Origin of the sequence: Phenylobacterium sp., assembly GCF_036723115.1 — a bacterium.
Lineage (GTDB): Bacteria > Pseudomonadota > Alphaproteobacteria > Caulobacterales > Caulobacteraceae > Phenylobacterium.
Genome location: NZ_DAIMHV010000006.1, coordinates 1 through 52,775, shown reverse-complemented (window position 1 = coordinate 52,775; position 52,775 = coordinate 1). Strand labels below are relative to the sequence as shown.

48 protein-coding genes and 3 tRNA genes are annotated in these 52,775 nt (G+C 68.1%); 21 read left to right on the top strand and 30 right to left on the bottom strand.

All coding sequences use genetic code 11. The annotated features are described in order from the left end of the window. Both V7D28_RS01670 and V7D28_RS01665 read left to right on the top strand, forming a co-directional pair. The coding region (locus V7D28_RS01670; RefSeq protein WP_333585616.1) for an AbgT family transporter at positions 1–365 on the top strand (365 nt) is incomplete at its 5' end. A 66-nt stretch (positions 366–431) separates the two neighbouring features. Then, positions 432–508: transfer RNA gene (locus V7D28_RS01665), tRNA-Asp, on the top strand. Between the two features lie 51 nt (positions 509–559). Here the strand turns inward: V7D28_RS01665 and V7D28_RS01660 are convergent. From V7D28_RS01660 to clpX, 6 genes are all read right to left on the bottom strand, one after another. Beyond that, positions 560–1,651 (bottom strand): glutathione S-transferase family protein, encoded by a 1,092-nt coding sequence (locus V7D28_RS01660; RefSeq protein ID WP_333585615.1) that lies wholly within the window; start codon positions 1,649–1,651, stop codon positions 560–562. A 77-nt stretch (positions 1,652–1,728) separates the two neighbouring features. Beyond that, positions 1,729–2,643: an aldo/keto reductase gene (locus V7D28_RS01655; RefSeq protein WP_333585614.1), complete on the bottom strand. Its 915-nt coding sequence runs from the start codon at positions 2,641–2,643 to the stop codon at positions 1,729–1,731. Between the two features lie 47 nt (positions 2,644–2,690). After that, positions 2,691–2,767 (bottom strand) — tRNA-Val (locus V7D28_RS01650). A 170-nt stretch (positions 2,768–2,937) separates the two neighbouring features. Next, complete coding sequence (locus V7D28_RS01645) at positions 2,938–3,213, bottom strand: HU family DNA-binding protein (RefSeq protein WP_333585613.1); 276 nt, start codon at positions 3,211–3,213, stop codon at positions 2,938–2,940. A 164-nt stretch (positions 3,214–3,377) separates the two neighbouring features. Further along, positions 3,378–5,774, bottom strand: a complete 2,397-nt coding sequence (gene lon, locus V7D28_RS01640; protein ID WP_333585612.1) for an endopeptidase La — start codon at positions 5,772–5,774, stop codon at positions 3,378–3,380. A gap of 226 nt (positions 5,775–6,000) precedes the next feature. Next, a complete protein-coding gene (gene clpX, locus V7D28_RS01635; RefSeq protein ID WP_333585611.1) occupies positions 6,001–7,263 on the bottom strand; it encodes an ATP-dependent Clp protease ATP-binding subunit ClpX in 1,263 nt (420 codons plus the stop codon). A 369-nt stretch (positions 7,264–7,632) separates the two neighbouring features. Between clpX and V7D28_RS01630 the strand changes: the two genes are divergently transcribed. Beyond that, positions 7,633–8,253: an HAD-IB family hydrolase gene (locus V7D28_RS01630; RefSeq protein WP_333585610.1), complete on the top strand. Its 621-nt coding sequence runs from the start codon at positions 7,633–7,635 to the stop codon at positions 8,251–8,253. 105 nt (positions 8,254–8,358) lie between these two features. Here the strand turns inward: V7D28_RS01630 and V7D28_RS01625 are convergent, their stop codons facing one another. The 7 genes from V7D28_RS01625 to V7D28_RS01595 all read right to left on the bottom strand — a co-directional run bounded on the left by V7D28_RS01625 (position 8,359) and on the right by V7D28_RS01595 (position 15,265). Continuing rightward, a complete protein-coding gene (locus V7D28_RS01625) occupies positions 8,359–8,973 on the bottom strand; it encodes an ATP-dependent Clp protease proteolytic subunit (protein WP_333585609.1) in 615 nt (204 codons plus the stop codon). A gap of 203 nt (positions 8,974–9,176) precedes the next feature. Next, the gene (gene tig / locus V7D28_RS01620) at positions 9,177–10,535 is read right to left on the bottom strand and encodes a trigger factor (RefSeq protein WP_333585617.1); all 1,359 of its coding nucleotides are present in this window, start codon (positions 10,533–10,535) and stop codon (positions 9,177–9,179) included. A gap of 143 nt (positions 10,536–10,678) precedes the next feature. Beyond that, a tRNA-Leu gene (locus V7D28_RS01615) sits at positions 10,679–10,763 on the bottom strand. Positions 10,764–10,809: 46 nt separating this feature from the next. Then, positions 10,810–11,445 carry a LysE family translocator gene (locus tag V7D28_RS01610; protein ID WP_333585608.1) on the bottom strand — a complete coding sequence of 212 codons (636 nt, stop codon included), beginning with the start codon at positions 11,443–11,445 and terminating at the stop codon, positions 10,810–10,812. Positions 11,446–11,697: 252 nt separating this feature from the next. Next, on the bottom strand, positions 11,698–13,143 hold the full coding sequence (locus tag V7D28_RS01605) for an NAD(P)H-hydrate dehydratase (RefSeq protein WP_333585607.1): 1,446 nt from the start codon (positions 13,141–13,143) through the stop codon (positions 11,698–11,700). Positions 13,144–13,154: 11 nt separating this feature from the next. Continuing rightward, a complete protein-coding gene (locus tag V7D28_RS01600; RefSeq protein ID WP_333585606.1) occupies positions 13,155–13,724 on the bottom strand; it encodes a histidine phosphatase family protein in 570 nt (189 codons plus the stop codon). A 5-nt stretch (positions 13,725–13,729) separates the two neighbouring features. Further along, positions 13,730–15,265 (bottom strand): acetyl-CoA acetyltransferase, encoded by a 1,536-nt coding sequence (locus V7D28_RS01595; protein ID WP_333585605.1) that lies wholly within the window; start codon positions 15,263–15,265, stop codon positions 13,730–13,732. 239 nt (positions 15,266–15,504) lie between these two features. Here V7D28_RS01595 and V7D28_RS01590 point away from each other — a divergent pair, with 239 nt between their 5' ends. The 6 genes from V7D28_RS01590 to V7D28_RS01565 all read left to right on the top strand — a co-directional run bounded on the left by V7D28_RS01590 (position 15,505) and on the right by V7D28_RS01565 (position 23,278). Continuing rightward, on the top strand, positions 15,505–15,843 hold the full coding sequence (locus tag V7D28_RS01590; protein ID WP_333585604.1) for a P-II family nitrogen regulator: 339 nt from the start codon (positions 15,505–15,507) through the stop codon (positions 15,841–15,843). 33 nt (positions 15,844–15,876) lie between these two features. Continuing rightward, a complete protein-coding gene (gene glnA / locus V7D28_RS01585; RefSeq protein ID WP_333585603.1) occupies positions 15,877–17,286 on the top strand; it encodes a type I glutamate--ammonia ligase in 1,410 nt (469 codons plus the stop codon). Between the two features lie 138 nt (positions 17,287–17,424). After that, positions 17,425–19,500, top strand: a complete 2,076-nt coding sequence (gene parE / locus V7D28_RS01580) for a DNA topoisomerase IV subunit B (RefSeq protein ID WP_333585602.1) — start codon at positions 17,425–17,427, stop codon at positions 19,498–19,500. Between the two features lie 164 nt (positions 19,501–19,664). Beyond that, positions 19,665–21,209 carry a DEAD/DEAH box helicase gene (locus V7D28_RS01575; RefSeq protein ID WP_333585601.1) on the top strand — a complete coding sequence of 515 codons (1,545 nt, stop codon included), beginning with the start codon at positions 19,665–19,667 and terminating at the stop codon, positions 21,207–21,209. 136 nt (positions 21,210–21,345) lie between these two features. Continuing rightward, positions 21,346–22,401, top strand: a complete 1,056-nt coding sequence (locus tag V7D28_RS01570) for a GGDEF domain-containing protein (protein WP_333585600.1) — start codon at positions 21,346–21,348, stop codon at positions 22,399–22,401. A 76-nt stretch (positions 22,402–22,477) separates the two neighbouring features. Then, complete coding sequence (locus V7D28_RS01565; protein WP_333585599.1) at positions 22,478–23,278, top strand: enoyl-CoA hydratase/isomerase; 801 nt, start codon at positions 22,478–22,480, stop codon at positions 23,276–23,278. 30 nt (positions 23,279–23,308) lie between these two features. On the opposite strand, the gene V7D28_RS01560 is transcribed toward V7D28_RS01565, so the two are convergent. Genes V7D28_RS01560 through V7D28_RS01520 form a run of 9 tightly spaced genes read right to left on the bottom strand, consistent with a single transcriptional unit; the run spans position 23,309 to position 30,550 of the window. Then, on the bottom strand, positions 23,309–23,716 hold the full coding sequence (locus V7D28_RS01560; RefSeq protein WP_333585598.1) for a HesB/IscA family protein: 408 nt from the start codon (positions 23,714–23,716) through the stop codon (positions 23,309–23,311). Positions 23,717–23,731: 15 nt separating this feature from the next. Beyond that, complete coding sequence (locus V7D28_RS01555; RefSeq protein WP_333585597.1) at positions 23,732–24,088, bottom strand: SUF system Fe-S cluster assembly protein; 357 nt, start codon at positions 24,086–24,088, stop codon at positions 23,732–23,734. A gap of 5 nt (positions 24,089–24,093) precedes the next feature. Further along, entirely contained in the window at positions 24,094–25,308 is a 1,215-nt protein-coding gene (locus V7D28_RS01550) for an aminotransferase class V-fold PLP-dependent enzyme (RefSeq protein WP_333585596.1), read from the bottom strand. Continuing rightward, positions 25,308–26,348 (bottom strand): Fe-S cluster assembly protein SufD, encoded by a 1,041-nt coding sequence (sufD, locus tag V7D28_RS01545; protein ID WP_333585595.1) that lies wholly within the window; start codon positions 26,346–26,348, stop codon positions 25,308–25,310. Before sufD ends, V7D28_RS01550 begins: the two co-directional genes overlap by 1 nt. Further along, entirely contained in the window at positions 26,345–27,091 is a 747-nt protein-coding gene (gene sufC / locus V7D28_RS01540; protein WP_333585594.1) for a Fe-S cluster assembly ATPase SufC, read from the bottom strand. Before sufC ends, sufD begins: the two co-directional genes overlap by 4 nt. Then, complete coding sequence (locus V7D28_RS01535) at positions 27,091–27,462, bottom strand: hypothetical protein (RefSeq protein WP_333585593.1); 372 nt, start codon at positions 27,460–27,462, stop codon at positions 27,091–27,093. The genes sufC and V7D28_RS01535 overlap by 1 nt, the downstream gene beginning before the upstream one ends. A gap of 26 nt (positions 27,463–27,488) precedes the next feature. Beyond that, positions 27,489–28,958, bottom strand: a complete 1,470-nt coding sequence (sufB, locus tag V7D28_RS01530) for a Fe-S cluster assembly protein SufB (protein ID WP_333585592.1) — start codon at positions 28,956–28,958, stop codon at positions 27,489–27,491. 12 nt (positions 28,959–28,970) lie between these two features. Continuing rightward, positions 28,971–30,113 carry a cysteine desulfurase family protein gene (locus V7D28_RS01525; protein ID WP_333585591.1) on the bottom strand — a complete coding sequence of 381 codons (1,143 nt, stop codon included), beginning with the start codon at positions 30,111–30,113 and terminating at the stop codon, positions 28,971–28,973. Further along, positions 30,110–30,550 (bottom strand): Rrf2 family transcriptional regulator, encoded by a 441-nt coding sequence (locus tag V7D28_RS01520; protein WP_333585590.1) that lies wholly within the window; start codon positions 30,548–30,550, stop codon positions 30,110–30,112. The genes V7D28_RS01525 and V7D28_RS01520 overlap by 4 nt, the downstream gene beginning before the upstream one ends. A gap of 155 nt (positions 30,551–30,705) precedes the next feature. Between V7D28_RS01520 and V7D28_RS01515 the strand changes: the two genes are divergently transcribed. Next, entirely contained in the window at positions 30,706–31,359 is a 654-nt protein-coding gene (locus V7D28_RS01515; protein WP_333585589.1) for an alpha/beta hydrolase, read from the top strand. A 9-nt stretch (positions 31,360–31,368) separates the two neighbouring features. Here V7D28_RS01515 and V7D28_RS01510 read toward each other — a convergent pair whose 3' ends face one another. Both V7D28_RS01510 and V7D28_RS01505 read right to left on the bottom strand, forming a co-directional pair. Continuing rightward, positions 31,369–32,700: an amidohydrolase gene (locus V7D28_RS01510; RefSeq protein ID WP_333585588.1), complete on the bottom strand. Its 1,332-nt coding sequence runs from the start codon at positions 32,698–32,700 to the stop codon at positions 31,369–31,371. A 31-nt stretch (positions 32,701–32,731) separates the two neighbouring features. Continuing rightward, positions 32,732–33,862, bottom strand: coding sequence for an anhydro-N-acetylmuramic acid kinase (locus V7D28_RS01505; RefSeq protein ID WP_333585587.1), 1,131 nt, complete (start codon positions 33,860–33,862; stop codon positions 32,732–32,734). Positions 33,863–34,118: 256 nt separating this feature from the next. Here V7D28_RS01505 and tyrS point away from each other — a divergent pair, with 256 nt between their 5' ends. The 4 genes from tyrS to V7D28_RS01485 all read left to right on the top strand — a co-directional run bounded on the left by tyrS (position 34,119) and on the right by V7D28_RS01485 (position 37,836). Continuing rightward, positions 34,119–35,378, top strand: coding sequence for a tyrosine--tRNA ligase (gene tyrS / locus V7D28_RS01500; RefSeq protein WP_442957885.1), 1,260 nt, complete (start codon positions 34,119–34,121; stop codon positions 35,376–35,378). Between the two features lie 53 nt (positions 35,379–35,431). Further along, the gene (locus tag V7D28_RS01495; RefSeq protein WP_333585585.1) at positions 35,432–35,902 is read left to right on the top strand and encodes a peroxiredoxin; all 471 of its coding nucleotides are present in this window, start codon (positions 35,432–35,434) and stop codon (positions 35,900–35,902) included. A gap of 253 nt (positions 35,903–36,155) precedes the next feature. Further along, complete coding sequence (locus tag V7D28_RS01490) at positions 36,156–37,328, top strand: M23 family metallopeptidase (RefSeq protein ID WP_333585584.1); 1,173 nt, start codon at positions 36,156–36,158, stop codon at positions 37,326–37,328. After that, complete coding sequence (locus tag V7D28_RS01485) at positions 37,306–37,836, top strand: bactofilin family protein (RefSeq protein ID WP_333585583.1); 531 nt, start codon at positions 37,306–37,308, stop codon at positions 37,834–37,836. The genes V7D28_RS01490 and V7D28_RS01485 overlap by 23 nt, the downstream gene beginning before the upstream one ends. Positions 37,837–37,938: 102 nt before the next feature. Here the strand turns inward: V7D28_RS01485 and prfB are convergent. The 3 genes from prfB to V7D28_RS01470 form a co-directional block, all read right to left on the bottom strand. After that, positions 37,939–39,052, bottom strand: a protein-coding gene (prfB, locus tag V7D28_RS01480) for a peptide chain release factor 2 (RefSeq protein WP_333585582.1) whose coding sequence is annotated in 2 segments (ribosomal slippage) — positions 37,939–38,982 and positions 38,984–39,052 — 1,113 coding nt in all. Because the reading frame shifts where the segments join, the coding sequence is not laid out codon by codon here. Between the two features lie 93 nt (positions 39,053–39,145). Next, positions 39,146–41,476, bottom strand: coding sequence for a penicillin-binding protein 1A (locus V7D28_RS01475; RefSeq protein ID WP_333585581.1), 2,331 nt, complete (start codon positions 41,474–41,476; stop codon positions 39,146–39,148). A gap of 149 nt (positions 41,477–41,625) precedes the next feature. Next, complete coding sequence (locus V7D28_RS01470; RefSeq protein ID WP_333585580.1) at positions 41,626–42,702, bottom strand: N-acetylmuramoyl-L-alanine amidase family protein; 1,077 nt, start codon at positions 42,700–42,702, stop codon at positions 41,626–41,628. A 532-nt stretch (positions 42,703–43,234) separates the two neighbouring features. Here V7D28_RS01470 and V7D28_RS01465 point away from each other — a divergent pair. From V7D28_RS01465 to V7D28_RS01455, 3 genes are all read left to right on the top strand, one after another. Next, a complete protein-coding gene (locus tag V7D28_RS01465; RefSeq protein ID WP_333585579.1) occupies positions 43,235–45,886 on the top strand; it encodes an Rne/Rng family ribonuclease in 2,652 nt (883 codons plus the stop codon). A 154-nt stretch (positions 45,887–46,040) separates the two neighbouring features. After that, complete coding sequence (locus V7D28_RS01460; protein WP_333585578.1) at positions 46,041–47,444, top strand: M48 family metalloprotease; 1,404 nt, start codon at positions 46,041–46,043, stop codon at positions 47,442–47,444. Between the two features lie 117 nt (positions 47,445–47,561). Next, complete coding sequence (locus tag V7D28_RS01455) at positions 47,562–48,272, top strand: DsbA family protein (RefSeq protein WP_333585577.1); 711 nt, start codon at positions 47,562–47,564, stop codon at positions 48,270–48,272. A 5-nt stretch (positions 48,273–48,277) separates the two neighbouring features. On the opposite strand, the gene V7D28_RS01450 is transcribed toward V7D28_RS01455, so the two are convergent. Together V7D28_RS01450 and thiS are read right to left on the bottom strand one after the other, a co-directional pair. Beyond that, positions 48,278–49,081, bottom strand: a complete 804-nt coding sequence (locus V7D28_RS01450; RefSeq protein ID WP_333585576.1) for a thiazole synthase — start codon at positions 49,079–49,081, stop codon at positions 48,278–48,280. A 1-nt stretch (position 49,082) separates the two neighbouring features. Next, the gene (gene thiS, locus V7D28_RS01445) at positions 49,083–49,283 is read right to left on the bottom strand and encodes a sulfur carrier protein ThiS (protein ID WP_333585575.1); all 201 of its coding nucleotides are present in this window, start codon (positions 49,281–49,283) and stop codon (positions 49,083–49,085) included. Positions 49,284–49,369: 86 nt separating this feature from the next. Between thiS and V7D28_RS01440 the strand changes: the two genes are divergently transcribed. The 4 genes from V7D28_RS01440 to aat are packed head-to-tail and all read left to right on the top strand — an operon-like array spanning position 49,370 to position 52,347. Next, positions 49,370–49,807 carry a type II 3-dehydroquinate dehydratase gene (locus V7D28_RS01440; protein ID WP_333585574.1) on the top strand — a complete coding sequence of 146 codons (438 nt, stop codon included), beginning with the start codon at positions 49,370–49,372 and terminating at the stop codon, positions 49,805–49,807. A gap of 27 nt (positions 49,808–49,834) precedes the next feature. Further along, positions 49,835–50,314, top strand: coding sequence for an acetyl-CoA carboxylase biotin carboxyl carrier protein (gene accB / locus V7D28_RS01435; protein WP_333585573.1), 480 nt, complete (start codon positions 49,835–49,837; stop codon positions 50,312–50,314). Positions 50,315–50,318: 4 nt separating this feature from the next. Beyond that, a complete protein-coding gene (gene accC, locus V7D28_RS01430; protein ID WP_333585572.1) occupies positions 50,319–51,671 on the top strand; it encodes an acetyl-CoA carboxylase biotin carboxylase subunit in 1,353 nt (450 codons plus the stop codon). A 31-nt stretch (positions 51,672–51,702) separates the two neighbouring features. Beyond that, entirely contained in the window at positions 51,703–52,347 is a 645-nt protein-coding gene (gene aat / locus V7D28_RS01425) for a leucyl/phenylalanyl-tRNA--protein transferase (protein WP_333585571.1), read from the top strand. On the opposite strand, the gene V7D28_RS01420 is transcribed toward aat, so the two are convergent. Next, the coding region (locus V7D28_RS01420; RefSeq protein WP_333585570.1) for a DUF2155 domain-containing protein at positions 52,293–52,775 on the bottom strand (483 nt) is incomplete at its 5' end. The two genes, aat and V7D28_RS01420, sit on opposite strands and share 55 nt — an antisense overlap.

Sequence of the window (52,775 nt, the reverse complement as noted above, 5' to 3'; positions counted from 1 at the left end):
CCGCCGCCCTCGACATGCTGATCGGCTCGGCCTCGGCCAAGTGGGCGGCGCTGGCACCGGTGCTGGTGCCCATGCTCATGCTGCTGGGGGTCAGCCCGGAGATGACCACGGCGGCCTATCGCATGGGGGATTCCAGCGTGAACATGGCCTCGCCGCTTATGCCCTACTTCGCCCTGGTCCTGGGCTTCTGCCAGAGATGGCGGCCGGGATTCGGCGTGGGCGGGTTGATCAGCGCCATGCTGCCCTACTCCGTGGCGATGATGAGCGCGGGCCTGATCCTCACCGGCCTCTGGGCCACATTGGAGCTTCCCCTGGGACCGCAGGCGCCTGTGCATTATTCGCCGCCGACGGCGATTAGCCGATGATCGGCTGTTGACACGATTCCGAGCCGGACCTATCAGACGCGCCTCGCGGCGACGCGAGACCCATCAGCGGGTGTAGCTCAGTTGGTTAGAGCGCCGGCCTGTCACGCCGGAGGTCGCGGGTTCGAGCCCCGTCACTCGCGCCATGGTGTTTCCACCATGGCGCTCCGCCGATCCCCGATGATCCGCATCTGACATCATCCCTTCTGCATCGCTCCCGCCGCCTCGGCCTCACCGGGGCTGAGCTTCAGCGCCTCCCAGAAGCCCGCCGGCTCCAGGATCGGACGCAGGCCTTCCCGGTCGGCGGGGGCAAGCTCGGCGAACATCACCTTCAGCCAGGTCCAGCAGCGCGCCGTATAGGGTCGCGCGATGCTGGCGAACCGCTGGCCGGCCAGATCGAATTCGCATCTCAGCTCACCCTGGGCATGGGCCTGGGCCGTGGCGGTCATCATGGCGCGGAAGCCGCGACCCGCCAGCTCCACCAGGCGCGCCACGGCGTGGGAGGGCGCAGAGCCCCCGCCCCACTCGCCCTCATGCCCGGAGAGGTCATCCACATACTGGACCCACTGATAGGTCCGCACCGCCTCCGTCCGCATGAGCCCCGACGGGGTCGGGTCGATGGCGAACTGCGAGAGCATGCCATAGAGCGCGAAGTCGGCGATGGAGGGGCGCTGCCCGAACAGGAAGAGCTGGACGGGGATCATCTCCTCCAGGATTTCCAGCAGGGTCATGAACTCGGCCTGCAGGGCGGCGTGGGTCGCCAGATCACCCCCGCCGATGAAATTGCGGACCCCTTGCTGGCGCGCGGTGAACCGGTTGATGGCGGCCTCGAGTTCGGCCTCAGGGACCGGCCCCAGCCAGCCGCTCATCTGCCGCCGGGCGCAGAAGGCGACGTCCGCCTCCGAGGTCCAGCGGAAGGCCATCAGGATGACGGCCAGCCACTCGTCGGCGAAATCCTCGATCAGTCGCGCCAGGAACCTCTCGGCCGGCGACGGCGGCAGCACGCTTGGCCCGTCGTGCAGGTCCTCAAGCTCATGAATGATGGGGGTCGAATCCGTCCAGGCCGCCCCGTCGGGATAGACCACCACCGGAACCATCCGCTTGCCGAAGGCGCCCAGGCCGCCGACGTGTCCTGTCCCGTCGAATCCGCCCAGGGGGATGGTCCAGTCGTGGGCGATGCGTCGATAGCGCATGACCGCCCGCACCTTGTGGGAATAGGGCGAGCCCGGTCCCGCCAGGATCCGGTAGCGCCCGGGTCGGGCCATCAGTTGAGCTTTTTCGAAGATCACGCCATTCCTCCCGCCGATCAACTATCGACACGATGAATGACAATAGCGGGCGATCGGGCCTGGGAAAGGGCGAATGCTCAGCCTTGCTGGGCAAGGCCGATCTGTTCGGCCAGGTCGGGGGGCAAGGCCTGGCCGGAGGCGGCCGCATTGGCCTCCAGATGGGCGCGGCGGGTGGTCCCCACCACCGCGGCGCTCACCCCGGGGTGGCTCAGCACATAGGCGAGACTGGCCTGGGCGGCGCTCATCCGGGGATCGTGGCGCAGGAAGCCCAGCCGTCTTGCCAGGCGCACCTCCTGCCGATGGTTCTTGAGCGCCCGGGCGGCGTACCAGAGGTCCCGAAGACCGCGCAGCTTGGCGAGCTGGCCGTCCACATGGCCCATGGCCAGCGGCATGCCCGCCAGCACGCCCTTGCCCCGGGCGGCGGCGCGCTCAATCGCCGCCGCCCGCTCCGGGCGGAGGACATTGTAATCCAGCATCACCACATCCAGGCTCGGCGCGGCGATGATGGCCTCGATCACGCCAGGGTCGAAGCTGTTGGCCCCGAAGGCGCGCACGAGGCCGCGACGGCGCAGGCGCTCCAGGGCTTCGAACAGGTCATCGTTCAGCTCCGCACGGGCTGGGCCGTGCAACTGGACGAGGCCAAGCTGTTCGACGCCCAGGCGGCGAAGACTGGCCTCCACGCTGGCCACGAGGGCCGGCGGCGAGAAGTCCCGTCCCGTGCGGCCGCCGCCGGCATGGAAGGTGCCCGCCTTGGTGGCCACCACCACCCGGTCGAGGTCGCGGCCCCTCAGGGCCCGGCCCAGCCGGGGCTCGGCCTCGCCGCGGGAATAGCCGGGCGCGGTGTCGAACAGGGTGACGCCCAGGTCCAGGGCGCGGTGCACGAGTCCCACGGCCTCGGCCTCGGGAAACCGCCGCAGCCCCCAGTAGCTGGCGGCGCCGAACCCGATCTCGGAAACCGTCAGGCCCGTTCGGCCCAGGGGGCGATAGCGCATGACAGTCCCTGCGTCGTGATGGCTCTGCGTCGTGAGGCCTAGAGGCGTGGTGGGCGGCGAGGGGTTCGAACCCCCGACCCCCTGGGTGTAAACCAGGTGCTCTGACCAGCTGAGCTAGCCGCCCTTCGCGCCTCCTATTAGAGGGTCAGGGCGCAGATAGACACTGCGACCGCGCAGAAATTTGGCGAGGGCCAAGCCGGCCGAAGAGCCCTTCCCGCCCAAGCCCGCCAGACGAACAAAGGGCGGCCGCATTGGCGACCGCCCCCCCTATTCGAATCGCTCACCCCGGTGCGATCAGCTGTTCAGGGCGTTCTTCAGACCCTCGCCGACCTTGAACCGCGCCGTCTGTGACGCCGGCCGCTGAACGCTCTCGCCGGTCCGCGGATTGCGCGCAGTGCCCGCCGCCCGCTTGACGGGCACGAAGCTCCCGAAGCCCACCAGACGGACTTCCTGCCCGCCCTTGAGCGAGCCCGTGACGGAGCCAATGAACGCTTCGAGGGCGTCCTTCGCCTGGGCCTTGGTGATGCCCGCCTTCTCGGACATCTCCGCGACCAATTCTGCCTTGGTCATTCCTGGTTTCCTCTCCCTGCCTTTTTCTGTTTTGCGCGAAGGTCCGGCAGCGTCTTTTTCACCTTCGCGTCACGCGATTATGCGGGGTTCAGGACCAGCGTCAAACAAAGGAGCGACGCAGGTTTCCCTGCGCCGCTCCCAACTGTTCAAGACGTGACCGAAGTTCAGTGAGTCATGATCGGCTCAGGCTCGGCGTCGTCCGCCGGCGCAGGCGGAGCCGCGGCCGTCTCCGACCATTCGATCGGCTCGGGCGCGCGGGTCAGGGCATGGCCCAGCACCTGGTCCATGGTGTTGACCGGGATGATCTCCAGAGACTCCTTCACCTTGGCCGGAATGTCGGCCAGGTCCTTCTCGTTCTCCTCGGGAATCAGCACGGTCTTGACGCCTGAGCGCAGCGCCGCGAGCAGCTTTTCCTTCAGACCGCCGATGGCCGTCACCCGGCCCCGCAGGGTGACCTCGCCGGTCATGGCGATGTCCTTGCGAATGGGAATGCCGGTCAGCACTGAGACGATGGCCGTCGCCATGGCCGCGCCGGCGGACGGGCCGTCCTTGGGCGTGGCGCCGTCGGGCACGTGGATGTGCACGTCCGTACGCTCAAACACCGGCGGTTCGATGCCGAACTGGGCCGAGCGGCTGCGGACGTAGGAGTTGGCCGCCGAGATCGACTCCTTCATGACATCCTTCAGATTGCCGGTGACCGTCATGCGGCCCTTGCCCGGCATCTTCACCGCCTCGATGGTCAGGATGTCGCCGCCGAAGTCCGTATAGGCCAGGCCGGTGATGATGCCGACCTGGTCTTCGGCGTCAGTCTCGCCATAGCGGTACTTGCGCACCCCGGCGTACTTGGCCAGGCGTTCGGCGTCGATGGTGATGGCGCTCAGGCTCTCACGCGCCAGGTCCCGCACCGTCTTGCGCGCCAGATTGCCCAGCTCGCGCTCGAGCGAACGGACCCCGGCTTCCCGCGTATAGTAGCGGATCAGATCGCGAATGGTCTCTTCCGGCACGATGAACTCGGTCGGCTTGAGGCCATGGTCCTTGGTGAGCTTGGGCAGGACGTGGCGCTTGGCGATCTCGACCTTCTCGTCCTCGGTATAGCCGGGGATGCGGATGATCTCCATGCGGTCCAGCAGAGGCTGGGGCATGTTGAGCGAGTTGGCCGTGGTCACGAACATGACCGGCGACAGGTCGTAGTCCACCTCCAGATAGTGGTCGGCGAAGGTGGAGTTCTGCGACGGGTCCAGCACCTCAAGCAGGGCCGAGGCCGGGTCGCCGCGATAGTCAGCGCCCATCTTGTCGATCTCGTCCAGCAGGAAGAAGGCGTTGGTGGTCTTGGCCTTCTTCATCGACTGGATGATCTTGCCGGGCATGGAGCCGATATAGGTCCGGCGGTGACCGCGGATCTCGGCCTCGTCGCGCACGCCGCCCAGGGAGACCCGGACGAATTCGCGGCTGGTGGCCTTGGCGATGGACTTGCCCAGAGAGGTCTTGCCCACGCCGGGAGGTCCCACCAGGCAGAGGATCGGCCCCTTCAGCGAACCGGTCCTGGCCTGCACGGCCAGATACTCCAGGATGCGCTCCTTGACCTTGTCCAGACCATAGTGGTCCTCGTCCAAGATCGCTTCAGCCTTGGCGAGGTCGATGGGGCGCTGCTTGGCCTTGCCCCACGGGATGGACAGCAGCCAGTCCAGATAGTTCCGCACGACGGTGGATTCCGCCGACATGGGGCTCATCTGGCGCAGCTTCTTCAGTTCGGCCTCCGCCTTGGTGCGGGCCTCCTTGGACAGCTTGGCCTTCTTGATGCGCTTCTCCAGCTCATTGAGCTCGTCGCGCGTGTCGTCCTGTTCGCCCAGCTCGCGCTGGATCGCCTTCATCTGCTCGTTCAGATAATATTCGCGCTGCGTCTTCTCCATCTGACGCTTCACGCGGTTGCGGATCTTCTTTTCGGTCTGCATGACCGAGATCTCGCCCTCCATGAGGGCGTAGACCTTCTCCAGCCGCTTCACGACGTCGAAGATTTCCAGCAGGGCCTGCTTCTCGCTGATCTTCACCGACAGGTGAGAGGCGACGCGGTCGGCCAGCTCCCCGGGGTTTTCGATCTGCGGCATGGCCGCCAGCGCCTCGGGCGGAACCTTCTTGTTCAGCTTCACATAGTTTTCGAACTGCTCGATCACCGCGCGCGACAGGGCCTCGGCCTCGGCCGAGGCCAGGCCATCCTCGGCGAGGGGCGCGATGTCGGCCTCGTAATAGTCCGCCTGGGCGGTGTAGCGGGCGACGCCGGCGCGGCTCTTGCCCTCCACCAGCACCTTCACGGTGCCGTCGGGCAGCTTCAGCAGCTGAAGAATGGTGGCGACGACGCCGACCTCATAGATGGCGATGGGCGCCGGGTCGTCATCGTCCTTGTCCTTCTGGGTGAGCAGAAGGATTTCCTTGCCCTCGTTGCGCATGGCCTCTTCCAGGGCGCGCACGGACTTCTCGCGCCCGACAAAGAGGGGCACCGGCTGATGCGGAAAGACGACGATGTCGCGCAGCGGCAGGACAGGTAGGGTCTTGGTCTCGGACATGATGCTCTTCACTCCCGGTCGGCCCCCTTGAACGGTAAGCGAGGCTCGACCCACGGGCCGCGGTTACATCAGACGATGCGCCTGAGTCGGACGGCCCGTCCGCCAAAACGGCGGCGTTTTCATATCATTTATGTGGACGCTCCGGCCGCGGGTTCAAGCGGCGCCGCAGCGTCAGCACCCATCATGTCTTCGGCGCCGCAACACAGTTTCGTGCGGCCAGGGCCGCTCAGGCGGCTCCGCCTTTGTCCCGGCGCTCGGCATAGATGATCAGCGGCTGGGCCCGGCCCTCGACGACCTCGGCGTTCACCACCACCTCTTCGACCCCGTCATAGGTGGGCAGCTCGTACATGGTGTCGAGCAGGATGCCCTCCAGGATGGAGCGCAGTCCCCGGGCGCCGGTCTTGCGGGAGATGGCCTTGCGGGCCACCGCATTGAGCGCATCGTCGGTGAAGGTCAGGCCGACATTCTCCATGTCGAACAGACGCTGATACTGCTTGATGAAGGCGTTCTTGGGCTCGGTCAGGATCTTGACCAGGGCCTCTTCGTCCAGATCGTCCAGGGTGGCGATCACCGGCAGACGGCCGATGAACTCCGGGATCAGGCCGAAGCGCTGCAGGTCGTCGGGCTCCACTTGGCGCAGGACCTCGCCCGTGCGCCGCTCGTCGGGATCGGCCACCTTGGCGCCGAAGCCGATGGAGGTCCCCTGCCCGCGCGCCGAGATGATCTTGTCCAGGCCCGCGAAGGCGCCGCCGCAGATGAACAGGATGTTGGTGGTGTCCACCTGCAGGAATTCCTGCTGGGGATGCTTGCGGCCGCCCTGGGGCGGCACCGAGGCCACCGTGCCTTCCATGATCTTCAGCAGGGCCTGCTGCACCCCTTCGCCCGACACGTCGCGGGTGATCGAGGGGTTGTCGGACTTGCGGCTGATCTTGTCGACCTCGTCGATATAGACGATGCCGCGCTGCGCCCGCTCCACATTGTAGTCGGCCGACTGAAGCAGCTTCAGGATGATGTTTTCGACGTCCTCACCCACATAGCCGGCCTCGGTCAGGGTGGTGGCGTCGGCCACGGTGAAGGGCACGTCGATGATGCGGGCCAGCGTCTGGGCCAGCAGGGTCTTACCCGTGCCGGTGGGCCCGATCAGCATGATGTTGGCCTTGCCCAGCTCCACGTCGTTGTTCTTCGTGGCGTGGTTCAGGCGCTTGTAGTGGTTATGGACCGCCACCGAGAGGACCTTCTTGGCGTGGTCCTGGCCGATCACATAGTCGTCGAGCACCTCGCGGATTTCCCGCGGGGTGGGCACGCCATCCTTCGACTTCACGAAGGAGATCTTGTGCTCCTCACGGATGATATCCATGCAGAGCTCGACGCATTCATCGCAGATGAAGACCGTCGGACCGGCGATCAGCTTGCGGACCTCATGCTGGCTCTTTCCGCAGAAGGAGCAGTACAGCGTGCTCTTGGAGTCCCCGCTCGCGGCCTTGGTCATGGTTCAGTCTCACTCTCTGGACGACGGCTCGGACCATCGCCTGGGCGCAGGCGGCGATCTCCCGCCATCCTTGCAGGATACGCGCCGGGGGTTGTCTAATCCTTGACATTCCCCGATCCGGAGCCGGATCACAAGCCTCGGTTGGGCGCCGCACACAGCGGCGCATCGGCTCTGCGTGGCGCGCAATTTCGAATCTCTAGATGGGATTGTATCGAACTGGCGCAAGTCGACGAAGCCGGACCTTTCCCCCAAAGGCCGGCGCGTGGCTCAGCTTGAGCGGGGGTTCGGCCCGAAATTCGCAAGGCGGGCCGATCGGAGAAGCGTGATGTTGAGACTGCGTTATTTCGGCGCATCTGGAGCTTGGGGGCCATGATCGACGATCCTGCTGAGGAAACGGGCGTCGTCGCCTTCGATTTCGACGGGACGCTGACCACCCGCGACAGCTTCACCACCTTTCTGAAGTGGCGTGCGGGCTCGGCCCGCTATGCGCAAGGCATGCGGCGTCTTGCGCCGGCGGCGGCCGGCTATCTGTTCCATCGCAACCGCGGACGCTTGAAGGCGGCCGCCGCGCGGGAGTTTCTGAAGGGCGTGCCGCGGGAGCGGCTCGAGGCGGACGCCCGCGCCTTCGCCGAAACCTTCGCGCCTCGACTGCTGCGGCCCGACGCGCTGAGAACCTGGCGGCGGTGGCGCGAGCGGCGGGCGACCCTGGTGATCGTGACCGCCTCGCCGGACCTGATTGTCCAGCCCTTCGCCCGCGGCCTGGGCGCCGACCTGCTGATCGGCACGCGCCTGGCCTTCGACGACCAGGACCGCGTCACCGGCGCCTTCGACAGTCGCAACTGCCGCGGACCTGAAAAGGTGACCCGCCTGCAGGCGCAGTTTGGCCCGGACCTTCGCCTGCGGGCGGCCTATGGCGACACCAGCGGCGATCGGGAAATGCTGAAGATCGCCGAAGAGACCGGCTATCGCGTCTTCCGGGAGAGCCCGTGATTCGCGAGCGCGCCGAGCCCAATAGCGCACAATAGATAAGCGCGGCCCATTGATCGGAAGGGCCGCGCCAGGTTCGTATCGGCTCAGGAGCCGCGACCTGTGGGATCAGTCCTCGGCGCGGCGCTCATAGACGTGATCGACGAGGCCCCAGGCCTTGGCTTCCTCGGCGGTCATGAAGTGGTCGCGGTCCAGGGTCTTCTCCACCACCTCGACGGGCTGGCCCGTGTGCTTGGCGTAAAGTTCGTTGAGGCGCCGCTTGGTCTTCAGGATGTCCTCAGCGTGGCGCTGAATGTCGGTGGCCTTGCCCGAATAGCCGCCCGAGGGCTGGTGGACCATGATCCGCGCATTGGGCAGAGAAATCCGCTGGCCCTTCTCCCCGGCCATGAGCAGGAACGAGCCCATGGAGGCGGCCATGCCCAGGCAGACCGTGGAGATCGGGCTCTTGATGTATTGCATGGTGTCGTAGATCGCCAGGCCGGAGGTCACGATCCCGCCGGGCGAGTTGATGTACATGGAGATCTCCTTCTTGGGATTCTCCGATTCCAGGTACAGCAGCTGGGCGCAGATCAGCGCCGACATCCCGTCTTCCACCGGCCCGTTCAGGAAGATGATCCGCTCCTTCAGCAGGCGCGAGAAGATGTCGAAGGCCCGTTCGCCGCGGCTGGTCTGCTCGACCACCATGGGCACGAGGTTGAGCGCGGTGGTCACATGGTCACGCATAAGCTTGAAAGCCCTTCTCGTTGGGCGACCGAGTCGATCGCCGCCGTCCCTTCCGATATCGCGTCTGCGTCGGCCGGTTGCAAGGCGACCCTCGGGCGCCGGCCCTTTCGGAAGCCCTAAAATGAATGATCCCGACGCCGCCTGCAGGCCACGCCGGGATCATGGGTCACATCATCGCGCCCGATGGGCGCGGCGCGCAAGCCTTACTCGCCATAGCCCTCGGGCAGGTCGTCCTCGGCCATCAGCTCGTCCTTGCTGACGTCCTTGTCCTCGACCTTGGCCTTTTCGATGATCAGATCGACGACCTTGTCCTCGAAGATGGGCGCGCGGAGCTGGGCCTGGGCGTTGGGGTTCTGACGGAACATGTCGAACACCTGCTGGGCCTGGGGACCATAGCGCATGGCCTCCTGGCGCATGGCCTCCAGCAGTTCCTGGTCGGTCACCTGGACATTGTTGACCCGGCCGATCTCGGCCAGGACGAGGCCCAGGCGCACCCGGCGCTCGGCGATCTTGCGGTATTCGGTCTGCAGCTGGTCGTCGCTCTTTTCGGCGTCTTCCGGCGGCAGGGCGCCACGTTCCTTGTCCTGCTGGACCTGCGACCAGATGGCGGCGAACTCGGCCTCCACCATGCGCGGGGGCAGCGGGAAGTCGTGCTGGCTGTCCAGGGCGTCCAGCAGGGCGCGCTTGAGCTTGAAGCGCGAGGCGCCGGAATACTGCTGCTCGATATTGGTGCGCAGCAGCTCCTTGAGCTTGTCCAGGTTCTCGATGCCGAGCTTTTCGGCGAAGGCGTCGTCCACGGTGGTCTCCACCGGGGCGGAGACGGCCTTCACCTTGACCTCGAATTCGGCTTCCTTGCCGGCCAGATGGGCGGCCTGGTAGTCCTCGGGGAAGGTGACCTTGACCACCACGTCGCTGTCGGGCTTGGCGCCCACCAGTTGCTCTTCAAAGCCCGGGATGAACTGGCCCGAGCCCAGGACCAGATCGGCGTCCTCGGCCGAACCGCCCTCGAAGGCCTCGCCGTCGATCTTGCCGACGAAATCGATGGTGACCTGATCGCCGTCCTTGGCCTTGACGGTCTTGCCGGTGCGCGGCTCGAAGCTGCGCTGCTGCTTGGCGAGCTCGGCCAGGGCCTCGTCCACCTCGTCGTCGCCGGGCTTATAGACCGGGCGCGACAGCTCCAGGGTGGCGGGATCGACCGGATCGAACTCCGGCATGATCTCCAGGGAGATCTCGAAGGCCAGGTCGGCCTTGCCCTCGACCACCTCGCCCAGGTCGCCCTCGGGCTTCAGGTCAGGCTCGCCGGCGGGGCGCAGCTTATTGTCCTCAAGCACCTTCTGGGTGGTCTCGGAGATGGTCTGTTCGACCACTTCGGCCATCAGAGCCTTGCCGTGCACCCGACGCACATGGGCCGGCGGCACCTTGCCGGGCCGGAATCCCTTGATGTTCAGCTGAGGGGTGATCTCGGTGATGCGGGCTTCGAGGCGTTCGGCCAGGTCGGCGGCCGGGACGGTGACGCCATAGACGCGGCTGAGGCCTTCACCAGACTTTTCAACGATCTGCATCGACATTCTTGCTTCCGGACCGGAGCGCTTGCGCCGCGCTTTTTCAAGGTCCGCCTTGGGGTGAAACGGGAAGCGCCGCCTACGTCGAGGCGGCGAGAGGGCGCCCTTATGTCACGGGCGCCCCGGCCGTCCAAGTGCAAAGGTGGTGCGGGCGAGAGGACTCGAACCTCCACGCCTTGCGGCGCTGGAACCTAAATCCAGTGCGTCTACCAGTTCCGCCACGCCCGCTGAGCGCGCCTGCCATCGACGCTTTGGCCGGCGCCGTCAAGGCCGCTCAGCCCGCCCCCCTCAGATCGCCCAGCAGGTCGGCGAGAACCGGAACCGTCGACAGGGCCAGCAAGCCAGCCATGGTCCAGTTGAACACCCGCAGGGCTCCCGGCCTCTGAAGCAGGCGCCGCAAGCCCACGCCAAAGCCGGTCCAGGCCGCCACACAGGGCAGGTTCACCAGGCCGAACACCCCGGCGACCACGGCCACGCCCGCCAGGGGACGTCCCGGGGGCAGATAGGCCGCCAGCGCCCCCACCGCCATGACCCAGGCCTTGGGGTTCACCCACTGGAAGGCGGCGGCCTGAAGGAAGGTGAAGGGCCGCCCCTCCCCCGCCCCGGCCTCGGGTCCGCCACGGGCCTGGCCGATCTTCCAGGCCAGCCAGAGAAGGTAGGCGACGCCAGCGGCCTTGAGGACGGTGTGGGCCTGCGGCCAGGCTTCGAACAGCCCCCCGAGCCCCAGGCCCACACAGGCCACCAGAAACATGAAGCCCAGGGCCACCCCGGCCAGGTGCGGCAACGTCCGCACAAAGCCGTAATTTGCGCCCGAGGCCATCAGCATGGCGTTGTTGGGGCCAGGGGTGATGGAGGAGACAAGGGCGAACAGGGCGAGGCCTGCCAGGAGCTGGGGTGTGAAGCTGCTCATTCTCGGATCTCGGCGATCCGGCCCGGCGCCCGGGGGCCTCCCCGGCGCAGAGGCCGGGGGTTGAAGGACGCGCCCCTTATGAGGCGGCGTCCTCTGTCAGGTCCCGGCGGCGCTCACGGCGCGCGACATGATCCTTCCGGCGGCTACCGGGACGATCAGGGCTGCGGCGGCGAGCAGGCGCATGGGTAATCCTTCAGGGACAGTCAGCCTCCTACCATCGGGAAGGCCCGGGCGCCACCGGCCGGCGCCCCCTCAGACGCTGAGATAGAGCCTGCGCAGCACGGCGGGCGTCAGGCCCGGAAGGTCCTCTGCGATCAGGCCTGGCCCATGGGCGGCGCCGGCCTCCCCATGGATATAGACCGCCGCGCAGGCGGCCTCGAAGCTGTCCATGCCCTGGGCCACCAGGCCTGCGATCAGTCCGGCCAGCACGTCGCCGCTGCCGGCCGTGGCCAGCCAGGGCGATCCGTTGAGGTTCACCGCGCACCGCCCGTCCGGCGCGCAGACCACCGTATCGGGGCCCTTCAGCAACACCACCGCGTCCGCCTGGGCCGCAGCCTGACGCACGGCGGTGATCCGCTCCGGCGCGGACTCCAGCAGGCCGGGAAACAGCCGGCCGAACTCTCCCACATGGGGCGTGAGCACATCGTCCCGGTCCAGGACGGAGAACAGTTCTTCCGGATCATCCCGGAAGACGGTGATGGCGTCGGCGTCCAGGATAAGGGCCGCGCCCGTGCGGGCGAGCGCCATGACGTGGCTGAGCGTCGTCTCATTGACGCCGGCCGCCGGGCCGATCACGGCGGCGTCCACATCGGCGGCCAGGGCCTCGAGCTCGGCCTCGCTCTCAAATCCCTTGAGCATGACCGCCTCCAGATGGGCGGCGTTGACGGCCAGGGCGTCGGGGAGCGAGAGCACGGTCACCAGGCCCGCCCCGATCCGCAGGCCCGCGCGGGCCGCCAGCCGGGCGGCCCCGGTGCTGGTCATCGGCCCGCTGACCACCACCATGCGCCCGCGGGCATGCTTGTGCGAGGCCGCCGACGGCCAGGGAAAGCGGCTCAGCCACAGGCCAGGCTCGTTCTCGAAGAGCCGGGTCTCCACCTCGCCCAGTCCGATATCGGCCACCACCACCTCGCCGCAGCGGCCGCGCCCGGGTTCGAGCACGTGGGCGGGCTTGCGCGCCTGGAAGGTCACGGTGAGCGCCGCGCGCGCGCAGGCGCCGAGCGGCTGCCCCGTATCGCCGGGCAGGCCCGAGGGCAGATCGACGGCGACCACGCGGTCGGCCTGGGCGGCCAGCTGGGCGGCCAGGCGGGCGGCCTCCCCGCTGAGCGGCCGGGCGAAACCGGCGCCGAACAGGGCGTCCACATAGAGGGCTGCGTCCGGCAGGTCGTCCGAGGCGGCCATCGGGCCGTCCCAGAGCGCCGCCATGGCCTTGGCCGAAGCGGTGGCGGGCGGGGCAAGGGCGCTCACTGTGACCGGCCATCCCGCCTCGGCCAGCCGCCGGGCGATCACATAGCCGTCCCCGCCATTGTCGCCGGGACCGCAGAGAACCAGCACCGGGCCAAGTGGGAAACGGGCGAGGATGGCGTCGGCCACCGCCCCCCCGGCGCGCTCCATGAGGGTCAGGGCCGGCGTCCCGGCGGCGACGGCGGCGCGATCGGCGGCCGACATCTCGGCCACCGTGAGAATGGGCCTGGGCGTCATGATCGGCTCGCTCAGAGGACGCCGGTGGCGGCTTCGCGCCCACGCTCGACCAGAACCAGCCGCTGACCGTCCGTCTCCAGGGTGGTGATCGAGGTGTGGTCGGGGCGGAAAGAGACCACCCGGTCGTCCTGCGCCAGGTGGGACAACACCGCATTGATGGCCACGAAGTGACTGAAGACCGCCGTATCCCCCCGGCTCAGCAGGGCGCGGGCGATGGACCCTCGCCACGCATCGTAGTCGAGGTCGCCCGGAATATCCTGCCAGCGACCCTGGAAGGCATCGCGCAGCCAAGCGGGCCTGGCCTCGGCGGCCAGGGCCGCCGGCGTGGGAATCTCGCCCACCGCCGGATCGATCTCGATCTCCACCCCCAGGGCCTGCGCCGTCGGCATGGCCGTTTCGCGACAGCGGGCCAGGGGCGAGGACACCACCCGGCGGGGCCGATGCTCCGCCGGCAAGGCCAGCAGCACGTCCCGGGCCGCGCGGGCCTGGGCGGCGCCGGTCTCATCCAACCCCGGATCATCGTCATGGCCGCCCCAGGTGGCGGCGGGCTTACCGTGGCGGATCAGATAGAGACGGGGCATGGGGATCAGTCCGGAATGAAGAGGTTTCGCTGGCCTTCGGGGGCGGGACCGACCCTACCCCGCCGGCCCACCGATTCCACAGCCTCCAGGCCGTGCAATGTCTCGGGGTCGGCTGGGGTATGGGCCACGAACCGGCGATCGGCCTCGTCGCGGCCCACGACGATGCCCATGAGATAGCCTTCGCGACCATGCACGACAGTATAGGTCTCGATCACCGCCCGGCCGTCGGGGTTTTCGATGATCTCCGGGTGCGGCAGGGCGTCGATCTGGCGCTGGAGGACAGCGGGATCTTCCCGTTCGAACGGACGATCCGGCGCGTGCGTGGAATAGACGCCCGTGGACTGCTTGGTCAGGAACCAGCCATTGGCCGTGATCAGGCCGTAGTCGCCGCGGTTGGCCCGCAGACGCCGCATCAGAGCGCCGATGGAATGCATGGCGTAGTTGTTCCCCGGTCCCCCGAAATAGGGCAGCCCCCCCGTCAGGGTCAGACCTCGACGGTCATCCAGCGACAGGCCCAGCTCCTCGGCGCCGATCTCCACGGCCACGGGAAAGCAGGAATAGAGGTCCACATGGCCGATTTCGTCCAGGCTGATCCCGGCCATCTCCAGCGCCCGCTGGCCGGTGAGGCGCATGGCCGGGCTGGAGTGGAAGTCCTGACGCTCCAGGGGATACCAGAGATCGGCCGCGTCGGCGCAGCCGTGCAGATAGACCAGCCGGTCTTCGGCCACGCCCAGGGCCCGCGCCTTGGCCAGGCTGGTCACCAGGACGGCGGCGGACTGATCCACATCCATGATGGCGTTGAGGTACTTGGTGTAGGGGAATCCCACCATCCGGTTGCGCTCGGTGACGGTGATCAGTTCCTCGGCGGTTCGGGCGATCGGGAACCAGGCGTCCCGGTTCTGAGCCGCCACCTCGGTGAAGGGGGCGAACAGGGCGCCGAGGCGCTTCTGGTGATCGGCGATGGCGCGGCCGTCCCGGGCGCGCAGGGCGTTTTCGAACAGGGGATAGACATTGATCGGCCGACCGAGCCCATGGCGCGCCTCATAGGGCGTCACGCCGGGACGGGGATCGCCGATGCGCTCTGGCGGCGGAAGATCCTGCGGCTCCTGCCAGTCGTCGAAGCCGAGACCTCGGGTCAGGCGCTTGGTGGCCGAGCCCAGGAATTCACAGCCGACGGCCAGGGCGAACTCGGTCTCGCCCCGGGCCACCCGCTCGCAGAGGATGTTGACCAGCTGCTGGGGCGTGTTGCCGCCCATATGGCTATAGACCTGCCAGCGGGGCGCGGCGCCCAGGGTTCGGGCGAGGCTGGCCGGCGGATTGGCGCTGTGCGGCGTGGGCCGGCCGCCGCCCGGGGCGTCCACCGTGAAGCCCACCACCGCCAGGCTGTCGATCCCGGCCAGGTGCTCAGCGGTCAGGCCGGCGTCCTGAGCCGCCGCAAGCGCCGCAATCTTCAGCAGTTTCGTCGGCGAGGGAGAGTCCTGCGGTTCGCCGCGATAGGTGAATTGGCCCGCTCCGATCAAGACAGGGGTCTTGTCGTCCATGTCCTCGCCTCCTCCCGCTCATTGTTGCGACGATCCTAGGGGCGGATGGCGGCGTCACAAGGGCGATTTCCGCACCGCACAATCCGCAGGCGCCTGCTGACTATTTGTTGTGCAACAGGCGAAATCGGCTAGACCTCCGGCGACGCCGCGTCGAGAGCCTCTTGTGGCCGCGCGCCCAGCCGTGCTCCGTCCCCTCGACCCGCCGGGGCGACGGCGCGTTCTGTGACAGTGAAGGCCCCATGAAGAAGATCGAAGCCGTCATCAAACCCTTCAAGCTGGACGAGGTGAAGGAGGCCCTGCAGGAGCTGGGCGTCCAGGGCATGACCGTCCTCGAGGCCAAGGGTTATGGCCGGCAAAAGGGCCATACTGAGCTTTATCGCGGCGCCGAGTACGTCGTGGACTTCCTGCCGAAGATCAAGATCGAGGTCGTCGTAGCCGACGACCAGCTCGACGCGGCGCTGGAAGCCATCACCGGCGCGGCGCGCACCGGCCGCATCGGGGACGGAAAGATCTTCGTCTCCGAGGTCATCGACGTCCTGCGTATCCGCACCGGGGAAACCGGCGCGGCGGCGGTCTGACATCCACTCCAAAGAGCGAGTTAGGGGATAATAATGAGCACGGCCAAAGACATCCTGGCGATGATCAAGGAAAAGGACGTCAAGTATGTCGACGTCCGCTTCACCGATATCCGCGGGAAGCTGCAGCACGTCACCTTCGACATCGATCTGGTCGATGACGACTTCCTGAACGACGGCACCATGTTCGACGGTTCGTCCATCTCGGGCTGGAAGGCGATCAACGAGTCCGACATGAAGCTGCGTCCGGATCTGGACTCGGCCTATATCGACCCCTTCTACCAGCAGACCACCCTGTGCCTGTTCTGCGACGTCCTGAACCCCGACACCAACACCCCCTATAACCGCGACCCGCGCAGCATCGCCAAGGCGGCGCTGAACTATGTGAAGTCGGCGGGCATCGGCGACACCGTCTATTTCGGTCCCGAGGCCGAGTTCTTCATCTTCGACGACGTGCGCTGGTCCACGGCCGGCCACAACACCGGCTACGCCTTCGACTCCACCGAACTGCCGGTGAACTCCTCCAAGGAATATGCCGAGGGCAATATGGGCCACCGCCCGGGGCCCAAGGGCGGCTACTTCCCGGTCAATCCGGTGGACTCCGGCCAGGATCTGCGCGGCGAAATGCTGGCGGTCATGGGCGAGTTGGGCATGCAGCCCGAAAAGCACCACCACGAGGTGGCGCCGGCCCAGCACGAACTCGGCCTGAAGTTCGCCGACCTGCTGACCATGGCCGACCGGATGCAGCTCTATAAGTACGTGATCCACAATGTGGCCGCGGCTTACGGCAAGTCCGCCACCTTCATGGCCAAGCCGATGTTCGGCGACAACGGCTCGGGCATGCACGTCCACCAGTCGATCTGGAAGGACGGCCAGCCCATGTTCGCCGGCGACAAGTATGCCGGCCTGTCGCAGGAATGCCTGTGGTACATCGGCGGCATCATCAAGCACGCCAAGGCCATCAACGCCTTCGCCAACTCCACCACCAACAGCTACAAGCGCCTGGTGCCCGGCTACGAAGCTCCGGTGAAGCTGGCCTATTCCTCGCGCAACCGCTCGGCCTCCATCCGCATCCCGCACGTGGACAGCCCCAAGGCCAAGCGCATCGAGGCCCGCTTCCCCGATCCGATGGGCAACCCCTATCTGACCTTCGTGGCCCTGCTGATGGCCGGCCTCGACGGGATCGAGAACAAGATCGATCCGGGTCCGGCCATGGACAAGAACCTCTACGACCTGCCGCCGCGCGAGCAGAAGAAGGTCCCGGAGGTCTGCGGCTCGCTGCGCGAGGCCCTCGAGAGCCTCGACAAGGACCGCGCCTTCCTCAAGAAGGGCGGCGTCATGGATGACGACTTCATCGACGGCTATATCGAGCTGAAGATGGAAGAGGTCATGCGGCTGCAACTGCATCCGCACCCCGTCGAATTCGACATGTACTACAAGTGCTAAGCCCCAGCGCTTAGAGCGATCCGGAAAGGGCCGCAGCGCTTGCTGCGGCCCTTTTTCCGTTCAGACCCGGCCGCATTGATTTGTCCGCCGCTGCGATTCATACCGGGCGCTTCCGAATCGCCCCAGCTTCCGAGCCCGATGTCCAAGGCCCCCCCGCAAGCCTCCCTGTTCGACGACGCCCTGAACCCGGCGCCGGCCGCACCGCTCGCCCAGTCGCACGAGCCCCGGCCCTCCCCGCCGCCGGCCGAAAAGGCCAGCGCCGCGCCGGCTGGAGCGCCCGCAGGCGGCTATTCGGCCAAGGACATCGAGGTCCTGGAAGGTCTTGAGCCGGTGCGCAAGCGGCCGGGCATGTACATCGGCGGCACGGACGAACGGGCGCTGCATCACCTCTTCGCCGAGGTGCTGGACAACGCCATGGACGAGGCCGTGGCCGGCCACGCCAAGTTCATCGAGGTGAGCCTGGACGCCGAGGGCTATCTGACCGTCAAGGACGACGGCCGCGGCATCCCCGTGGACCCACACCCCAAACATCCAGGAAAGTCGGCCCTGGAAGTGATCATGACGGTCCTCCATTCCGGCGGAAAATTCTCCGGCAAGGCCTACGAGACCTCCGGCGGCCTGCACGGGGTGGGCGTCTCGGTGGTCAATGCGCTGTCGGAGCTGGTGGAAGTCACCGCCTGGAAGGACGGGTTCGAGTGGCGCCAGGCTTTCGCCCGCGGCAAGCCGCTGGGATCCATCGAGAAGGGCCAGCCCACCCGCAAGCACGGCACGGCCATCCGCTTCCTGCCCGACCCGCAGATCTTTGGCGACGGCTGCGCCTTCAAGCCGGCGCGCCTCTACCGGATGGCCCGGTCCAAGGCCTACCTGTTCGGCGGGGTGGAGATTCGCTGGAAATGCGACCCTGCCCGCATACACGACCAGACCCCGCCCGAGGCCGTCTTCCGCTTTCCCAACGGTCTGGCCGACTATCTGGCCGAGCAGGTTCAGAACATCGAGACCGTCACCCCCGAACCCTTCGCCGGCCGCTTCGAGCGCCAGGGCGAGGCGGGGGCGGTGGAATGGGCGATCACCTGGACCCCCGAAGGCTTCGGCGAGGCCGACGGCTTCATCCGCTCCTACTGCAACACCGTGCCCACCCCCGAAGGCGGCACCCATGAGGCGGGCCTCCGCGCCGCCCTGACCCGCGGCCTGAAGGCCTATGCGGAGCTGACCAATGAGAAACGGGGCGGGCTGATCACCGCCGAGGACGTCATCGCCCAGGCCGGCGTCCTGGTGAGCGTCTTCATCAAGAACCCCGAATTCCAGGGTCAGACCAAGGAGCGGCTCTCCACCGCCGAGGCTCAGCGCCTGGTGGAAGGCGCCCTGCGCGATCCCTTCGACCACTGGCTGACCGCCCAGCCCAAGGCCGCCAACGCCTTGCTGGCCTTCGTCATCGAGCGCGCCGAAGAACGGCTGAAGCGCCGCAAGGACCGGGAGGTCTCCCGCGCCAGCGCGACCCGCAAGCTGCGCCTGCCGGGCAAGCTGGCCGACTGCGCCATTCAGGCCGCCGACGGAACTGAGCTTTTCCTGGTGGAGGGCGATTCGGCCGGCGGCTCGGCCAAGCAGGCCCGCGACCGCAAGACCCAGGCCATCCTGCCCCTGCGCGGCAAGATACTGAACGTCGCCTCGGCCGGGGCCGACAAGCTGGTCGCCAACAAGGAGCTGAGCGACCTGCTGCTGGCCCTGGGCGTGCAGCCGGGCTCCAAGTTCCGCGAGGAAGACCTGCGCTATGAGCGCATCGTGATCATGACCGACGCCGATGTCGACGGCGCCCACATCGCCTCGCTCCTGATCACCTTCTTCTATCGCACCATGCCCAACCTGATCCGCGCGGGGCGGCTCTATCTGGCCCTGCCCCCGCTCTACCGGCTGAGCCACGGGGGAAAGACCATCTACGCGCGGGACGACGCCCATCGGACCGAGCTGCTGGCCACCGAGTTCAAGGGCAAGAAGCCGGAGATCGGTCGCTTCAAGGGCCTGGGCGAGATGATGCCCGCCCAGCTCAAGGAAACCACCATGGACCCGGCCCGCCGCACCCTGGCGCGGGTGACCCTGCCCCGGTCCGAAGAAGCTGTGGCCGATCTGGTGGAAGCCCTGATGGGCCGCCGTGCTGAGCTTCGCTTCCGCTTCATTCAGGAGAATGCGGAGTTCGCCATGGATGATCTCGACGTCTGAACGTGTGCCGCGATCCTGAAAATTGAGGAGGGATTGCGGCCGACTTGGTCCTTCGCGCGTTGACTTGAAAGCGCTTCGGCCTATGTTCCGCCGCGCGCGTCGATCACGTCGCGCCTGACGATCTGTGGCGCGCGCGCAGCGCCCTGATCCTACCTAGCCAATGAATGACTGAATTCTCACATCTCGGCCTGTCGGACGCGACGCTCAAGGCCATCGTCGAAACCGGTTACACCACCGCCACGCCCATTCAGGAGCAGGCCATTCCGGTCGCCCTGGCCGGACGGGATGTCCTGGGGATCGCCCAGACCGGAACCGGTAAGACAGCCGCCTTCACGCTTCCGATGATCGACCGCCTGGCGGCCGGGCGGTCCAAGGCGCGGATGCCGCGCTCCCTGGTGATCGCCCCCACGCGGGAACTGGCCGATCAGGTCGCCTCGTCCTTCGAGCGCTACGCCAAGTATCACAAGCTGAGCTGGGCCCTGCTAATCGGCGGCGTCTCCTTCGGCGATCAGGAAGCCAAGCTCGACCGCGGGGTCGACGTGCTGATCGCCACCCCCGGCCGTCTGCTGGACCATTTCGAGCGCGGGAAGCTGCTGCTCACCGGCGTCCAGCTGCTGGTGGTCGACGAGGCCGACCGCATGCTCGACATGGGCTTCATCCCGGACATCGAGCGCATCTTCAAGCTGACGCCGCCCAAGCGCCAGGTGCTGTTCTTCTCGGCCACCATGCCGCCGGAGATCACCCGGCTCACCAAGCAGTTCCTCAACGATCCCACGCGGATCGAGGTGTCGAAGCCGGCGACCACCGCCGACACCATCACCCAATATGTGAGCGAGCTGCCGGTTTCGGACTCCAAGGCCAAGCGGGCGGCTCTGCGCGCGCTCATCGAGCGCTCCGACGTGACCAACGGCATCGTCTTCTGCAACCGCAAGACAGAAGTCGATATCGTCGCCAAGTCCCTGAAAACCCATGGCTTTGACGCTGCGGCGATTCACGGCGACCTGGACCAGGCGACGCGGATGCGGACCCTGGAGAACTTCCGCAAGGGTGAGCTCAAGCTGCTGGTGGCCTCCGATGTGGCCGCCCGCGGACTGGACATCCCGGCCGTCGGCCATGTCTTCAACTACGACGTGCCGCACCATGCCGACGACTATGTCCACCGCATCGGCCGCACCGGCCGCGCGGGCCGGACGGGTGAAGCCTTCATGATCGTCACCCCGGCCGACGCCAAGTCGCTGGACAAGGTGCTGAAGCTGATCGGCAAGACGCCCGAACAGGCGCCTCTCGACCTGGACTGGTCGTCGCTGACCGACGAAGGCCGCGGCCGTAGCCGGCGCGGCGAACCGCGCAACGCCGCCCGGGGTGGTCGACGCACCCGCAGCGAGCCGGCCTCCGAAGGCGCCGAGCGCCCCAGGCCCGAGCCCGAGGCCGAAGCTCCGGCCAAGGCCAAGCCGGCGGCCAAGGCTGAACCTGAGGCGGCGCCCGCCGAAGAGAAGCCCAAGTCCCGCGGCCGCTCCAGGCCCGCCGCAGACCGGGCCGCCTCGCGACCGGAGGCCGAACCTGCGCCCCGCCGCAGCCGCGCCGAAGCCCGCCCCGTGCGCGGCGTTCGGACGCGGGATGAGGACGAGGACGACCGCGTCGGCGTGCGCGGCTTTGGCGGCGACACCCCGGCCTTCCTGCTGCGCCCGACGCCCCTGCGCGACGAGTAGCCGACCGCCCCTGCTCGCTCCGCGGGCGAGGCTTCATGCTCAAGCTTAACGGCTCGTTTGAACCTCGTCCGTAGGATGCGTCTCGACAGACACGCCAGACGCCAGGGGGCGCGGCGGCAGGGAAGACGCAAAACTCATGTCACAGAATGTTGACGTGCGGCTCAGAGGCCCGGAGGCGTTCGATTTCGCCCGCCGCGCCGTCCAGGAGATGGAGCGGCATGGGGTTTGGCCCACCGCCGTGAATTTCGAACTCTGGGTCAACTTCCTGGCCAACCCGCAGGGCGAGCTCGGCCGCGAGATCACCCGCATTCTGGAAACCGGCACGGCCTTCACCGAGACCGTCAGCGATGAGCTGGCGGCGCGCTACCTGCCCAAGGCCAAGCTGACCGATCAGATCCGCGACACCGGCGACCAGTTGAGCCGGGAACTGGCCTCGGTTTCGGCCGCCATCAGCTCGGCGAAGCAATCCAGCGCCGACTACGGCCAGACCCTCGCCACCGCCAGCCGGTCGCTGAGCAGTTCGGCCGACCTCGACGCGCTGGCCGTGACGGTCAAGACCCTCTCCCAGGCCACCGAACGGGTGCAGCAGGAAAACGCCTCGCTGGAAAAGCGGCTGAGCGATTCCAGCAGCGAGGTGGCGCGCCTGCGCGAGCATCTGGAACTGGTCCGCCGCGAGGCCACCACCGACGGACTCACCAACCTCGCCAACCGCAAGGCCTTCGATGAAGAGCTTGAACGCGCCTGCCTGGAGGCCGAACAGTCCGGCCGCCCTGTGACCCTGGCGCTGATCGACATCGACCACTTCAAGGGCTTCAACGACACCTGGGGCCACCAGACCGGGGACCAGGTCATCCGATATGTGGCCAGCGTCATCGGCCGGGTCGGCGCCACCCCTCGCCTTGCGGCCCGCTATGGGGGCGAGGAGTTCGCCATCATCTTCCCGGACGAGGGCCGCGATGTGGCCGGCGCCGTGCTTGAAGAGATGCGCCAGGAGATCGCCTCGCGTATGCTGAAGCGTCGGTCCACCAATGAGGATCTGGGCGCCATCACCGTGTCGTCGGGTTATGCCCAGCGACGCGCAGGAGAAAGCGCTCACGCCCTCATGGAGCGGTCCGACGCGGCCCTCTACGCCTCCAAACGCGGAGGCCGGAACAGGGCCACCTGCGGGGATGGCGCGACGAAGGCCGCCTGAGCGGCCGATTGGCCCTTGGCTGACCCTAGGTCGGCTCCCCCAGGATCGCACAAAGACAAGACCCTGGAGGACGCCCGTGGCCTATCACAAGATCAAGACGAGCCAGGAGAATGGCGTGGCGGTGGTCACCCTCTCCGACCCGGCGACCCTGAACGCCGCCGGCCTCGATCTGATCGGTGAACTGGACGCGGCCATGCAGGCCTATGCCGCGCCTGACTCCGGGGTCCGCTGCGTGGTCATCACCGGCGAGGGCCGCGGCTTCTGCTCAGGCGCCAACCTGTCAGGCCGGGGCAGTTCGGAAAGCTCCGGCGAGGCCGAACCGCGGGACGCCGGCGCCGCCCTGGAAACCGTGTACAACCCGTTCGTCAGCCGGATGCGCGACTATCCGCTGCCCATCGTCACGGCTGTGAATGGTGCGGCCGCGGGCATCGGCTGTTCCATCGCGCTCATGGGCGACATCGTGGTGGCCGGCGAGAGCGGCTACTTCCTGCAGGCCTTCCGCCGCATTGGACTGGTTCCGGACGGGGGCGCCACCTATCTGCTCAGCCGGCTGGTGGGCAAGGCCCGGACCATGGAGCTGACCCTCCTGGGTGAGAAGCTGCCCGCCCGCACGGCCGTGGAATGGGGCCTGATCAATCGCTGCGTGCCCGACGCGGAACTGATGCCCACGGCGATGGAGTTGGCGCACGCCCTGGCCACCGGGCCCAAGGCTCTGGGCTATATCCGCAAGCTCGTCTGGGACGGGCTGGATGCGGCCTGGGATGAACAGCTCAAGGCCGAGCGGATCGTGCAGCGCGAGGCGGGGCGCACCGACGATTCCCGCGAAGGCGTGCTGGCCTTCCTGCAAAAGCGCCCGGCGCAATTCACCGGCCGATAGAGCGCGGCCACACGGGGGGAGACAGGCCGGTCAGGACGGTTCCTGGCCCGCCTCCGCCGGAATGATCGTGACGCTTTCCCCGCAGCCGCAGGCGTCGGTCTCGTTCGGATTGCGGAAGACGAACTTGGCCGAAAGCCGGTTCGTTTCGTAGTCGATCACCGTTCCGATGAGGAACAGCACGGCCTTGGGTTCCACCAGTATGGTGACGCCCTTGTCCTCTACCACCTCGTCCAGAGGGTCGGCGCTCTCGGCATAGTCAAGAACGTATTCCTGGCCCGCGCAACCGCCGTTCTTCACCCCGACGCGGAGGCCGGCATAAGGCTTTTCGGCGCGGGCCATGATCTCGCGGACGCGGTCGGCGGCGGCATCCGTCAGACTGACCACCTTGGGCCGTGGACGGCGGGCGCGGGGCGCAGGCGTGAGGCTGAGAGGTTCCATGGCGCTGATATGGGGTCAGAACATGTTCAGTTGAAGCTTGGCCTCGTCGGACATGCGCGAGGGATCCCACGGCGGGTCGAACACCAGGTCCACCGTGCAGGAGCGGATGCCCGGAATCTCCATGATCGCATCCTGCACCCAGCCGGGCATCTCGCCGGCCACGGGGCAGCCCGGCGCGGTCAGGGTCATGTCGATGGCCACATCCTTATCGTCCGACACATCGACCTTGTAGATGAGGCCCAGCTCATAGATGTCCACCGGGATCTCCGGGTCGAACACCGTCTTGAGCTTGTCGATCAGCTGATCGGTCAGTTGGTCCAGCTCCGCCTGGGACAGCGGCGTGGCCTCGGTGGTGGCGGGGGCGTCATCCATGGCGTTCACGCAAAAAAGGCTTGGGTCTTTGTGAGGGCTTCGACGAAGGCGTCCGCCTCAGCCTCGGTGTTGTAGAGTCCGAAGGAGGCCCGGGCGCTGGAGGTCACGCCGAACCGCTTCATCAGGGGTTCGGCGCAATGGGCGCCGGCGCGCACCGCCACCCCGTAGCGGTCCAGGATCTGGGCCACGTCATGGGCGTGAGCGCCGTCCACAAGGAAGGAGAGAATGGCCCCCTTCCCTGGCGCCTCGCCGATCACCTTCAGCCAGTTGGCGCCGGCCAGGCCCTCCAGGGTGCGGGCATAGAGGCGCTGCTCATGCTCGGCGATGGCCTGGCGGTCGAACCCTTTCAGCCATTCGATGGCCGCGCCCAGGCCGATGGCCTCGAGGATCGGCGGCGTGCCGGCCTCGAACCGGTGCGGTGGATCGGCATAGGTGATCGCCTCCAGGCTCACCTGGGCGATCATCTCGCCTCCGCCCTGATAGGGCGGCAGGTCCGCCAGGGCGGCGGCCCGACCGTAGAGCACGCCGATGCCGGTGGGCCCATAGAGCTTGTGCCCGGAGAAGACGTAGAAGTCGGCGCCCAGCTCGCGCACGTCCACGGGTTGATGGACCACCGCCTGGCAGCCGTCCACCAACACAAGAGCGCCGGCCGCATGGGCCATCTCGGTCAGGCGCTGAGCCGGATTGACCGTGCCCAGCACGTTGGACATGTGGGTGAAGGCCACCAGCCTGGTCCGGGGACCGAGCAGGTCCTGATAAGCCGCGAGATCAAGCTCCCCCTGGTCGGTGACCGGCACGAACCGCAACACCACGCCCAGGCGTTCGCGCAGAAAGTGCCAGGGGACGATATTGGCGTGATGCTCCATCTCGGTCAGGAGGATCTCGTCGCCCGGCTGCAGACGCGCGCCCAGGCCGGCGGCCACCAGATTGATGCCCTCCGTCGCCCCCTTGGTGAAGACGATCTCGCCCTCCGCAGCCCCGATGAAGCTCGCCACGCTGCGGCGGGCGGCCTCATAGGCGTCGGTGGTCTCATTGGCCAGGGTATGCAGGCCGCGATGAACATTGGCGTAGGAGGACTCCATCGCCGAGCGCATGGCGTCGATCACCGCCCGGGGCTTCTGGGCGGAAGCCGCTGAATCCAGATAAATCAGCGGCTTTCCGTTCACCTGACGCTGCAGGATGGGAAAGGCCTCGCGCGCGGCGGCGACATCGAACCCCATCAGCCCACCCGCCGGGCTGCGGCCCAGGCCGCCACCGCCTCGCGCACCGCCTCATCGGCGATGCGATCGACCACCTCGCCCACGAAGGCGCTGGTCAGCAGGGCGCGGGCCTCGGCCTCCGGCACCCCCCTCTGGCGGGCATAGAACAGGGCGTCCTCGTCCAGGGCGCCGACAGTGTTTCCATGGGCGCAGGCCACATCGTCGGCGAAGATCAGCAGTTCGGGCTTGGCGTCCACTTCGGCCCGGTCATCCAGGATCAGGGCGTGGTGGCCCATGCGCGCGTCGGTGCGGTCGGCGCCCGGTTCCACGGTGATCCGTCCTTGGAAGACCCCGCGGGCCTGGCCGCTGGCGACGCCCTTGACCAGCTGATTGGTGGTTCCGTCCAGGCCCGCATGGGTGACCGCGCTGGTCAGGTCCGCATGGCTGCGCCCCGTCAGCAGATAGACCCCGTCCATCTGGACATGGGCGCCCTGGCCGGGATGCCGGACCACGGTCTCCAGCCGCTGTCGCCGCGCCCCGGTGGTGAGCGTGGTCTGAAAGAGGCGCGCCCCCGGGGCCAGATCGACATGGGCCTGGGTGACCGCCACCGAGAGCGCGCCATCCTGCGCCAGCACGACCCTGTCCAGGCGCGCCTCGGCCTCAAGGTCGATCTTCAGCTGAATGTCGGCCACATAGTCCTCGGCCAGACCCTCATGGCTCTCCAGCAGGGTCAGATGGGCGCCCTCGCCCAACGAAACGGCCAGCGTCGTCCCGTGAGCGGTCTCAAGCGAAACGGAGACCAGACGCAGGCGCACGGTGCGCCGTTCCCCCGCCGCCAGCACCAGGGCCTGCGCCCCGCCCAGGGGTCGGCCGTTGACCACCACCAGCTCGGCCTCGCCGAGGTCGCCAAAGGGACCCGCCCCATCCGGGGCCGGCGCCGCCGGCGCCTGCGGCGGCAGCTCGCGGATCAGGCCGCGAAGGTCCGTCCAGCGCCAGTCCTCGTCCCGGCGGCTGGGCAGGCGCGAGACGTCACGCGCGATCAGGGCGGCGGCGAGGGTCAAGCGGCCCTCGCATACTTGTCATAGCCTTCGCGCTCCAGCTCGAGGGCGAGGTCCGGGCCGCCGGTGGCGACGATGCGGCCGGCCGCCAGCACATGGACCTTGTCGGGGCGGATATAGTCCAGCAGGCGCTGATAGTGGGTGATCACGAGCATGGCGCGGTCCGGTCCACGCAGGGCGTTGACCCCGTCAGCGACGATCTTCAGGGCGTCGATATCCAGGCCGGAGTCGGTCTCATCGAGAATGAGCAGACGCGGCGAAAGCATCGCCATCTGAAAGATTTCCATGCGCTTCTTCTCACCGCCGGAGAAGCCGACATTGAGCGGGCGCTTGAGCATGTCGAAGTCGATCTTCAGGTCCTGAGCCACCTGACGGGCGCGCTTAAGGAAGTCCGGCGCCGACATTTCCTCTTCGCCACGGGCCTTGCGCTGGGCGTTGAGCGCCGTGCGGATGAAGGTCATGGCCGGGACGCCGGGGATTTCCAGCGGATACTGGAACGACAGGAAGAGGCCCCGCGCGGCGCGCTCCTCCGGCTCCAGGCCCAGCAGATCCTCGCCGTCCAGGGTGGCCGAGCCCTCGGTCACTTCATAGCCGTCGCGACCGGTAAGCACATAGGAGAGGGTCGACTTGCCCGCCCCGTTCGGCCCCATGATGGCGTGGACCTCGCCGGCTGGCAGCTCCAGGCTGAGGCCCTTGAGGATCGCAGCCTCTTCGACCCGGGCGTGCAGATTGTTGATCGACAGCATCAGCGGGTCTCGTCTGCCAAAAATTGAGCCATCACCAGCAGGGCGTCATCCACGGTGTCGACGAACTGCTGCTTGCGCGGGGCGGCCGAAGAGGTGGCCGTGCGCTTGTCGGCGGAGGTGACGCTGATCTGGCCGTCCTCGAAATAGGCGGCGATGCGATAGTCGGCATGGTCCAGCTGGACCGTGTAGCGGCGGCGGCTGAGCGAAATCTCACGCTCGGCCAGGAAGGCGGGCTCGGCGGCCAGAACGGCCTCCAGGGCCTCGGCGCGGGCCAGGTCCTCGGCCTGCCGCTGCAGGTCGGCCTCTTCCCGCGCCCGGCGCTCGGCGTCCCGACGGGCATGCTCGGCCTCGAAGGCGGCTTTCAGGTTCATGGCTAGGGTCCGATCTTGCGGAAGGGTCATCCGACGGACCCTTCGAGGGAAATGGCGACGAGCTTCTGGGCCTCCACGGCGAACTCCATGGGAAGCTCCTGCAGCACGTCCTTGACGAAGCCGTTCACCAGCAGCTGGACGGCCTCCTCCTCCCCTAGGCCGCGTTGGCGGACATAGAAGAGCTGGTCGTCGGAGAGGCGGGTGGTGGTGGCTTCGTGCTCGAAGACCGATTGGCCGTTGCGGGCTTCGATATAGGGCACGGTGTGGGCCGCACAGTCCTTGCCGATCAGCAGGCTGTCGCACTGGGTGAAATTGCGCGCGCCCTTGGCCTTGGGATGAGCCGAGACCAGGCCGCGATAGGTGTTGGACGACTTCCCCGCCGAGATGCCCTTGGAAATGATGCGCGAGCGGGTGCCCTCGCCCAGGTGGATCATCTTGGTGCCGGTGTCGGCCTGCTGGCGGCCGTTGGTGATGGCGATGGAGTAGAACTCGCCCGAGCTCCCCTCTCCGCGCAGCACGCAGGACGGATACTTCCAGGTGATCGCCGAGCCGGTCTCCACCTGGGTCCAGGAGACCTTGGAGCGGTCGCCGCGGCAGTCGGCGCGCTTGGTGACGAAGTTGTAGATGCCGCCCTTTCCGGTCTCCGGATCGCCCGGATACCAGTTCTGGACGGTGGAATATTTGATCTCCGCATCGTCCAGGGCGATCAGCTCCACCACGGCGGCGTGCAGCTGGTTCTCATCGCGCATGGGCGCGGTGCAACCCTCCAGATAGGAGACGTAGGCCCCCTTGTCGGCGATGATCAGGGTGCGCTCGAACTGACCGCTCTCGGCCGCATTGATGCGGAAATAGGTCGACAGCTCCATGGGGCAGCGGACGCCGGGGGGCACATAGACGAAGCTGCCGTCGGAGAAGACCGCGCTGTTCAGGCAGGCGAAATAGTTGTCCGAGGCCGGCACCACCGAGCCCAGATACTTCTTCACCAGGTCGGGGTGCTCGCGCACGGCCTCGCTGAACGAGCAGAAGATCACCCCGGCCTCGGCCAGTTCCTTCTTGAAGGTGGTGACCACCGAGACGCTGTCGAACACCGCATCCACGGCGTATTTCGGCGCGCCCTGCACCCCGGCCAGGACCTCCTGTTCGCGCAGGGGAATGCCCAGCTTGGCATAGGTGGCGAGCAGTTCGGGATCGACCTCGTCGAGGCTCTTGGGCCCCTCCTTGGTCTTGGGCGCGGCGTAGTAATAGGAGTCCTGATAGTCGATGCGCGGAAAGGCGACCTTGGCCCAGGTGGGCTCCTCCATGGCCTGCCAGCGCTCGAACGCCTCCAGGCGCCAGGCCAGCATCCACTCCGGCTCCTCCTTCTTGGCGGAGATGAAGGCGATGATGTCGGTGTTCAGGCCCTTGGGCGCGAACTCCTGATCGATGGTCGTGACGAAGCCGTGTTGGTAGCGTTCCAGGGCTTCGACATGTTCGACGGTCTGCTTGACGGCAGGCATGGTTCTAATCCTTCAGGCCGCAGGCGCGCGCCGGCGCGCGGCGTGACGTTCGCGAGCCTTGATCCAGGCCTCGGCGAATTCGGTCCAGTCTTCGGCGATGGTGGCCCAGCCGCCGCTCACCCGGATGGCGCAGCCGGCCAGGTCGGCGCGCCCCATGGCGCTGACCACATGGCTGGCCTTGACCTTGCCTGAGGAGCAGGCCGAACCGGCGCTGATCATCACGCCGGCCAGATCGAGGTTCATCACCTGAAGCTCGGCCGGATAGCCCGGCATGGCCAGGCACAGGGTGTTGGGCAGGCGGGCCGCGTCGGCGCCCAGGATTTCCGCCCCGGCGTCGCGCAGGCGGGCTTGTGCGGCGTCGCGCCAGGCGGCCTGGGCGGCCATGAGTTCAAGCCCCTGCACCGCCGCCGCCGCGGCGGCGGCGAAGCCGGCGGCGCCGGGCAGGTTCTCGGTGCCAGCCCGCCAGCCCCGTTCCTGCCCGCCACCGTGAATCCGGCGGCTAAGCCGGGCGCGGGGGCCGAAGGTCAGGGCGCCGACCCCTTGCGGGCCGCCCAGCTTGTGGGCTGAGACCGCCAGGGTGTCTGCGCCCAGGGCGCGGCTGTCGAAACCGATCTTGCCGGCGGCCTGGACGGCGTCCACATGCAGCCAGCCGCCCGCGGCGCGCACCATCTCCGCAGCCTCCGCCACGGGCTGGATGACGCCGGTTTCGTTATTGGCCAGCATGAGCGCAACGAAGGCCGCCCCCTCAGAGGCGTCCCACCGCTCCAGCCGCGCCGAAAGCCAGTTCAGCTGGACCCGCCCCTGGGCGTCCACCGGCCAGAACTCCACCGCCGCGCCGGAAGCCCGCGCCGTCTCGATGACCGCGTCATGTTCCACCGCGCTGACGATCAGGCGCCGGGCGCCGGAGGCCACGGCGCTCTCGATGGCCAGGGCGTTGGCCTCGGTGCCGCCGGAGGTGAAGACCACGGTGGAGGCCGGCGCGCCCATCAGGGCGGCCACCTGGCCGCGGGCGGCCTCCAGCCGGGCGCGCGCGGCGCGGCCCACCGCATGGACCGAGGACGGATTGCCCCCGGCCTCCAGGGCCGCCAGCACCGCGGCCCTGGCCTCGGGCCGCACCGGCGCGGTGGCGTTATAGTCGAGATAGACCGCGCTCATGCGGCCACCGTCCTGCGGGCGCGCAGGCGGCCCTCCACCACGTCGGCGAGGCTGACCGAGGCGAGATAGGCATGGATCTGCTGGCCCATCTCCTCCCAGAGATCATGGGTCAGGCACTTTTCGCCGCTGGCCATGCAACCCTTGTGGCCGCCGGCCCCGCCGCAGCGGGTGGCGTGCAGCGGCTCGTCCACAGCCAGCACGATGTCGGCGATATTGGTATCCTGCGCCGCCCGCGCCAGGCGATAGCCGCCGCCGGGGCCGCGGGCGCTGACCACCAGGCCAGATCGGCGCAGGCGGGCGAAGAGCTGCTCCAGATAAGAGAGCGAGATCTCCTGCCGCTGGGCGATGTCGGCCAGGGCCACGGAGCGTTCGCCCTGGCGACGGGCCAGGTCGGCCATGGCCATGACAGCGTAGCGGCCCTTGGTGCTCAGACGCATGGGCCAGCCCCCCCGATGCAGTTTTCCCGCGCATCACGGCCGGCCTGTGCTACAAGCCCCGGCTTCGCGCGGGCGGAACTTCCGATTGAACGCATGGCTGCGATCTAGGAAGACCAAGCTGCGTAGTCAAGTATTCGGCCGCACGAGAGGATGGCATGCCAGAGGTGGTTCTGACCGGCGCGGCCGGGCGGATCGAGGGGCGTTACTCCCAGGGTAAGACCGAGAACGCGCCCGTGGCGCTGATCCTGCACCCGCACCCCAAGGCGGGCGGGCAGATGAACAATCCCGTGGCGGTGCAGCTCTATCACCTGTTCATGAAGCGGGGCTTCTCGGTCCTGCGCTTCAATTTCCGCGGCGTCGGCCGCAGCCAGGGCGAGTTCGACTCCGGCATCGGCGAGCTGGCGGACGCCGCCACCGCCCTGGACTGGCTGCAGTCCACCAACCCGGCCGCCGCTCAATGCTGGGTGGCCGGCTATGACTTCGGCGCCTGGATCGGTATGCAGCTTCTGATGCGCCGGCCCGAGACCGACGGCTTCATCTCCGTCTCGCCGCCCACCAACATGTATGACTTCAGCTTCCTGGCGCCCTGCCCGGCCTCAGGCCTGATGCTCCAGGGCACGGCCGACACGGTCACGCCGCCCGTGGAGGTGGAGCGCGTGGTCTCCAAGCTGCGCACCCAGAAGGGCATCGTCATCGACTACGACCTGGTGGAAGGCGCCAACCACTTCTGGACCGAACACCTGCCCGAGGTCGAGACCCGGGTCGGCGGCTATCTGGACCGCCGACTGGCCGCCTCGGCGACCGAATAGGCCAGGACGTCAGTCCGAGCCTCCGGCCGGACCGCTGGCCGCCGCCCGATCGAGATAATCGAGGGCGGTCAGCACCTGGGCGCGCACGCCCACCTCCAGCGCCGCCTCATCGATGGTGAAGAAGGGCGAGTGGTTCGTCCCCGGGGGAAAGCCGATCCCCAGCCTGTAGAAGAGGCCCGGAACCACGGCCTGGAACTCAGAGAAGTCTTCGGCGCCCGTGACCAGGGCGGTGTCGGCGCTGACGGTCTGATCGGTGGCCGAGGCCAGGCTCTGGCGCATGGTCTCAGCCAGCGCCGGATCATTGCTCACCACCGGGGTGTGGCCTGACATGGTGAGCTCACCCGTCGCGCCATAGCGATCCGCCAGGCTCGCCACAGCCTTCTGCATCTGGGCGATGGTGGCCAGCCGCATCTCGGGATCAAAGGTGCGCAGGGTGCCGCCCATGGTCAGGTCTTCGGGGATGATGTTGTGCCGCACCCCGCTCTGGATCATGGCCACGGTGATCACCGTGGGCGAGCGCGCCACATCCAGCCGCCGCGCGGCGATCTGGTTGAAGGCGGTGACGATTTCGGCGCTGAGGGAGGCCAGGTCCACCCCGTCCCAGGGCCGCGCCCCGTGGGTCTGCTTGCCCTTGAGCCGGATTTCATAGCTGTCGGCCGCGGCCATCATCGGACCCGGGCGATAGGCGATCGCGCCCACCTCGCCCGGACTCACATGCAGACCGAACACCGCGCCGGGCCGAGGATTGTCCAGCGCGCCTTCAGCCACCATCAGGGCCGCCCCGCCCGCCTCGCCCGCCGGCGGGCCTTCCTCCGCGGGCTGGAAGATCAGCACCACCGTGCCGGCGATCTGGTCGGCCATGCCCGCCAGCACCTCGGCGGCGCCCATCAGTATGGCCACATGGGCGTCATGGCCGCAGGCGTGCATCACCGGCACCGTCTGGCCGTTGTACTCCCCCGTGACACGGGAGGCGAAGGCGAGGCCCGTCTGCTCGGCCACCGGCAGGGCGTCCATGTCCGCGCGCAGGGCGACCACGCCCGGGCCGGGGCGTCCGCCCTTCAGCACCGCGACGACCCCGGTATGAGCCACGCCGGTGCGCACCTCATAGCCCAGGGCGCGCAGATGATCGGCCACCAGGGCCGAGGTCCTGAACTCGCGATTGCCCAGCTCCGGATGCTGGTGAATGTCCCGCCGCCAGGCGACCACCTTGGGCTGAAGGGCGGCTGCGGCCGCCTCGACCGCGGGCCGGTGGGGGCTCTGCTGAGCCGCCGCCGTCCCGAGAGAAGCCATCGCCAGGACCGTGCCCAGCAGCGCCGCCCTTAAACCGCCTTGATGGACCATGCGCCCCTCCCCTCCGGTGATGCGTCTTCTGTCAGTCTTGCTGCAGCGCCGGGCCGGCGGGGGTGACGATCCGCCCCCCCTTCATCGGCTCGGGCGCCCCTGTGGTGGATGGAAATGAAATCGGCAGGCCCCTGGCCGTGCGCGCGGCCAGGAAGGCGAAGGCCTCGGCCTCGATGGCGTCGCCGCGCCAGTCGACATCCTCAGCGCTCACCACCTCGGCTGACAGCCGCTCGCGCAAGGCCCGCATGATTTCCGGATTGTGCCGGCCGCCGCCGGTGACGATCACCTGGGTGGGGGCCGCCGCCAGCTTGTCGAAACCCAGCCGGACAGCCTCGGCGGTGAAGGCCACCAGGGTCGCCGCCGCATCCTCCAGTTTCAGTTCCGACAACGGCTCGAGACTGAAGTCGTACCGGTCCAGGGACTTGGGCGGCGGCGCATCGAAATAGGGGTGGGCCAGCAGGGCGCGCAGCACGCCTTCGTCCACCAGACCCACCGAGGCGTAGTTGCCCTTGTCGTCAAAGCGTCCCGCCCCGCGGTTCTGGACGAGCAGGTCGATCATGCCGTTGCCAGGCCCGGTATCGAAGGCCGACAGCTCGCCCACCCCGGTCCACAGGGTGACATTGGCCACCCCGCCCACATTCAGCACCGCCAGCGGCGGCGTCATCTGGGCCGCCCGCGCCCGCGCCAGGTGATAGATCGGCGCCAGGGGGGCGCCCTCGCCGCCCGCCGCCACGTCGGCGGAGCGGAAGTCGAAGGCCACGGGCCGGCCGGTCTGATCGGCGAGCCAGGCGGCGTCGCCCAGTTGCACCGTCCGCCCCGGGCGCCCGTCGGTCGGCCGTTCATGCAGCACGGTCTGGCCGTGCATGCCGATCAGATCCAGATCCGCCCAGGTCAGGCCGTTCTTTTCGAGGAAGGGCGCGGCGGCGGCCAGATGCTCCTCGGCCACCGCCCGGGCGGCCTGGGCGAAAATCTCCGGCTCCGGCGCGTCCCGTGGCCATTCACGCGCCGCCTCCGTGGCGGCCAGCACCAGCTTGCGAACATCGTCGGAAAGCTTGCGCTCCCCCGCCGGACCGAAGGCTTCGATGGTCTCGCCATCAGTCTCGAGCACCGCCATGTCGACCGCGTCGAGCGAGGTGCCGGTCATGAATCCCAGAACGCGCATTCACCTTGACTGCCACGGCTGGCCGACGCTAGCTAGCGGCATGATCGCGCCCGCCCACCTGTCCGGCCTCTATTATCGCGCCCCCTGACGGCGCGGCACGATCCCCTGCGCCTTCGCCCTTCCCGGCCGGCGCCCTTTGATCTCCCCCATGAGACGACGCCTCCGGCCCCAAACTCCGGAGCCTGTTGATATGACCCTCGAAACGCTGGAGCCCGCCGTGCTAGAGGCCGGCTCTTCTCCCTCGAGCCATAAGCCGATGACCAGCCCGACTGAGTTCAAGTCCGATTTCCTCCGCGTGCTGCAGGCCCGCGGCTACATCCACCAGATCACCCATCCGGCGGAGCTGGATGCAGCCTGCCTGGCCGGGCCGGTGATCGCCTACATCGGCTTCGACGCCACGGCGCCCAGCCTGCATGTGGGCCATCTGTTCTCGATCATGACCCTGCGCCGGCTGCAGCAGGCCGGCCACAAACCCATCGTGCTCATGGGCGGGGGCACCACCAAGGTCGGCGATCCCACGGACAAGGACCAGCAGCGTCCCCTGCTGACCGACGCCCAGATCCAGGGGAACATCGACTCCATCAAGACCGTCTTCCAGCGGTTCCTGACCTTCGGCGACGGCCCGGCCGATGCGGTGATGGTGAACAACGCCGAGTGGCTCGAAGCCTTCGGCTACGTCCAGTTCCTGCGCGACTACGGCGTGCACTTCACCGTCAACCGCATGCTGAGCTTCGACAGCGTCAAGACGCGGCTCGAGCGCGAGCAGCCCATGACCTTCCTTGAGTTCAACTACATGCTGATGCAGTCGGTGGACTTCCTGGAGCTGTCGCGTCGCTACGGCTGCGTGCTGCAGATGGGCGGTTCCGACCAGTGGGGCAACATCGTCAACGGGGTGGAGCTGATCCGCCGGGTCGACGGCAAGCCGGCCTTCGGCCTGACCACGCCGCTCCTGTCCACCGCGTCGGGCCAGAAGATGGGCAAGACCCTGGGCGGCGCCGTCTGGCTCAACGCCGACATGCGCAGCCCCTACGACTACTGGCAGTTCTGGCGGAACACCGAGGACGCCGATGTGGGCCGCTTCATGCGCCTGTTCACCGACCTGCCCCTGGACGAGATCGCCCGGCTGGAGGCTCTGGAAGGCGCGCAGATCAACGAGGCGAAAAAGGTCCTGGCCAATGCCGCCACGACTCTGCTGCACGGCGCGGACGCGGCGAAGACGGCCGAGGCCGCGGCGGTGGCCGCCTTCGAACAGGGTCAGCTCTCCACCGACCTCCCGAGTTTCGAGGTGTCCAGGCGCGAACTGGAGGCGGGCGTCGTGCTTGCGGCCCTGGCCGTGGATGCGGGCCTGGCCGGTTCCCGGGGCGAGGCGCGGCGTCTGGCCCAGGGCGGCGGCCTGCGGGTCAACGACAAGGCCGAGCCCGACGCCAATCGCCTGATCGACGCATCCGATCTGGTCGATGGGGTCGTAAAGCTGTCGGCGGGCAAGAAGAAGATCGTCCTGGTGCGCCCCGCCTGAGGGCGCGCCAGGATGGACGGGGCGCCGCCAGCCAGGATGTGGGAGAAGGCCTGATGACCGATCTGACCGTAGGCGCCCAGGCGCCGGACTTCGAACTCGAGGGACCCGATGGTCCTCTGCGCCTGGCCGACTATGCCGGCCGTTCGCTGGTGCTCTATTTTTACCCAAAAGACGATACGACCGGCTGCACCAAGGAGGCGATCGACTTCTCGGCCCTGATCGGGGACTTCGCCGCCGCGGGCGCCGTCGTCCTGGGGGTGTCCAAGGACAGCGCCGCCTCCCATAAGCGGTTCAAGACCAAGCACGACCTCAAGGTCGAACTGGGCGCCGACCCCTCGGGCGCCTGCGTGGAGGCCTATGGCGCCTGGGTCGAGAAGAGCATGTATGGGCGCACCTATATGGGCATCGAGCGGTCGACCTATCTGATTGATCCGCAAGGAAAGATCGCGGGCGTCTGGCGCAAGGTGAAGGTGCCGGGCCACGCCGCTGCGGTGCTGGAAAAGGCGCGCGCCTTGACCATGTGAGGTCGAAAAATTTCCGCCGCCCGGCGGGAACTTCAGCCTCCAGACTGTGTTGTAGAATTGTCGCGCGCCATCGGATTGTCGCGGCAGGCCGTGTCCTGCCGCTTGATCCCGGTGGCGACGCACAGACCTCTCGTTTAACGAGAAGTTCGATCTTAAGGCAAAACGACCCCGCGCACACTTGCGGCGCGAAGGGTCTTGCGCCGCTTAGCGTTCTCATTGCATATCGTCGCCGCTGCTCCTGGTAACTGTAGCGATGAGCATGAAACGCATAACGCGCCTCCGCCGTTCGCTCGAAGAGCTCTTCCCCGAACGCCATCTCTACATCCGCTCCGGCGGGGAGATGCGCGCCTTCGTCCTCACCACATCTCGCCAGATGATGGCCGCCGGCGTCGTCGCCGCCGCCGCTCTCTGGATGGGGGTCTCCACCGCCGCGGTCATGGTCAACGCCATGCAGCTGTCGGCCACCGATCAGGAGATCGCCAAGACCCAGGCCAAGTACGAGCGCTGGATCGCCGACCGGCAGGCCCGCCTGGACAGCGCCGTGGCCCAGCTGAACGCCACCAACGGCTCTATCGACGACCTCGCCCTGTCGGTGGAAAAGCGCCACGCGGCGCTGGCCATGTTGCTGGCCGACTATCGCGACACCCCTGGCGCGGCCAAGGCCCTGGCGCCGGCCCTGCAGACCGCCGCCGCCGTCAGCGGCGAAACGGTCACCGATCCGGTCCGGCGCATCGAACTGGTTCGCGCCAGCCAGGAGCGCCTGCTGGACACCGCCGATGACTATGCCAAGAGCCGGGCCGAGCGCCTGCGCCTGGCCTTCCGTCTGGCCGGACTTTCGCCCAACGCCTACGCCCCCAAGGCCGGCGGCCTGGGTGGTCCGCTGATCGAGGCCCGCGACCCGCGGGCCCTGGCGGCCGTGCTCGACGTGGACGAAGGCTTCGCCGAGCGTATCCAGCATGCGGCCACCAACCTGTCGGAGGCCCGCGCCCTGGACGGCGCGGCCCGCAAGCTGCCCCTGGCCAAGCCCACCCATGCCGGTCGCCAGACCAGCGGCTATGGGGTGCGGTTCGATCCCTTCACCAAGCGCCCGGCCTTCCATTCGGGCCTCGACTTCGCCGGCGGACTGATGACGCCCATCGTCGCCACGGGTCCTGGGGTCGTGTCCTTCGCCGGGGTTCGGGCCGGCTATGGCAATACGGTCGAAGTCGACCACGGTTCGGGCTTCAAGACCCGCTACGCCCATCTCCAGGCGATCGCCGTTCGTCCCGGACAGCGTGTGGCCGTGGGCCAACGCGTGGGCGGCATGGGGTCCACCGGACGGTCCACCGGTGTCCATCTCCACTATGAGGTCTGGGTGAACGGGCGCGCCCAGAACCCCAGCCGGTTTGTCAAGGCGGGCGAATATGTTCAGCAAGCAGGCGACTAAGTCCGACCCGGCCAAGACGGCCGCCAAGATCGACCTGCCCGCCCTCGCGCCGCCGGATGCGGCGACGCCCCGCAAGGCCCCCAAGGTCGCCTCCCTCATCGCCGAGCACATGACTCTCGAAGGCTCGATCAGCGGCGAGGGCGAGTTGCATGTGGACGGCGTGATCCGCGGCGACGTGCGCATCGGCAAGCTCACCATCGGCGACACCGGCCATGTGGAAGGCTCGATCTTCGCAGAGGCGGTGGAGGCCCGCGGCCGGGTGATCGGCGCCATCACCGCCAAGCAGGTGCGCCTCTATGGCACCTCCTATGTGGACGGCGACATCACCCACGAACAGCTGGCCATGGAGACCGGCGCCTTCTTCCAGGGCCGCAGCCTGAAGTTCCAAAAGCCCGCCGCGCCCGCGGCGGCCGCCCCCGTGGTCACCGCGCCCGTTCCGGCGACCGAGCCCGTGGTCGAGAAAGAGCCGGCGGTGCTGGGCGCGCCGCAACCCAAGCCGGTCTTCTAGAGCGGGTCCCACAAGGGTTCCTGACCGTGAGCCGATTCCTGGAAATCGAATCACGGCCCAGGCGACGACCCGATCTGGCCGATCAGGTCGCCGTCCGTCTTCCTATCCCTCGCGCGTGACCCCGACCCTCTGGGCCAGGGATGCGCCCATGAAGGCGTCCAGATCGCCGTCCAACACCCCGTCGGTGTCCGAGGTCTCCACCTGGGTCCGCAGGTCCTTGACCATCTGATAGGGCTGCAGGACGTAGGAGCGGATCTGGTGGCCCCAGCCGATGTCGGTCTTCTGATCTTCCAGGGCCTGCTGTTCGGCCTCGCGCTTTTGCAGCTCCAGCTCGTAAAGCCGGGCGCGCAGCATCTTCCAGGCCTCATCCCGGTTGGCGTGCTGGGAGCGTCCCGCCTGGCAGGCCACGACCACGCCGGTGGGAATGTGCGTCAGGCGCACCGCGGAATCGGTCTTGTTGATGTGCTGACCGCCGGCGCCGGAGGCCCGGTAGGTGTCGGTGCGCACATCGGCGGGGTTGATCTCGATCTCAATGGTGTCATCGACCACCGGATAGACCCAGACCGAGGCGAAGCTCGTATGCCGCTTGGCGTTGGCGTCGAAGGGCGAAATCCGCACCAGCCGGTGCACCCCAGCCTCGGTCTTCAGCCAGCCATAGGCGTTGGCGCCCTTGATCTGGAGGGTGGCCGACTTGATGCCGGCCTGTTCGCCGGAGGTCTCCTCCACAAGCTCGACGCTCATGCCGTGCTGCTGGGCCCAACGGCTGTACATACGCAGGAGCATGCCCGCCCAGTCGTTGGATTCCGTGCCACCAGCGCCGGAATTGATTTCCACATAGGCGTCGTTGCCGTCGGCCTCGCCGGACAGCAGGGCCTCCAGCTCGGCGCGAGCGCCCCGCTCCTTGATGGCGCGCAGTTCGGCCCGGGCCTCCTCAAGGGTGGCCTCATCGCCCTCCTCGTCGGCCAGTTCGGCCAGGGCCAGGGCGTCGGCCAGGTCGCGCTCCAGCCCCTTGACCGCGTCCACCTGACCGGCGAGCCGCTGACGGTCGCGCATGATGGACTGGGCCTGGGCCGCGTCATCCCAAAGGGTCGGGTCCTCGACCCGGGCGTTCAGTTCGTCGAGGCGTCGAAGGGCAGGTTCCCAGTCAAAGTCGCCTCCTGAGCAGTCCGATCGACTGCTCGATGTCGGCCGCCATGGCCTCGACATCCGCTCGCATGCTTCGCTCCTGGCGATGAAATCCGTCCGGGCGATGATCTATCCGGGCCGCCCGGCCGCCTCTCGGGGCGCGGGGGATAACCCGGACGCCCAGTCAATACAATCCGCTCATCTCGTCATTGGGCGTGTTGGCCGCCTCGCCGGCGCTGCCCGCGCCGGTGACACGGCCATCGGGCCAGACCTTGTTGTAGGGCATGGGACCGCCCGCGCCTTCAGCCGCCGGCGTTGGCGCGCGAGGTTCGGTGCCGGGCCGGAAGGCCTCGCGGATCCCCCGCACGCTGGCGAACTTGGCGTTCTCCGGCGCCCTGAACTCCGTGACCGGCGTGCCCTTGATCGCCTCGCGCATGAAGGCGGTGAAGACGGGCACGGCCGCCGTCGTGCCGGTTTCGCCAAAGCCCAGGGACCGGTTGTCGTCGAAGCCGATGAAGACCCCGGCCACGATTTCCGGCGTGAAGCCGACGAACCAGGCGCTGCGGTACTCGTTGGTGGTGCCGGTCTTGCCGCCCACGGGCCGTCCCAGAACCGAAACCGAGGTTGCGGTTCCGCGCTGGACCACGCCCTGAAGCATGGAGTTGATCTGATAGGCGGTGATCGGGTCCATCACCTGCTGACCCGCCGGGACGATCCGCGGGCTCTCGTCCCCGCTGAAGCCGGCCCGGCAACCGCGGCACTCCCGGCTGTCGGCCCGCCAGATGACCGCCCCCTCGCGATCCTGGACCAGTTCGATCAGGTGCGGCTCAACCCGCCGGCCGCCGTTCACGAAGGCGGCGTAGGAGGCCGTCAGGCGGAAGGGCGTCGTCTCGCCAGCCCCGAGAGACATGGCCAGGACAGGCGCCATGCTGTCGGCGACGTCCATCTTCACCGCCAGGTCGGCGATCTTGCGCATACCCACCCCCTGGGCGAGGCGGACGGTCATGGTGTTGCGCGACAGTTCCAGGCCACGGCGCAGGGTCAGGGCGCCGTAATACTGCCGGTTGTAGTTCTCGGGGCTCCAGGCCTCCCCCTGCGCGCCCGGCAGGGTGATGCGGGAGTCCATGACGACGCTGGCCGGGGTGTAGCCGTTCTCCAGGGCCGCGGCATAGACGATGGGCTTGAAGGCCGAGCCGGGCTGGCGGCGCGCCTGGGTCGCCCGGTTGAAGCTGGACAGGGAGAAGGAATAGCCGCCCACCATGGCCAGCACGCGGCCGGAGTGCGGCTCGATGGCCACCAGGGCGCCGTTGACCTGGGGCACCTGCTTCAGGCGGAAGGCGCCGCCCTCCCCCTCCGGCGGCTCCACAAATATCAGGTCCCCCGCCGAAAGGCCCTTGCCGGCCCTCGCCCAGCTGACGTCCTGGGGCGCCAGAGCCCCCTTGGCGCCGCCCTGGGCGACCTCCACCCGCACGGTCCCGCCGGAGACTTCCGTCACCACAGCGGCGCGCCAGCGGCGACGCTCGGCCGGAGCGGCCTGCTTGAGCGCCGCCTCCTGCCAGCCGGGCTCCAGCTCCACCCGCCCCCAGGCGCCGCGCCAGCCGTGGCGGCGGTCATACTGCTCCAGCCCGTCCATCAGGGCTGCGCGCGCGGCGGTCTGAAGCCGGGGGTCGAGGGTCGTGCGCATATAGTAGCCGCCCTCGTTCAGGCGGTCGCCCAGAGCGTTCAGCCCACGACGGCGCACCTCCTCCACGAAATAGTCGGCGTCACGATACTTGGCGCGGGTGGGCGCCTCCTGGACCACCAGGTCCTCAGCCATGGCCGCCTCGGCGGCCTCGCGCTCGACCCAGCCGAGATCGGCCATCTCGCCGATGACCCAGTTGCGGCGGCCGATGGCCGCGGCCTTGCGCCGCTGCGGGTGGTAGTTTTGCGGTCCCTTCGGCAGGGCTGCCAGATAGGCGGCCTCAGCCACGGTCAGGTCACTGATGGACTTGCCGAAATAGTTGTAGGCCGCCGCCCCCACGCCATAGGAGCGATATCCAAGCCAGATCTCGTTCAGATAAAGCTCGAGGATCTGCTCCTTGCTGAGGGTCTGCTCCAGCCGCTGGGCGAGCACCGCCTCCTTGAACTTGCGTCCCAGGGTGGCGTCGCTGGTCAGCAGGACGTTCTTGGCTACCTGCTGGGTGATGGTGGAGCCGCCCTCCAGCCGACGTCCCTGAACCGCGTTCAGGACGTTCTTCATCATGGCGCGGGCCAGGCCCATGGCGTCCACGCCGCCGTGCCGGAAGAAGTTGCGGTCTTCCGCCGCCAGAAAGGCCTGCACCATGTGCGGCGGCATCTGGTCGTAGGGCACATAGATGCGCCGCTCGCGGGAAAACTCGCCAATCAGCGTGCCGTCCCAGGCATAGGCGCGGGTGGCCGTGGGCGGGCGGTAGTCCGCCAGTTCGCTGGCGTCGGGCATGTCATGGAAGAGCCAGGCGGCGTAGATGGCGACCGCAAAGCCTGCGACGGCGATCATGCTAAGCACGGCGACGCCGGCGATCGCGACCCATCTCTCGGGGGGATTCAACTGCGCTGACCTCCACGGGCGCCCTCAACCCGTCCGCCGTCATCTAGCCTGCATCGCGGCGGGCGCCAACGCCCGCAAGGGGGCGCGGCGGCGCCTCTTCAGCGCGAGGCGATGTGGGTCTGCTGGGCGAAGTAGTCGTCGATGGCGTCGCCCACGGCGTTCATGAACCGGCCGCGGCGGGCAGGATCCATCAGCAGCGCTTCATCGTCCACATTGGTCATGAAGCCCATCTCCAGCAGGACCGCCGGCACGTCGGGCGCCAGCAGCACCACGAAGCCCGCGTCCCGATGACTGCGACGCAGCAGGGGCATGTGTCCGTCGGCCTTGGCCAGCAGCAGTTCGGCGAAATTGGCCGAGCGGTTCTTGGTGGCCCGCTGGGTCAGGTCGAAGAGGATGTCGCGCACGCCCTCGTCGCCCCGGTGAAGGCTGGCGTTCATGAACCAGTCGTCGTTGGAAACGAACTTGGCCGCCCGACCGGAGGCCTGCTCCGAGAGAGTGTAGACCGAGGCGCCCCGGGTGGCGGCGTCGGCGCCGGCGTCGGCATGGAGCGAGATGAACAGGTCCGCCCCGGCCCGGCGCGCCGTCTGGACCCGGCTCTCCAGCGGGACATAGACGTCGGTGCTGCGGGTCAGCACGACCTTGTATTTGCCGCCCCGCTCCAGCCGCTGCTGAAGGGCCAGGGCCGCAGCCAGGGTGATGTCCTTCTCGAAGCCGCGCGAACCGCGGGCGCCCGGGTCGCGCCCGCCGTGCCCGGCGTCGATCACCACGACCTTCTTCAAAGGCAGGGGCCGCGCGGCGGGCGCGGAGGCCTGGGTCCGGCGGGCGGGCCTGGCGGTGAAGCTGGCCTGGGCGGGCGGATTGGCCGCGGCGATGTCCACCACATAGCGATAGTGCGGGACGCCGTCGGCGGGCGGCAGGAGGAACCGGCGCTTGATGCTGGCGCCGCCGGCCAGGTCGATCTGGACCCGCGCCGAGCCGCTGGCCTCGTCGATCATCCAGGCCTTGATCAGGCCCCGTCCGGCGCCCTGGAGGGTCGCGGCGGACTCGACGCCAGGAAGCGACAGGACGACCCGTCCATTGGAGCCATCCTGGGCGACCTTGGCGGTGGCGCTGCGCTGAAGATCGATGACCAGACGGGTTTCGGTGGCGTCGCCGCCCAGGCGAACGCCGAGCACGCTCGCGCCCGGGGAAGCGGCATGCGACACCGCGACGGCCACAAGCCCGCCCAGGACTGCGATCGCAGCTCCCGTCCAGGCCAGGCGCGCTTTCCGGACCCAATCGCCCAGTCTAGCCACCATCAACGGCACTCACCCACCAACGCATTTTCTTTGAAGACAATCGGGACGAGTATGGGCCATCCCCATGGAAAAAGGGTTAAGAGGCCGGTCATCGACAGGCGGCTTTCCTTTTTTCCTTGGGTGTTGCAAAGTCGCGCCGCGCACGGTGGGGGCGGGACTCATCTCAGCCTCCCTTTCGCGTCAAACACTGCGTCGGCCCGACCGAGTTCGGAGACGACGCGCCACCGATCCTCGCCTTGCAGGCGTGACTAGGACACACCCATGGGCAGCGTCGCACGAGCCCCATTCCGGCGTCCGGCCGGCCTCGCGGCCGCCGCTTTTGCCGCGAACAGAGATCCTGCGCGCGCCCTCCTGAAAAGCCGGCAGCGCCCGAACCTTGCGTTCGCGGCGCGCCGTGGAGATTCACTTTATGACGAAGAAGATGCTTATCGACGCAGCCCATGCCGAGGAGACTCGGGTGGTGCTGGTCGACGGGACGCGTGTTGAAGATTTCGATTTCGAGACCAAGAACCGCAAACAGCTTCGAGGAAACATCTATCTCGCCAAGGTGACGCGCGTGGAGCCCAGCCTCCAGGCCGCCTTCGTCGAGTATGGCGGAAACCGCCATGGCTTCCTCGCCTTCAACGAAATCCACCCGGACTACTACCAGATCCCCGTGGCCGATCGCGAAGCGCTGCTGCGTGAAGAGGCCGAGGATCACGACGAGGACGAACCGGCCCGCGCCGGGGATCCGGACGATGAGGACGGCGAGGCCGGCGCCGACGAAGACGACGTCATGGACGAAGAGGTCGCCCGGCGTCGCCGGCGGCTGATGCGTCGCTACAAGATCCAGGAAGTGATCCGCCGCCGGCAGATCATGCTGGTTCAGGTCGTCAAGGAGGAGCGCGGCAACAAGGGCGCGGCGCTCACCACCTATCTGTCCCTGGCCGGCCGCTATGGCGTGCTGATGCCCAACACCGCCCGGGGCGGCGGCATTAGCCGCAAGATCACCACCGCCACCGACCGGAAGCGCCTGAAGGGCGTGGTGCAGAGCCTGGACGTGCCGCAGGGCATGGGGCTGATCGTGCGGACCGCCGGCGCCAAGCGCACCAAGGCCGAGATCAAGCGCGACTACGAGTACCTGCTGCGCTTGTGGGAGAATATCCGCGAGACGACCCTGCACTCCATCGCCCCGGCCCTGATCTACGAGGAAGAGGACCTGGTCAAACGGGCCATCCGCGACCTCTATGACAAGGACATCGACGGGGTGTTCGTGGAGGGCGAGGCCGGCTTCAAGGAAGCGCGCGACTTCATGCGCATGCTGATGCCGTCCCAGGCCAAGAAGGTTCAGCTCTATCGCGAGCCGACGCCCCTGTTCGTGAAGCACAAGGTGGAAGACCACCTGTCGCAGATCTACAGCCCGGTGGTGCCCCTGAAATCGGGCGGCTATCTGGTGATCAACCAGACCGAGGCCCTGGTGGCCGTCGACGTGAACTCCGGTCGCTCCACCCGCGAACGGAACATCGAGGCTACGGCGCTCAAGACCAATATGGAAGCCGCCGAGGAGGCCGCCCGGCAGCTGCGGTTGCGGGATCTGGCCGGCCTGATCGTCATCGACTTCATCGACATGGATGAGTCGAAGAACAATCGCGCCGTCGAGAAGAAGCTCAAGGACGCGCTCAAGGACGACCGCGCCCGCGTCCAGATGGGCAAGATCAGCGGCTTCGGCCTCATGGAGATCAGCCGCCAGCGCCGCCGGACCGGCGTGCTGGAAGGCACCACCCATGTCTGCGAGCACTGCAACGGCACCGGCCGGGTCCGTTCTGTGGAGTCCAGCGCCCTTGCGGCCCTGCGCGCCCTGGAGATCGAGGCCCTGCGCGGCGGCGGCGAGGTGAGCCTGAAGGCGCCCCGCGCCGTGGCGCTCTACATCCTCAACGAGAAGCGCGCCCATCTGGCCCGCCTGCACGAGACGCTTGGCGTGTTCGTCACCGTGGTGGTGGACGACGCCATGCCCCACGCCGACTACGAGATCGAGCGCACGGCCAGCGAGACCCGGCCCGACCATGCGGTGATCACCCACGCCGCCCCGGCGCCGTTCGAGCCCGTCTATGACGATGTCGACGACATCGAAGACGAGGATGAGGACGAAGAGCTCGAGGACGACGAGGCTGAGGATGAGGTCGCCCTGGCCGAGGACGAGGAAGATGAAGACGGCGAGCGTCCGCGCGCTCGCCAGGCCGATGACGACGCTCGGGGTCGTGGGCGTCGCCGCCGGCGTCGCCGCGGCGGACGTCGCGACGAAGAGGAGCGTCCCGCCCCGGAGGCCGAGGCCCGCGGCATGGACGACGAGAATGGCGGCCGTCGTCGTCGTCGGGGCCGCCGCGGCGGCCGAAGGATGCGCGAGGACCGTCCGGGCGACGTGTTCGCCTGGGTCCGTCCCTGGGTTCCCTATACCGATGACCCCTTCGTCTGGTTCGACCTGTCCGAAGACCAGCGCATGGCGGTGAACGAGGCGGCGCCGAGCGCGGCTGAAACCCCGGCGGCGTCGGTCGTGATCGAACAACCGGCGGCCGAGAGCGCCGAGGCCCGGCCCGCCCCTGTGGCCGCCGCCTCCGACGACGACATCTGGGTCGAACTGCCCGAGGTGGAGGAAAAGCCCAAGAAGCGTCGCACGCGCAGCCGCAAGGCCGCGGCCGAACCGACCGAGGCTCCGGCCGAGACTCCGGCCGCCGAGGCCGCGCCGCCGGAAGCTGTGACCGCCGCCCCCGTGGAGGCTGAACCGGCGGCCGAGGCCGAAGCGGTCGAGCCGCCCGCCAAGCCCAAGCGCGTCCGGACCCGCAAGAAGGCCGAACCCAAGGTCGAGGCCGCCCCGGCGCCGGAGGCTTCCGCAGAGGTCGTGACGGCCGAGGCGGCGCCTGCCTCTGCACCTGCCCCCGAGCCCGTCCCGGAGCGCGCGCCTGCGGCGGCCGTGGCGGAGCCCGCTGCGGCGGAGACTCCTGTGGAGACGGCCGCCCAGCCCGACCCTGCGGAAATCACCGCCCCGCCGTCCAAGCCGCGCCGAGGCTGGTGGCGCCGGGGTTAAGAGACGAGCTGGCGCATGGCGGGGGCTCATCCCGACATGCGCCAGCCCTTTCAATTCGCAGGCATCGGCGAGGTTGAACCCTTGGCCCCTGCGGCGGGAAATGATCTAGACTTGAGCTGACGGGCGCCGGGGGGACGCGAGCGAGAGAATGAGCATGGCCTCCCCCCTGCACGTCCTGAAGCGAACCGTGACTGGCCTGGCGCTCAGCGGGGCCCTGGCCCTGGCGCCGGTCGCGGCCTTCGCCCAGGACCGGATGACCCTGATCCGGGACACCGAGATCGAGGCGACCCTGCGGTCATATTCGGAGCCAATCCTCGACGCCGCAGGCATCAACTCCGCCGATGTGAACATCCTGCTGATCGGCAGCCGCGACTTGAACGCCTTCGCCGCCCCGCGGACCATGGGCTTCTTCACCGGCCTGATCCTGGAGTCCAAGACGCCCAACCAACTCCAGGGCGTCATCGCCCACGAGGTGGGCCACCTGGCCGCCGGCCACAGCGCCCGCTCGGGGGAGATGCAGCGGGCGGGCATGCAGCCCTTCCTGCTGACCATGGGTCTGGGGGTCCTGGCCGCCCTGGCCGGGGCTGGCGACGCCGCCGTGGCCCTCATGGGCAGCGCCGGCCAGTTCGGGGCCCTGGGCGCCATGGGCTACAGCCGCGAACAGGAAGGCCGCGCCGACCAGGCCGGCCTCAACCTGCTGGACAAGGCCGGTATTTCCGGCCGCGGCCTCTATGAGTTCTTCGACAACTTCCGCTACCAGGAGGTGTTCCAGGAGGCGCGGCGCTACGAGTATTTCCGCAGCCACCCCCTGTCGTCGGACCGCATCGAGCGCCTGCGCGCCCGCGCCGAAAAGCTCAAGGACTACGACAAGCTCGACAGCCCCGAAGCCCTGGCCGAGCACGAGATCATGAAGGCCAAGCTGCTGGGCTTTCTGAGCCCGCAACGGGCCATCGTCACCTATAGCGAGACCGACCCCTCCTACCCGGCCCGCTACGCCCGCTCCATCGCCTATTATCAGATGAAGGAGCCGGACAAGGCCCTGCGGCTGATAGAGGACATGCTCGCCGAGCAACCCGACAACGCCTATCTCTGGGAGCTGAAGGGACAGATCCTGTTTGAGTTCGGCCGCACCCAGGAGGCTGAACAGCCCCAGCGCAAGTCTGTGGAGCTGATGCCCGAGGCGCCGCTGCTGCGGGTCAATCTGGGCCAGACCCTGATCGCCCTCGATGACGAGGCCAAGCTGGCCGAGGGCGTGGCCGAGCTGCGCAAGGCCCTGACCCAGGAAAACGACAATGCGGTGGCCTGGCGGCTGCTGGCCGAGGCCTATGACCGCAGCGGCGATGACGGGCAGGCGCGCCTGGCCACGGCGGAGTACAACTTCCACATCGGCAACCGCCAGCAGGCGCGGGTCTTCGCCATGCGGGCCCGCGACCTTCTGGACCGGGACACCCCCCAGTGGCGGCGGGCCACCGACATCGTGCTCACCTCAAATCCCTCGCGCGAGGATCTGCGCGAACTGGCCCAGGAGGGCGCCATCCGTAGCGGGTCGATGCGTTAGGCCGAGCCCGCCCATCCCCGCCGTCCCACCCATCTCCTGCTCTCATAGCCCTTCCCCGCCGCGGCTTGGCCGACGGCGCGGCGAGGCTTCAACCCGGACCCCATGATGAGATCTCCCTTGATCCTGCTCGCCGCGCTCAGCGCCTCCGCCCTCGCGCTCGCCGCCTGCGACCGCAGTTCCGACACGGCGTTCGGCGAGCGGGTGCGCGCCTATCTGCTGGAAAATCCCGAGGTCATCGAAGAGGCCGTCCAGAAGCTGGGCGAGAAGCGGGAGGCCGCCGCAGCCCAGGCCGCCGTGGGCGCCCTGGCCGAACAGCGCCAGGCCCTGGAACGCGACCCGCGGGACTTCGTGGCCAATCCTGATGGCGCCATCACCGTCACCGAGTTCTTCGACTACCGGTGCGGCTACTGCAAGATGATCGCTCCGGAGATCACCAAGCTCATCGAGGAGAACCGCGACGTGCGGTTCGTCTTCAAGGAATTCCCGATCTTCGGCGCCCAGTCCGATGAGACCGCCGCCATCATGCTGACCGAACTGGTCAAGCCCAAGACCCTGGAGCTCCACGACCGGCTCATGGCCGAAAAAGCGCTGAACGACGCGGCCATCGACCGCCACCTGCGCGAGTTGGGCATAGACCCGGCTGCGGCGCGTCAGGCGGCCAAGGCCCCGGCCATCCAGCAGCAGCTGGAAGACACCCACGAGTTGGCGGCCGCCCTGGGAATCAACGGCACTCCGGCCTTCGTCGTGGGCGACAAGATCATTTCCGGCGCCGACCTCAACAGCCTGCGCGCCGCCATCGCCGTCCAGAGGGCGGGCGACCTGAAATAGAGCGCTTAGATCAGGCCCGCCAGCGGCGAAGAGGGGTCGGCATAGCTGCGCATGGGCATGCGCCCCGCCAGGAAGGCCTCGCGACCGGCGATCACCGCGTGGCGCATGGCCCGCGCCATGCGCACCGGATCGCGCGCCTCGGCGATGGCGGTGTTCATGAGGACCGCATCACAGCCCATCTCCATGGCCACCGCCGCATCCGACGCCGTGCCCACGCCGGCGTCCACAAGTACGGGCACCTTGGCCTGTTCGATGATGAGGCCAAGATTGAGCCGGTTCTGGATGCCGCGCCCCGATCCGATGGGCGCGCCAAGCGGCATGATCGCCGCGGCGCCGGCCTCCTCGAGCTTCAGGGCGTAGACCGGATCATCGGTGCAATAGACCATCACCTCGAAGCCGTCGGCGATCAGGAGCTTCAGCGCCCGCAAGGTCTCTTCCATGTCGGGCAGCAGGTGCTTGGTGTTGGAGAGAACCTCAAGCTTGACCAGGTTCCAGCCGCCGGCCTCCCGAGCCAGGCGAAGGGTGCGCACCGCCTCCTCGCCGGTGAAGCAGCCGGCCGTATTGGGCAGGAAGGTGAAGCGGTCCGGCTTCACATGGTCCACCAGCATGGGCTGGCTGGGGTCCGACAGGTTCACCCGGCGCAGGGCGACGGTGACGATCTCCGCGCCCGCCGCCTCGGCCGCGGCCGCGTTGGCGGCATAGTCCTTGTACTTGCCCGTGCCCACGATCAGCCGCGAACGGAAGGTCCGGCCGGCCACGCTCCAGGTGTCGCCCGCCTCCACCGCCGCCAGGGTCGCTGCGTCGTCCATGTCAGCCGCCTCCGATAAAATGCACGATCTCGATCCGGTCCCCCTCGGTGACGGGGGTGCGGCCATAGGCCGAACGCGGCACGATTTCCAGGTTCTGCTCCACCGCCACCTTGCGCGGATCGAGACCCAGGGCCTCCACCAGGGCCGCCAGGTCGGTAACCGGCGGCACGCTGCGCGCCTCGCCATTGATGGTCAGGTTCATGGGGCCTCTGGACCGCCTGCCGGTCGCGATGCTTGTGACCCCCGCCCGCGCCCGTTACAAGACAGCGGAATCGCCGGCGGAGCCGAATGTCGAAACCGATCTATGTGCTGAGCGGCCCCAATCTCAACCTCCTGGGCGTCCGCGAACCTCATATTTATGGCAAGGATACCCTCGACGACGTTCGCGCCGCCTGCGAACGCCGGGCCCAGACCCTTGGCCGCAGCATCGTGTTCCGCCAATCCAATCACGAAGGCGTGCTGATCGACTGGATTCAGGAAGCCCGGACCGGGGCCAGCGCCCTGGTGATCAATCCGGCCGCCTACGGCCACACCTCCATCGCCCTGCTCGACGCCCTGAAGGCGGCCGACATCCCGGTGGTGGAGTGCCATCTGTCCAATCCGGCGGCGCGCGAGACGTTCCGCCATCACACCTATGTCTCGCTGGCGGCGACGGGCCTTGTGTCCGGCTTCGGTCTGGCGAGTTATGAACTGGCCGTCGAGGCCGCCGCGCGCCTCAGCGCCTGACGCCTCCCAGCAGCAAGGGTCTATTCCATGGCTACCAGTCCCAAGGCTTCCGCCGAACAGATCGACGCACGTCTGGTGCGCAAACTGGCGGACATCCTGACCGAGACGGGACTGACCGAGATCGAGGTCGAGCGCGATGATCTGAAGATCCGCGTGGCCCGTCAGGTCACCGTGACCGCCACGGTGGCCGCGCCGGCCCCGGCGACCGCGGCCCCGGCGCCGGCCGCTCCGTCTGCCGTGGACGCCGCGCCTGCCGCTCCGGCCCGTAAGGCGGGCGATGCGGTGAACTCCCCCATGGTGGGGACCGTCTATCTTCAGCCGCAGCCTGGCGCGCCGTCCTTCATCAAGGTGGGCGACACCGTGCAGTCGGGCCAGACCCTGATGATCATCGAGGCCATGAAGACCATGAACCCGATCCCCGCCCCGCGGGCGGGCAAGGTGGTGGAAATCCTGGTGGCCGACGCCCAGCCGGTCGAGTTCGGCGAACCGCTCGTCATCATCGAGTAGATCGATGTTCGAGAAAATCCTCATCGCCAACCGGGGCGAGATCGCCCTGCGGGTCCACCGCGCCTGCAAGGAAATGGGCATCGCCACGGTGGCGGTCCATTCCGAGGCCGATTCCGGCGCCATGTGGGTGCGTCTCGCCGACGAGAGCGTCTGCATCGGACCGGCGGCGGCGGCCAAGAGCTATCTGAACATCCCGGCCATCATCGCCGCGGCGGAGATCACCGGCGCCCAGGCCATCCATCCGGGCTACGGCTTCCTGTCGGAAAACGCCCGCTTCGCCGACATTGTGGGGGCCCACGGCTTCACCTTCATCGGGCCCAAGCCCGAGCACATCCAGATGATGGGCGACAAGATCACCGCCAAGCAGGCGGTGAAGGCGGCGGGCATCCCCGTGGTCCCCGGATCCGACGGGGCGGTGACCACCGAGGAAGAGGCCTTCGCCGCGGCGGAGAAGATCGGCTTCCCGGTCCTGATCAAGGCGGCGGCCGGCGGCGGCGGTCGCGGCATGAAGGTGGCCCTGGACCGTGACAGCCTGGCCGAGGCCGTCTCCACAGCCCGCGCCGAGGCCCGCGCCGCCTTCGGCGACGATGCGGTCTATATGGAGCGTTACCTCCAGAAGCCCCGGCACATCGAGATCCAGGTCATCGCCGACGCCTTCGGCAATGTCTGCCACCTGGGCGAACGGGACTGTTCGCTGCAGCGGCGTCACCAGAAGGTGCTGGAGGAGGCCCCCTCCCCGGCCATCGACGCCGCGGCGCGGGCCAGGATCGGCCAGACCGTGGTCGAGGCCATCAAGGCCATCGGCTATCTGGGCGTGGGTACGATCGAATTCCTGTACGAGAACGGCGAGTTCTTCTTCATCGAGATGAACACTCGCCTGCAGGTGGAACATCCGGTCACCGAAGCCATCACCGGCATCGACCTGGTGCGCGAACAGATCCGCATCGCCGCGGGCCTGCCGCTTTCCTTCACCCAGGATCAGGTGGTGTTCGAAGGCCATGCCATCGAATGCCGGATCAACGCCGAGAACCCGCGCACCTTCACGCCCTCGCCGGGCAAGGTCACCGACTTCCACGCCCCCGGCGGCCTGGGCGTGCGGCTCGATTCGGCGGTCTATGCCGGCTATTCCATCCCGCCCCACTATGACAGCCTGATCGGCAAGCTGATCGTGCACGGCCGCGACCGGGAAGAGTGCATCGCGCGGGTCTGCCGCTGCCTGGGTGAGATGGTGGTCGGCGGCGTCGACACCACCATCCCGCTGTTCCAGGACCTGTTACAGCAGCCGGAAATCCTGGCCGGCGACTACAATATCCACTGGCTGGAAAAGTGGATTCGCGCCCAGTCCGAACAGGGCTGAGGCCAGCGCCCCGGCCGCAGGCGTGACGGGCGTGGAGAGCTTCGGCCCCCAGCAACTGCTCGCCTGCTACGCCCGGGGCGTCTTTCCCATGGCCGATTCCCGGGAGGATGAGCGCATCTTCCTGGTGGATCCTGAGCTGCGCGGGGTCCTGCCGCTCGAGGCCCTCCACATTCCGCGCCGGCTGGCCCGCACGGTGCGGGCCGAACGGTTCGAGGTGCGCTTCGACACCGCCTTCGACGCCGTGGTGGCGCTCTGCGCCGAGCCGGCCCCCGACCGGCCGGAGACCTGGATCAATCCCGCCATCGCCCACCTCTATGGCCGCCTGCATCAGGCGGGCTTCGCCCACAGCGTGGAGTGCTGGCGCGCGGGGCGGCTGGTGGGGGGCCTTTACGGCGTGTCCCTGGGCGGGGCCTTTTTCGGCGAGAGCATGTTCTCCCGCGAGACCGACGCCTCAAAGGTCGCCCTGGTCCATCTGGCGGCGCGCCTGATCCTTGGCGGCTATATCCTTCTGGACACCCAGTTCATCACCGACCATCTCAGCCGCTTCGGGGCGATTGAAATCCCCCGCAAGGCATATTTGAAGCGTCTGGAGGCGGCCCTGGCGATCGATGCCGCCTTTGATCAGCCCCCGCTGGCGGGCGCAGCCGCCCTGCAGGTCACCAGCCAGGCGTCATAGACCGGGTGCTCCAGGGGGTGCAGCCCCGGCGAGGCCGCATACATCCACCCCCGATAGGCCTGGCGCGCCGGGGGCGCGGGCCGGCCGGGGCGGGCCTGAGGTTGGGAATCGATAGTCATATAGGCCACCGCATCGGGGGCCGGCTCGTCGGCCGCGGTCAGCTCGCAGGCGCGCACGGTGAAGATCAGGCTCTTATAGCGGATGGGCTGGCCCACCGGCGCCTCGAAGCGGATGGTTTCGGCGGTCACCTTGTCCAGGGCCTGGATCACCGCCACCCCGTAACGCGCGCGCTTCAGGGGTGTGCGCTCGGCCGGCGGCGCCTCGGCCTGGGCCGGCGCGGGCGGCGGCGCCTCGGCGGCCGCAGGCGCTGGCTCCACGGGCAAGAGCTGAGACAGATCGGCCGGGGAGGCAGGCGCGGCGGGACTGGG

Coding starts and splice junctions, on each gene's coding strand:
- V7D28_RS01440 (WP_333585574.1), top strand. CDS start 49,370: ATGTCGAAACCGATCTATGTGCTGAGCGGCCCCAATCTCAACCTCCTG.
- V7D28_RS01490 (WP_333585584.1), top strand. CDS start 36,156: ATGAGCATGAAACGCATAACGCGCCTCCGCCGTTCGCTCGAAGAGCTC.
- V7D28_RS01485 (WP_333585583.1), top strand. CDS start 37,306: ATGTTCAGCAAGCAGGCGACTAAGTCCGACCCGGCCAAGACGGCCGCC.
- V7D28_RS01595 (WP_333585605.1), bottom strand. CDS start 15,265: ATGGACGACAAGACCCCTGTCTTGATCGGAGCGGGCCAATTCACCTAT.
- accB (WP_333585573.1), top strand. CDS start 49,835: ATGGCTACCAGTCCCAAGGCTTCCGCCGAACAGATCGACGCACGTCTG.
- accC (WP_333585572.1), top strand. CDS start 50,319: ATGTTCGAGAAAATCCTCATCGCCAACCGGGGCGAGATCGCCCTGCGG.
- V7D28_RS01625 (WP_333585609.1), bottom strand. CDS start 8,973: ATGCGTGACCATGTGACCACCGCGCTCAACCTCGTGCCCATGGTGGTC.
- V7D28_RS01495 (WP_333585585.1), top strand. CDS start 35,432: ATGACCGATCTGACCGTAGGCGCCCAGGCGCCGGACTTCGAACTCGAG.
- V7D28_RS01510 (WP_333585588.1), bottom strand. CDS start 32,700: ATGGTCCATCAAGGCGGTTTAAGGGCGGCGCTGCTGGGCACGGTCCTG.
- V7D28_RS01575 (WP_333585601.1), top strand. CDS start 19,665: ATGACTGAATTCTCACATCTCGGCCTGTCGGACGCGACGCTCAAGGCC.
- V7D28_RS01560 (WP_333585598.1), bottom strand. CDS start 23,716: ATGGAACCTCTCAGCCTCACGCCTGCGCCCCGCGCCCGCCGTCCACGG.
- V7D28_RS01555 (WP_333585597.1), bottom strand. CDS start 24,088: ATGGATGACGCCCCCGCCACCACCGAGGCCACGCCGCTGTCCCAGGCG.
- V7D28_RS01645 (WP_333585613.1), bottom strand. CDS start 3,213: ATGACCAAGGCAGAATTGGTCGCGGAGATGTCCGAGAAGGCGGGCATC.
- sufB (WP_333585592.1), bottom strand. CDS start 28,958: ATGCCTGCCGTCAAGCAGACCGTCGAACATGTCGAAGCCCTGGAACGC.
- lon (WP_333585612.1), bottom strand. CDS start 5,774: ATGTCCGAGACCAAGACCCTACCTGTCCTGCCGCTGCGCGACATCGTC.
- V7D28_RS01610 (WP_333585608.1), bottom strand. CDS start 11,445: ATGAGCAGCTTCACACCCCAGCTCCTGGCAGGCCTCGCCCTGTTCGCC.
- V7D28_RS01600 (WP_333585606.1), bottom strand. CDS start 13,724: ATGCCCCGTCTCTATCTGATCCGCCACGGTAAGCCCGCCGCCACCTGG.
- V7D28_RS01505 (WP_333585587.1), bottom strand. CDS start 33,862: ATGCGCGTTCTGGGATTCATGACCGGCACCTCGCTCGACGCGGTCGAC.
- clpX (WP_333585611.1), bottom strand. CDS start 7,263: ATGACCAAGGCCGCGAGCGGGGACTCCAAGAGCACGCTGTACTGCTCC.
- V7D28_RS01515 (WP_333585589.1), top strand. CDS start 30,706: ATGCCAGAGGTGGTTCTGACCGGCGCGGCCGGGCGGATCGAGGGGCGT.
- V7D28_RS01450 (WP_333585576.1), bottom strand. CDS start 49,081: ATGGACGACGCAGCGACCCTGGCGGCGGTGGAGGCGGGCGACACCTGG.
- V7D28_RS01460 (WP_333585578.1), top strand. CDS start 46,041: ATGGCCTCCCCCCTGCACGTCCTGAAGCGAACCGTGACTGGCCTGGCG.
- V7D28_RS01630 (WP_333585610.1), top strand. CDS start 7,633: ATGATCGACGATCCTGCTGAGGAAACGGGCGTCGTCGCCTTCGATTTC.
- parE (WP_333585602.1), top strand. CDS start 17,425: ATGTCCAAGGCCCCCCCGCAAGCCTCCCTGTTCGACGACGCCCTGAAC.
- V7D28_RS01590 (WP_333585604.1), top strand. CDS start 15,505: ATGAAGAAGATCGAAGCCGTCATCAAACCCTTCAAGCTGGACGAGGTG.
- V7D28_RS01605 (WP_333585607.1), bottom strand. CDS start 13,143: ATGACGCCCAGGCCCATTCTCACGGTGGCCGAGATGTCGGCCGCCGAT.
- V7D28_RS01535 (WP_333585593.1), bottom strand. CDS start 27,462: ATGAACCTGAAAGCCGCCTTCGAGGCCGAGCATGCCCGTCGGGACGCC.
- sufC (WP_333585594.1), bottom strand. CDS start 27,091: ATGCTGTCGATCAACAATCTGCACGCCCGGGTCGAAGAGGCTGCGATC.
- tyrS (WP_442957885.1), top strand. CDS start 34,119: ATGACCAGCCCGACTGAGTTCAAGTCCGATTTCCTCCGCGTGCTGCAG.
- thiS (WP_333585575.1), bottom strand. CDS start 49,283: ATGAACCTGACCATCAATGGCGAGGCGCGCAGCGTGCCGCCGGTTACC.
- V7D28_RS01475 (WP_333585581.1), bottom strand. CDS start 41,476: ATGATCGCCGTCGCAGGCTTTGCGGTCGCCATCTACGCCGCCTGGCTC.
- V7D28_RS01525 (WP_333585591.1), bottom strand. CDS start 30,113: ATGAGCGCGGTCTATCTCGACTATAACGCCACCGCGCCGGTGCGGCCC.
- tig (WP_333585617.1), bottom strand. CDS start 10,535: ATGCAGATCGTTGAAAAGTCTGGTGAAGGCCTCAGCCGCGTCTATGGC.
- V7D28_RS01520 (WP_333585590.1), bottom strand. CDS start 30,550: ATGCGTCTGAGCACCAAGGGCCGCTACGCTGTCATGGCCATGGCCGAC.
- V7D28_RS01550 (WP_333585596.1), bottom strand. CDS start 25,308: ATGGGGTTCGATGTCGCCGCCGCGCGCGAGGCCTTTCCCATCCTGCAG.
- V7D28_RS01465 (WP_333585579.1), top strand. CDS start 43,235: ATGACGAAGAAGATGCTTATCGACGCAGCCCATGCCGAGGAGACTCGG.
- V7D28_RS01655 (WP_333585614.1), bottom strand. CDS start 2,643: ATGCGCTATCGCCCCCTGGGCCGAACGGGCCTGACGGTTTCCGAGATC.
- glnA (WP_333585603.1), top strand. CDS start 15,877: ATGAGCACGGCCAAAGACATCCTGGCGATGATCAAGGAAAAGGACGTC.
- V7D28_RS01570 (WP_333585600.1), top strand. CDS start 21,346: ATGTCACAGAATGTTGACGTGCGGCTCAGAGGCCCGGAGGCGTTCGAT.